37 protein-coding genes and 3 pseudogenes are annotated in these 49,971 nt (G+C 45.4%); 16 read left to right on the top strand and 24 right to left on the bottom strand.

The annotated features are described in order from the left end of the window. From RIM23_RS14975 to RIM23_RS14945, 7 genes and pseudogenes are all read left to right on the top strand, one after another. Positions 1-754, top strand: a pseudogene (locus RIM23_RS14975) (RNA-guided endonuclease InsQ/TnpB family protein); the annotation flags it as partial. A gap of 37 nt (positions 755-791) precedes the next feature. Continuing rightward, positions 792-1,256, top strand: a pseudogene (locus RIM23_RS14970) (alpha/beta hydrolase); the annotation flags it as partial. 74 nt (positions 1,257-1,330) lie between these two features. Further along, entirely contained in the window at positions 1,331-2,314 is a 984-nt protein-coding gene (gene nadA, locus RIM23_RS14965) for a quinolinate synthase NadA (protein ID WP_446368021.1), read from the top strand. Between the two features lie 223 nt (positions 2,315-2,537). Beyond that, positions 2,538-3,149 carry a cation diffusion facilitator family transporter gene (locus tag RIM23_RS14960; RefSeq protein ID WP_446368020.1) on the top strand — a complete coding sequence of 204 codons (612 nt, stop codon included), beginning with the start codon at positions 2,538-2,540 and terminating at the stop codon, positions 3,147-3,149. Between the two features lie 14 nt (positions 3,150-3,163). Further along, positions 3,164-3,772 carry a TIGR04282 family arsenosugar biosynthesis glycosyltransferase gene (locus RIM23_RS14955; protein WP_446368019.1) on the top strand — a complete coding sequence of 203 codons (609 nt, stop codon included), beginning with the start codon at positions 3,164-3,166 and terminating at the stop codon, positions 3,770-3,772. A gap of 269 nt (positions 3,773-4,041) precedes the next feature. After that, entirely contained in the window at positions 4,042-7,245 is a 3,204-nt protein-coding gene (locus RIM23_RS14950; RefSeq protein ID WP_446368018.1) for a hypothetical protein, read from the top strand. 156 nt (positions 7,246-7,401) lie between these two features. Then, positions 7,402-8,088 carry a TIGR04283 family arsenosugar biosynthesis glycosyltransferase gene (locus RIM23_RS14945; protein WP_446368017.1) on the top strand — a complete coding sequence of 229 codons (687 nt, stop codon included), beginning with the start codon at positions 7,402-7,404 and terminating at the stop codon, positions 8,086-8,088. Positions 8,089-8,172: 84 nt separating this feature from the next. Here the strand turns inward: RIM23_RS14945 and RIM23_RS14940 are convergent, their stop codons facing one another. The 12 genes from RIM23_RS14940 to RIM23_RS14885 form a co-directional block, all read right to left on the bottom strand. Then, positions 8,173-8,472, bottom strand: a complete 300-nt coding sequence (locus tag RIM23_RS14940; protein ID WP_446368016.1) for a hypothetical protein — start codon at positions 8,470-8,472, stop codon at positions 8,173-8,175. Between the two features lie 271 nt (positions 8,473-8,743). Next, positions 8,744-8,872, bottom strand: a complete 129-nt coding sequence (locus RIM23_RS14935; RefSeq protein WP_446368015.1) for a hypothetical protein — start codon at positions 8,870-8,872, stop codon at positions 8,744-8,746. Continuing rightward, entirely contained in the window at positions 8,869-10,206 is a 1,338-nt protein-coding gene (locus tag RIM23_RS14930) for a DNA methylase (RefSeq protein ID WP_446368014.1), read from the bottom strand. Before RIM23_RS14930 ends, RIM23_RS14935 begins: the two co-directional genes overlap by 4 nt. 259 nt (positions 10,207-10,465) lie before the next feature. After that, the gene (locus tag RIM23_RS14925; RefSeq protein ID WP_446368013.1) at positions 10,466-11,380 is read right to left on the bottom strand and encodes a branched-chain amino acid transaminase; all 915 of its coding nucleotides are present in this window, start codon (positions 11,378-11,380) and stop codon (positions 10,466-10,468) included. Positions 11,381-11,535: 155 nt separating this feature from the next. Continuing rightward, positions 11,536-13,302 carry a M61 family metallopeptidase gene (locus RIM23_RS14920; protein ID WP_446368012.1) on the bottom strand — a complete coding sequence of 589 codons (1,767 nt, stop codon included), beginning with the start codon at positions 13,300-13,302 and terminating at the stop codon, positions 11,536-11,538. A gap of 183 nt (positions 13,303-13,485) precedes the next feature. After that, positions 13,486-14,169, bottom strand: coding sequence for a Crp/Fnr family transcriptional regulator (locus RIM23_RS14915; RefSeq protein ID WP_446368011.1), 684 nt, complete (start codon positions 14,167-14,169; stop codon positions 13,486-13,488). A gap of 176 nt (positions 14,170-14,345) precedes the next feature. Continuing rightward, a complete protein-coding gene (gene iscB, locus RIM23_RS14910) occupies positions 14,346-15,620 on the bottom strand; it encodes an RNA-guided endonuclease IscB (RefSeq protein ID WP_446368010.1) in 1,275 nt (424 codons plus the stop codon). A 285-nt stretch (positions 15,621-15,905) separates the two neighbouring features. After that, positions 15,906-17,102, bottom strand: a complete 1,197-nt coding sequence (gene dxr, locus RIM23_RS14905) for a 1-deoxy-D-xylulose-5-phosphate reductoisomerase (protein WP_446368009.1) — start codon at positions 17,100-17,102, stop codon at positions 15,906-15,908. Positions 17,103-17,400: 298 nt separating this feature from the next. Further along, positions 17,401-19,740 (bottom strand): AAA family ATPase, encoded by a 2,340-nt coding sequence (locus RIM23_RS14900; RefSeq protein WP_446368008.1) that lies wholly within the window; start codon positions 19,738-19,740, stop codon positions 17,401-17,403. Between the two features lie 339 nt (positions 19,741-20,079). Next, a complete protein-coding gene (locus tag RIM23_RS14895; RefSeq protein ID WP_446368007.1) occupies positions 20,080-20,469 on the bottom strand; it encodes a type II toxin-antitoxin system VapC family toxin in 390 nt (129 codons plus the stop codon). Further along, entirely contained in the window at positions 20,466-20,684 is a 219-nt protein-coding gene (locus RIM23_RS14890) for a hypothetical protein (protein WP_446368006.1), read from the bottom strand. The genes RIM23_RS14895 and RIM23_RS14890 overlap by 4 nt, the downstream gene beginning before the upstream one ends. A gap of 577 nt (positions 20,685-21,261) precedes the next feature. Continuing rightward, positions 21,262-22,353, bottom strand: coding sequence for an ATP-binding protein (locus RIM23_RS14885; RefSeq protein ID WP_446368005.1), 1,092 nt, complete (start codon positions 22,351-22,353; stop codon positions 21,262-21,264). A gap of 472 nt (positions 22,354-22,825) precedes the next feature. On the opposite strand from RIM23_RS14885, the gene ndk reads away from it, so the two are divergent. Further along, positions 22,826-23,275 carry a nucleoside-diphosphate kinase gene (gene ndk / locus RIM23_RS14880; protein ID WP_446334250.1) on the top strand — a complete coding sequence of 150 codons (450 nt, stop codon included), beginning with the start codon at positions 22,826-22,828 and terminating at the stop codon, positions 23,273-23,275. A gap of 138 nt (positions 23,276-23,413) precedes the next feature. On the opposite strand, the gene RIM23_RS14875 is transcribed toward ndk, so the two are convergent. Then, the gene (locus tag RIM23_RS14875; protein ID WP_446368004.1) at positions 23,414-24,820 is read right to left on the bottom strand and encodes an amidase; all 1,407 of its coding nucleotides are present in this window, start codon (positions 24,818-24,820) and stop codon (positions 23,414-23,416) included. Positions 24,821-25,124: 304 nt separating this feature from the next. Beyond that, positions 25,125-26,066 (bottom strand): lysophospholipid acyltransferase family protein, encoded by a 942-nt coding sequence (locus RIM23_RS14870; protein WP_446368003.1) that lies wholly within the window; start codon positions 26,064-26,066, stop codon positions 25,125-25,127. 593 nt (positions 26,067-26,659) lie between these two features. On the opposite strand from RIM23_RS14870, the gene RIM23_RS14865 reads away from it, so the two are divergent. After that, positions 26,660-27,460: a hypothetical protein gene (locus tag RIM23_RS14865; RefSeq protein ID WP_446368002.1), complete on the top strand. Its 801-nt coding sequence runs from the start codon at positions 26,660-26,662 to the stop codon at positions 27,458-27,460. Positions 27,461-27,536: 76 nt separating this feature from the next. Here the strand turns inward: RIM23_RS14865 and RIM23_RS14860 are convergent, their stop codons facing one another. Then, positions 27,537-27,827, bottom strand: a complete 291-nt coding sequence (locus tag RIM23_RS14860; RefSeq protein ID WP_446368001.1) for a hypothetical protein — start codon at positions 27,825-27,827, stop codon at positions 27,537-27,539. A gap of 414 nt (positions 27,828-28,241) precedes the next feature. Between RIM23_RS14860 and RIM23_RS14855 the strand changes: the two genes are divergently transcribed. Further along, a complete protein-coding gene (locus RIM23_RS14855) occupies positions 28,242-28,436 on the top strand; it encodes a hypothetical protein (RefSeq protein ID WP_446368000.1) in 195 nt (64 codons plus the stop codon). 173 nt (positions 28,437-28,609) lie between these two features. Here RIM23_RS14855 and RIM23_RS14850 read toward each other — a convergent pair whose 3' ends face one another. From RIM23_RS14850 to RIM23_RS14840, 3 genes are all read right to left on the bottom strand, one after another. Next, entirely contained in the window at positions 28,610-29,815 is a 1,206-nt protein-coding gene (locus RIM23_RS14850) for an AAA family ATPase (protein WP_446367999.1), read from the bottom strand. A 38-nt stretch (positions 29,816-29,853) separates the two neighbouring features. Continuing rightward, the gene (locus tag RIM23_RS14845) at positions 29,854-30,399 is read right to left on the bottom strand and encodes an RNA 2'-phosphotransferase (protein WP_446367998.1); all 546 of its coding nucleotides are present in this window, start codon (positions 30,397-30,399) and stop codon (positions 29,854-29,856) included. A gap of 260 nt (positions 30,400-30,659) precedes the next feature. Next, complete coding sequence (locus tag RIM23_RS14840; RefSeq protein WP_446367997.1) at positions 30,660-30,782, bottom strand: hypothetical protein; 123 nt, start codon at positions 30,780-30,782, stop codon at positions 30,660-30,662. Positions 30,783-31,157: 375 nt separating this feature from the next. On the opposite strand from RIM23_RS14840, the gene RIM23_RS14835 reads away from it, so the two are divergent. The 5 genes from RIM23_RS14835 to RIM23_RS14815 all read left to right on the top strand — a co-directional run bounded on the left by RIM23_RS14835 (position 31,158) and on the right by RIM23_RS14815 (position 38,337). Then, the gene (locus tag RIM23_RS14835) at positions 31,158-31,880 is read left to right on the top strand and encodes a phosphatase PAP2 family protein (RefSeq protein WP_446367996.1); all 723 of its coding nucleotides are present in this window, start codon (positions 31,158-31,160) and stop codon (positions 31,878-31,880) included. A 997-nt stretch (positions 31,881-32,877) separates the two neighbouring features. Beyond that, positions 32,878-34,245 carry a guanitoxin biosynthesis MATE family efflux transporter GntT gene (gene gntT / locus RIM23_RS14830; RefSeq protein WP_446367995.1) on the top strand — a complete coding sequence of 456 codons (1,368 nt, stop codon included), beginning with the start codon at positions 32,878-32,880 and terminating at the stop codon, positions 34,243-34,245. Positions 34,246-34,259: 14 nt separating this feature from the next. Beyond that, positions 34,260-35,291: a methyltransferase gene (locus RIM23_RS14825; protein ID WP_446367994.1), complete on the top strand. Its 1,032-nt coding sequence runs from the start codon at positions 34,260-34,262 to the stop codon at positions 35,289-35,291. Positions 35,292-35,338: 47 nt separating this feature from the next. Beyond that, entirely contained in the window at positions 35,339-36,805 is a 1,467-nt protein-coding gene (locus tag RIM23_RS14820) for a pyridoxal-dependent decarboxylase (RefSeq protein WP_446367993.1), read from the top strand. Between the two features lie 62 nt (positions 36,806-36,867). Continuing rightward, positions 36,868-38,337 (top strand): alkaline phosphatase D family protein, encoded by a 1,470-nt coding sequence (locus RIM23_RS14815; protein WP_446367992.1) that lies wholly within the window; start codon positions 36,868-36,870, stop codon positions 38,335-38,337. A gap of 119 nt (positions 38,338-38,456) precedes the next feature. Here RIM23_RS14815 and RIM23_RS14810 read toward each other — a convergent pair whose 3' ends face one another. The 4 genes from RIM23_RS14810 to RIM23_RS14795 all read right to left on the bottom strand — a co-directional run bounded on the left by RIM23_RS14810 (position 38,457) and on the right by RIM23_RS14795 (position 44,338). Further along, positions 38,457-39,407: a carbohydrate kinase family protein gene (locus tag RIM23_RS14810; RefSeq protein WP_446367991.1), complete on the bottom strand. Its 951-nt coding sequence runs from the start codon at positions 39,405-39,407 to the stop codon at positions 38,457-38,459. Positions 39,408-40,395: 988 nt separating this feature from the next. Then, positions 40,396-43,494 carry a phosphoenolpyruvate carboxylase gene (ppc, locus tag RIM23_RS14805; RefSeq protein WP_446367990.1) on the bottom strand — a complete coding sequence of 1,033 codons (3,099 nt, stop codon included), beginning with the start codon at positions 43,492-43,494 and terminating at the stop codon, positions 40,396-40,398. 151 nt (positions 43,495-43,645) lie between these two features. Beyond that, positions 43,646-43,921 (bottom strand): hypothetical protein, encoded by a 276-nt coding sequence (locus RIM23_RS14800; RefSeq protein WP_446367989.1) that lies wholly within the window; start codon positions 43,919-43,921, stop codon positions 43,646-43,648. Between the two features lie 177 nt (positions 43,922-44,098). Then, on the bottom strand, positions 44,099-44,338 hold the full coding sequence (locus RIM23_RS14795; RefSeq protein ID WP_446367988.1) for a hypothetical protein: 240 nt from the start codon (positions 44,336-44,338) through the stop codon (positions 44,099-44,101). 366 nt (positions 44,339-44,704) lie between these two features. On the opposite strand from RIM23_RS14795, the gene RIM23_RS14790 reads away from it, so the two are divergent. Beyond that, positions 44,705-47,734, top strand: coding sequence for a DUF1574 domain-containing protein (locus RIM23_RS14790; RefSeq protein ID WP_446367987.1), 3,030 nt, complete (start codon positions 44,705-44,707; stop codon positions 47,732-47,734). A gap of 93 nt (positions 47,735-47,827) precedes the next feature. Here RIM23_RS14790 and RIM23_RS14785 read toward each other — a convergent pair whose 3' ends face one another. Then, positions 47,828-48,622, bottom strand: a complete 795-nt coding sequence (locus tag RIM23_RS14785; RefSeq protein ID WP_446367986.1) for an iron uptake porin — start codon at positions 48,620-48,622, stop codon at positions 47,828-47,830. 14 nt (positions 48,623-48,636) lie between these two features. Continuing rightward, positions 48,637-49,029 (bottom strand): annotated as a pseudogene (locus RIM23_RS14780) (iron uptake porin); the annotation flags it as partial. Between the last annotated feature and the right edge of the window lie 942 nt (positions 49,030-49,971).

The raw sequence follows: 49,971 nt of genomic DNA, 5'->3' as shown, positions 1-49,971 counted from the left end.
GATGGATACTATGCCCAATTCTGTATTGACCATGACAGGACTGAAGATAGGACTCCGACAGGTCACAACGTAGGGTTAGATGTTGGTTTAAACCATTTTTATACCGACTCAGATGGTCAGACAGTTGACAATCCGAGATTCTTGAGAAAGTCAGACCAAGCACTGAAACGACTTCAAAAACGAGTATCCAAGAAGTTTAAGAAAGGTCAACCACAATCTAACAACTACAAAAAGGCTAAGCAAAAGTTAGCCAAAAAGCATTTGAAAGTCAGTAGGCAGCGTAAAGACTTTGCGGTAAAGACTGCATTGTGCGTAGTCCGGTCTAACGACTTGGTAGCTTATGTAGACGCGCCAGCGGCTTGCCGAAGGCTAGACTTGCAAGTGCGGAATATGGTCAAGAATCATCACCTAGCTAAATCAATTAGTGATGCAGCTTGGTCTGAATTTAGGCGCACTCTTGAGTATTTTGGCAAAGTATTTGGTGTAGCAACGGTTGCCGTTAAGCCTCACTACACCTCTCAAAACTGTTCCAACTGCGGCTGTGTTGTAAAGAAAACGCTTTCAACACGAACCCACAAATGTAAATGCGGGTTTATTTTAGACCGTGATTGGAATGCCGCGATAAACATACTCAAGGAAGCACTTCGTACGCTCCGGGCATACAGGAACATTCCAGGAATACTGGATAAACGCTTCGGGACAACTCGCCCTCTTTTGTATTGATGAGAATCAATACTCTAAGGTGGTTGGATGAGCGAAGAATCCCCCGCGTTTTTAACCGGGGGAGTGTCAACTATTTAAAAGAGCAACTGGGAGTACCCCCGGAACAAATTATCGCCTATGGACGTTCTGTTGGTGGCGGTTCAGCCGTAGATTTAGCCGCCCGTCACCCCTTGGCAGGTTTAATCCTCGAAAGCTCATTTACCTCCGCCTTTCGCGTCGTACTCCCCATCCCGATTTTACCCTTTGATAAATTCCCCAACCTGGACAAGATCACCCAGGTGAACTGTCCCGTCTTAGTCATCCATGGCACCGCCGATGGAACGATCCCCCTCTCCCACGGAAAACGCCTATTTGCCGCCGCCCCTGAACCCAAACGCTCCTTCTGGGTAGAGGGTGCTAGTCATAATGATTTGTTCTGGGTGGCTGGGGAGCAATATGGGAAAACGTTACAGGAATTTGCCCAGTTAATTGCCAAAACTCAATCCCCCGACAAAGGACAAATGACGAATGACCAATTCGTCAAGAAAGAATGACATCACCCCTGCTATTTTTGGTAAAATTTACTATAATTACTTTGGAAGGTTTATATTCCGGGTAATTTACAACATTGTTTACAACCGTACTGCCTCAAACGACCCAACCCTTTGGGTCAATTCCCGATGACCTATTTAACGCCATTGACATCCTCAAGCAGGAACTCAACGCCGTTATCCTTGCCCACTACTACCAAGACCCCGATATTCAGGATATTGCCGATTATATTGGCGATTCTTTAGGACTTTCCCGCCAAGCAGCTAATACAGATGCAGATGTCATCGTCTTTGCGGGTGTTCATTTCATGGCAGAAACTGCCAAAATCCTCAATCCCGACAAACTCGTTCTCCTACCCGACTTAAACGCCGGTTGCTCTCTCGCTGATAGTTGTCCCCCGGATGCGTTTGCCCAATTTAAGGCAGAACACCCTGACCATTTAGTCATATCTTATATCAATTGCTCCGCCGAAATTAAGGCGATGAGTGATATTATTTGCACCAGTTCCAACGCCGTCGAAATTGTCCAGCAAATTCCCCCAGATCAACCGATTATTTTTGCCCCAGACCGGAATTTAGGGCGTTATGTGATGCAGCAGACGGGTCGTGATTTGCTCCTGTGGCAAGGGAGTTGTATTGTTCACGAAACCTTCTCGGAAAAGAGAATTGTGCAGCTACAGATTGAACACCCCGACGCCGAGGTTATTGCTCATCCCGAATGTGAACCTCCAGTATTACGTCACGCGAGCTACATTGGCTCAACAACAGCGCTGTTGAAGTATTCCCAAACCAGTCCCCGTTCAAAATTTATTGTGGCGACAGAACCGGGAATTATTCACCAAATGCAAAAAGAAATGCCCCATAAGCGTTTCATTCCAGCACCTTCAACTAATAATTGTAACTGTAATGAATGTCCGTTCATGCGGTTGAATACGCTGGAAAAACTCTATCTAGCCATGAAGCAGCGTCAGCCAGAAATTACGTTACCCGAACACATTCGGATTGCGGCTTTACAACCGATTCAGCGCATGTTAGACATGAGTGCTAAGGTTAAGGTTTAAGTTCAGCAAAAATTAGGAGAAAAGTCCCATTAACCCGCCCGATGAGACTGTTTCACCCTCACTCCCGACTCCCCTCTTGCTCCTCTATCCCACCCCCCTTTCAAAGGGGGGCTAGGGGGGATGAGGGCTAGGGGGTGAGGGTAGGTTTTGTCGGAATGTTATTAGTGATATCCTGTATTGAACGGATCTACTAACCCCATCAATCCGACTGAGGTATTTATTAATGAGCAAGCTTTATCAAAAAGGACTATATTTAGAATATTTTACCGTTGGCTATAACATCCTTGAAGCCGTTGCTTCTATTCTTTTAGGTGCGCTCAACAATAGTATTGCATTAATTGGCTTTGGACTGGATAGTATTGTTGAATCCTTATCGGGATGCATTTTAATTTGGCGTCTCAGCCAGCATCAAAGCCTAACACCAGAAGCTGAAGAGAAAATTGAGCAACGAGCTACCCAGTTTGTGGCAATTACATTTTTCTTGATGGCTGGGTATATTGGATTTGAATCGCTGAGAAAGTTAATTACACAAGACGCTCCAGATCCCTCATTGCTGGGTATTATTCTCGCTATACTATCGTTGATTATTATGCCCCTATTGGCATGGCAAAAAAATAAAGTTGGGAAACAACTTAATAGTAGGGCGCTGATTGCCGATTCTAAAGAAACCTTGGTCTGTTCCTTTCTCTCTGTGGCATTACTTTTAGGGTTAGCGGGGAATTACTGGTTTGGCTTTTGGCAAGCTGATCCGTTTGCCGGATTTATCATCGTTTTTTATTTAATTAAAGAAGGCTGGGAGGTTTGGGAAGAGGCTCATGAATCTGATGTTGACTGAATCACTTTAATCGAATGACTCCAGCTACTGTAAAAGAATCTCTAATTATTTTCACCCGCTATCCAGAACCGGGAAAAACCAAAACCCGCATGATTCCCGCTCTAGGTGAGGAAGGTGCGGCAAACCTGCAACGCCAGATGACAGAAAATACCCTGGCTAAAGCAAAAAAACTGCAAGAGTTTCATCCTGTATCTGTAGAAATTCATTTTGCTGGAGGGAATCAACAGCTAATGGAATTGTGGTTAGGTGCTGATGTGATTTACCATCAACAAAGTGAGGGAGATTTAGGCGAGCGAATGGCATCGGCATTTGAGAGATCATTTGCAGCGGGAATGACTGGAGTGGTGATTATTGGTACAGATTGCCCCGATTTAGACACTCAAATAATGTCTGAAGCATTTAAATGGCTTGAAGCGCACGATTTAGTATTAGGACCTGCCCAAGATGGGGGATATTATCTGATTGGTTTGCGGCGGTTAATTCCTGAACTCTTTGTGAGAATTAATTGGGGAACCTCACAAGTCAGACAACAAACCGTAGAGATTGCCGATAACTTGGGATTAGCCATTGCATTTGAGCCAATGCTCCATGATATTGACCGTCCAGAAGATTTGATCAGGTGAGGACAGAATAGTTGTCCTCTATCGAGAGACTGATTTTTTTACTTAAAAAGTGTGATTAGATTAGCCCCTATCGCGTTATTCTTAGCGCGAATTTAGCGAAATCATAGGACTATGAGGAGTTTATCGGGCTTTTGCCCGGTGTAAGTCTGCCCAGTTCGGCTAACTTTCCCCTACCCCTGGAAATCTATCCTAGGGGTAGATTTGCCGTTCCTCGCCGACGCTGTCTTAACCACCTCCAACCTATGACTGTTGAACGTAAATGGTAGATAGTGAACAACCTCAAAACTCACTCCCTTAGTGGGGTAATCAGTAGCCTTGCCCTTTCCTTGTGCATCTGTAGTCTTTGGACTCCTCCAGTTCAGGCTGAAGGAAGCCGCGAATTAACCTCAAGTGGCGGATTTCGCCCTTTTTTGGACTATCGCCAAGACTCCTTGGAGACAGGACCAATACTGCGCCAAACGGTGATTCAGGTTTATGCTGAGGCAGGTGAAACGCTCTATTTAGGTTCAAGTGCTGTGGGCATCGGTCAGGGTACGATTAATTACACAAAACCCAGTGGTGCATCTGGTAGTTGCGACGACACGGGTAAGATTGAAAATCGTGCAGAAGAAAGAATCGGTCCGAATACTCTTTTTTCCGGTGGTTACAGCCCTTGTATCGTGGACGTTGATCAAACTGGGGTTTGGCAAATTAACGTTGTTAGTCCTAATCCTTCAAGTACAGTCAACCCAAACCCTATTCCCGCTGACGAGGATTGGTCTGAACAAGGTAACAATGATAACTTTGTAACCGCTTGGGATGTCACCGTAGCCGATGAGGGTAGAGAAATTCCGGGTCGCGCCTTTGCCAATTATCTGGCGCTGAATATGGGAGGTAGAGAGGCTCCCCTGAGTTCCGAAGCCTACGTCCTGACCGAAGAAGGTTATGTTTACCGCATTGATTTGAACGGTATCGAACCCTTCGGATTCATCTTTTTCTCAAACAATAAAGGATTTAGACGACCAAGCGGAGAGCCATTTTTCTCCTCTGTTTCCCTAACTCCACCCCCGGACTTCCAAAATCCGTTCACTAATCCCAATACTGGCGATGACCGAACCCACAAAATTTTCTTTAACCGACCTGAACCCGGAATTCTAAATACGCCCCTAGAACCCATAGCTCCTGGGGAGGTGAGGAATTTTCGATTTATCGGTAATGATGGTACGCCCGGTCAAGCCGCATCGCCAGGTGGTGGTACATTTAGGTTCACCACGACAAGGGCGGGTAGTTACAGAATTGTCATTGACTTGAATGGCGATGGCATATTCGGAAATGATGACGGCTCAATCCGAGACAGAATTATCACAGGTCGAGTGAGCCAAGGGGAAAATGAAGTGGTTTGGGATGGGCTAGATGGAGATGGAAACCCCCTACAAGGCGGTCGCCAAGGATTCGAGGTTCGCATTAATCTATTTGCGGCTCAAGTCCATTTTCCGTTTATAGATGTGGAAGCGAATCCCAATGGGATTATCCTGGAACGGCTGAATGGTCAAAACAGTCCAAATTTTACAGTTTACTATGACGATAGTCGTTTTAGTGGACCTGGCATCCCTCCTGATCCCCTAGATGCCTCAATCAACGGAGTTGGTCTAGCAGGAGTCAGCAGCCGTAATGGCGCTCATAGCTATGGTTGTATTAATTCTAGTGAGGAAACAACCTGCTTTGGCGATCGCAGGGGTATTGACACTTGGACTTTTTTACCGTCTCAGGATTTTACGTTTACGGATGCTATAGTCATCGCCAAAGCAGACTTGGCAATTGAAAAACGTATTCGTTCAGACCGAATCGTTGCCAATGGTAGGATTGTCTTTGAAATCGCAGTGACCAATAATGGTCCCAATGATGTCATGGGGGCAACGGTAACAGATACGATTCCTGATACGATTACTAATGTCCGGTGGACTTGTGCGATTACTAACGGTACTGGGAGTTGCGGTGCGGCAAATGGTACAGGCAATGCTATCGATACAACCGTCACTCTCAATCCGGAGGCTACCGCTACTTATACGGTAATCGGCACTCTCGCCAGAAATGCTTCGGGGACATTAACCAATACCGCCACAGTTCCCCTCGGACCGAATAACTCCGTAGGAGATGACATAACAGACCCCAATCCTGATAATAATACCAGTACCGTTCAAGCCCCGATCGAACGAACCGCCGACTTGAGCCTAACTAAGACTGCAGCCCCTGCTAGTGCTGCACCGGGGGAAAATGTAACCATCTCCATCACCGTCACCAATGATGGACCTCTAGCCACGACTGATGTGCGAGTGAGGGACTCATTACCCGCCGGATTGAACTTTGTTTCAGCAACACCCAGCCAGGGAAGCTATGATAACCAAACTGGCGTCTGGACAGTGGGCAATCTTGATAACGATAGTAGCGCCACGTTGCAAATTGAGGCAACCTTAACCACAAGTGAAACCGTAGTTAATCGAGCGCAAGTCATAGCCTCAGATCGACCTGACCCAGATTCTACACCAGGAAATAACATTGCTGGTGAGGATGACCAAGATAGTGCGGCGATTCCCTTGCAATCGGTTGACCTCGGCTTGAGCAAAACAGCACGCCCAAATCAGGCAAATGTGGGAGACGATATAACGTATATTATTACTCTGACCAATAACGATACTAATGATGCTACCGATGTGGCGGTGACGGAACTCTTGCCAACTGAGGTAACATTCAGATCGGCAACCGCGTCTCAAGGTTCATACAATAGCAGAACCGGAATTTGGTCAGTGGGGAATCTAGCCAATGGTAACGAGGCTACGTTAGAGATTATCGCCACCGGGGATATTCCCGGTTCAGTTATTAACACGGCGGTGATTAGTGCTTTAGATCAAGATGATCCGAATCCTGGAAATGATCGAGCTAGTGCAGAAGTGTTTTTTGCCGGAGAACCGCGCCTGCTTCTGGTGAAGCGCATTACTCAGGTGAACAGAGATGGACAAGTGCTAGAAGGAATTAACTTTAATACTGTTGTAGACGATCCCAATGATCCTGATGATAATGCTAGTGGGTGGTCTCAGCTACCTGGGGGAGGGCTTTTAGGTGTTCCCAGAATTAGTCCCGATAGAGTTTTGCAAAGTGGTGATATTGTTGAATACACGATCTATTTCTTGTCAAATGGTGGCACAGGGGTTAATGGGGTGAATATCTGTGATCTCATTCCAGAAGGGACAACGTTTATCTCTGATAGTTTTAGGCAAGGTAGCGGAATTTTGTTAAATCAAGACGGGACACCAATACCCCAAAGTAATGCAGCGGATCAAGATTCGGGGATATTTTTTCCTCCTCTAAATCCTGTCTCAACGCCCTGTGCTGAAGCCAACAATCCCAATGGAGCCGTGGTTTTGGAGTTAGGCGATATTTCTAATACACCTCCAACTAATGTGGGATTAATGCGCTTTCAGGTCAAAATTAATTGAAAATGGGGAACCAATGTAACCTCAAAGGTGTAACAGTTAACTCAGTGGGCATAAAGCAAGAGGAGGCGATTGAAATCGCTGCTACACAAACTTTCGTCCGCCTGCGCGGACTATACATCGTATGGACGAGGTATCCCGCCGCGAAAAATGGATGAAATGCAAACCGAAACGATTTCAGTTATTATTCCTGTTTTAAATGAAGCGAGTACGATTGGTTCGGTTTTAGAGAGGCTTATGGGTACTAATAATGTGGACGTTATTGTGGTAGATGGGGGGAGTCGCGATGAAACAGTCACCGTGGCGCGATCGCGAAATGTCCAGGTTATTTCTACCCCACCCGGTCGCGCCTGTCAAATGAATGCCGGTGCAGCGAGGGCGACGGGTGATATTCTCCTATTTCTCCACGCGGATACCCGTTTACCTGCCAATTTTGACTGTTTAGTCCGCCAAGGGCTACAAGAACCCCAAACTATTGCGGGGGCGTTTGAATTACGCATTGATTCTCAACAGTTTGGTTTGCGCCTTATTGAACGACTGGTGAATTGGCGATCGCGTTTTTTTTCGATGCCTTATGGCGACCAAGCTATATTTTTAAAAGCGACCAGCTTTCATCGTATAGGAGGTTTCCCTAATTTGCCAATTATGGAAGATTTTGAATTTATCCGCCGCTTGAAACATCAGGGACAAATTGCCATTGTTCCAGCATCTATTTTGACATCAGGACGACGGTGGGAACGGTTAGGAATCATCAAAACCACTTTCATTAACCAGCTTATTATTCTAGGGTATTTTTTGGGAGTTTCTCCTGACAAACTGGCGCGATGGTATAGGGGAAAAGGGTAAGGTCTTTGTGCCAATAAGTACCTGGACATAAATTCTGTCCGCTGTAGTCAGAAATGATAACAAGCGTCAAATGTTTACTGCTCCCTAAGCTACACCCTGACCGACCATTGTCAAAGGTTCAGGAACAGCCTGTTTCTCGATTTCTATTGCTATTTTATAATGAGTAAATATAGGAATTACAATTCCAGGATCTTGCCAACCTGTCAAAGTTCCTGTATATACCTCTCCCTCTGGTGATAACAGCACTTCTCCGGCACTATTCAGTGGATTAAGACCATCACTGATCCCTAAATAGAATGTCTCGTTTTCAGCAAAATTGAATCCAACTTCTCCGATTCCTGCTGCTAGTCCTTTGCCCATTGCATCAAACAAAAATAAGGACAAAGATGATACAGATGATACAGATCAAATTAACTCAATTCGTCTGTTTGCCTAACCTTAAAATTATTTTCTTATCCTTTCAATTGATTTTATTGATTCTTAATTAAATTTAATTTAACTTGGTATTTGATTCAATAATGTTTACATTCGGAGAAGTCTGAGCATCTATAATCTTACATTCTGCCCTGGAGCCCTGGAGCCTTGTCTCCACCGATAGTGTAAGTATTCCACCGGACATGATATGACGATTAAATCGGGCGCACGCCGTGCGCCCCTACAATTCTAATGCGAACATTAAATCATCTTGCTCTGTTGATTCTTCGGGATAAATTTTTTCAGCAAAAGCTTGTTGATATTGATTTAAAATCTGCTCTAGCAAACTATCTAGATCTTCTTGATTCATATTTTGCTTTTTTGCAATACAACAACGGTATCATGCTTAATTGTTCCCGCCCAATTCACATTTCTGGGTAAGTTTAACCGACGATTTTTTAGCAATAAATTAAATTTAAATAGTTTAACAAACCCAATTTCTTTAGCTATTTCTGTTAAAAGTTTAGCCACTGGAATCTCAACGCCACAAATTTTACTAATATCGCCAATGGCAAAGCAATAATAGCCACCTAAATTAAGATGATTGAAGCAGCTTAAAAAATGCGACTTCATGTCCATAAAGTATTTATAAACAACTCTTGATCGAAGCTTATTTTGTCCTTTACTCGCTTGATATTTCGTACCGTAGTAAATATCAGCAATCAAATCATCTAGATAGTAATTTCCGGTTTTCCCCAATTGGCAATGCTCTTTTCTGGGAATTCTTTCAGTTCCAATTTCTTGAGTATATAAATCAAGTCTTTCGCGATCGTTATTCACTAAACCCAACCAATGTAACTCAAACTTAGACGCCCAAACGTAATCAATTGCATTAATATAAGGCGGCGAAGTAATAACCGCATCACAACGCCAATCACCTGTAATATTAATAGCTGTTTTTGAATTCAATTCAATGGCATTTTTAAACGAGTTATTCAAGACAAACTGCCATTCCCCAATTGCCTCTAACGCTTTATCAAGATAGTCTTTAAAATACCGATAAACATCTTCGCGAGAACGCTGGGGAATTTCTTTAACATTTGCTCGTTTTGCGGCGAGAATCATGCCATCATTCATATCGGATGTTTTGCGGACTGTTGAAGCAAAAATCAGCCAAAATAAAGGTCGTATCGCTTCCGGAACTTGAAAAATTTGCGCTCGGAGACTTTCTAATCCAGCTTGGACAGGTTTTTGAAACCAAAAATCTTTATTGGCAAAATTAACAGTTTCTAATGGATATTTTATCCCATAAGCATTTTGCATGATTTGCTCGGCATAGTCTAGAATTTCTGCTATATCATAGATATGGGTTTTAACGCGACAGATTAGGCGACTTAGAGGATGATAATCAAGCCAATAAACTGATGCACCTTGTAATAAAGTTTCAATAATTGTTGTTCCTGAACCCGCAAAAGGTTCTAAAATTTTACATTGTTCTGTACCATACTTGCTGAAAAACCAATGCGGGATTTCCGGAATTGATTTGGCAGGCTGAAAACCAACAGAATGGATTTTGAGAGGTTGTTTTCGTTGTAGCGAAATCAGGGCATCTTGAGGTATATCGATAGGAATTTCGCCTTCAAGATGTAAGTAGGGGGGTTGGGGTATAGTATTGTCGGTTTCAAACAGTGAAAGTTGTTTCATACTAAATCCAGGTTAACTACCCTTATTTTGATAAGCTGTTCGTCATTTAAACCTTATTGTTAATAATTACGAAATCTTTGTAGTGCGACCAACCTTCTCGCTACCCATACTTTAAATGCGTGACAGCTTATCACTTTTGTAGGTCGGGTTTCCGAACTTAAGCGGGATTTTCTCAAAGAGTAATCCAACGCAGGCGGGTTAACCTGTTGGGTTTCGCTTACGCTCTACCCAACCTACTGGAAATACTGGAACTTTTACTTTATCCTAGAGGAACGACATACACCCAATCTTGATAATTTGAATCGCGGTTTTCCGTAATTGCTGTAATTTTATCTCTCAGTTTCTCTGTGATGGGTCTGGTTTTAGGCAACTCATAATTCTCAATCCGTTTAATTGGAGTAATTTTAGCCGCCGTACCACTTAAAAATGCTTCATCGGCAATAAATAACTCCGATTTATCCACAGGGCGTTCGATTGTGGGGATACCTAAATCCTTTGCCAGCGTCAGGATACTATCTCTGGTAATTCCTTCTAAAATATCTTGGTCATATCCGGGCGTAATCAGTTGTCCATTTCGCACCATAAAGATATTCATTCCGGAGGCTTCACAAATTTTTCCCTGAGCATTCATTAATAAGGCTTCATCAAACCCGGATTCTACCGCTTCTGTTTTTGCCAGAGATGATGTGATGTATGCGCCGCTAATTTTACCTCTCAGGGGTAAACTGTGATCTGCTTGACGATACCAGGAACTAATCCGACAGCTTACCCCTTCTGGGGATAAATAATCACCCAGTTCTAATCCATAGACGAAAAAGTCTTTTTCAATTTTATGCAGTCTGGGGGCAATTCCCAAATCGGACGTATAAATAAAAGGTCGGATATAAAACGAGGTTTTAACTTTATTTTTCTTGACAAATTCTACAATTATAGTTTTGATTTTATCAGCGGGTAAGTCGTAATGTAAATATTTTGCACTGTCACTTAATCGTTTACAATGGCGGTCTAAGCGAAACAGGAGAATTTGTTCGGGGTTTTGCGGATCAGGAATCCCGCGCAATCCGCCAAACGCGCCTGTGCCATAATGCAGCGCATGGGTAGCAATGGAAATCTTGGCATCATCGAAGGGAAGAAATTGATTCTTAAAGTAAGCGATTGGCAGAAATTTATGCATTTTTAAACTAGACAGTCAGGGCTATTGGAAGGTGTGATTATCGATTGTACTACAGCTCAGTGATTTTGCCAGGGATTAGAACATCGATTTAGGCACCCCGGTAGAGACGTAGCAGGCTACGTCTCTACACCCCTTCCCTGTCTCCCCATACCTAATCAATCCCCCTTGGTGTTCAACCACCCCGCTAAATTCTGTTTTTGAGTCGCTGAGGGATTTTCAATCTGTACAACCTGGTAACGGGTGGGTTGGGATTTGCCTAAGGTAACGGGTAAGGTACAAAGTTCGTCTTGGTGGAACAGGGTTAACTGAATCGTGTCACCGGGATGATAATCTTTTAGGCGATCGCATAATTGATCTGCACTGACTCGCCAACCGTCTATTGCTAGTAACTGATCCCCAGCATCTACCCCAGCTATTCCCGCAGGAGAGGTGGCGTTGACAAATTTGACCACCTCTTGCCCATTTTCTGTCTTGACAATTAACCCCAAATAGGGTAATAAGTCCTCGTCTTCCACCACCGTGATTTTTAAGCCAAAGGGTTCGAGATATTCATCAAAGGGCAATTCTTCTGTCCCCTCAATGTAGCGATGGAAGAAATCACTCAAATCGGTATCAGCGACAGACTCCAATACCTCTCGCAGTTGTTGGGGAGTAAAGCCAACCTCCTTGACGCCAAACTCTTGCCACATCCGCCGCATCACATCATCAAGGGAGCGCTGATTGCCATGACGCGATCGCACCAGCAAATCCAGTAAGAAGGATACCATTTCTCCTTTGAGATAATAGGAAATCTGACTATTATCACTATTGGCATCCCGGCGATATAACTTAATCCAAGCATCAAAACTGGACTCACTCAGGGGTTGCACCAAACGCCCTGGGATCAGTTGCATCCGGGTAATTTCTTTACTCAACCCCTCTAAAAAAGTCTTGCTATCGTAAATCTTTGCCCGTAAGGGGAGAACTAAATCATAATAACTGGTTGTCCCTTCACAAAACCACAGGGATGTGGTATAGCTTTCTTGTTCATAGTTAAACCGTTCCAAGACTTTGGGTCGAATCCGCTTAACATTCCACAGGTGAAAGAACTCATGGGCGACTAATTGCATAAAACGATTGTATTTATCTTTCGCCCGGAAACTGAAACGGGGGTAATTTAAGGAACAAGAGGTTTTATGTTCTAAACCACCAAAGCCTGTGGACGATAAATGCAGTAAAAACAAATATCGTTCGTAGGGTAATCCCCCATATAACTCGGCTTCTGTCTCGATAATTTTTGTCGTATCCGCAATAATCCGTTGGGGATCAGCATTTCCCTGTCCCCAAATTGCCAGTTGATGGGGTTTACCTAGAACCTCAAAGTCGTAAACCTGCTGTGTGCCTATTTCAAAGGGACTATCGACTAAGGTGTCAAAATCACTTGCTTCAAAGGTATTCTCAGCACCATCGACGGCGGGTAAGGGTGTTGTCGTCTGCCAATCCGATTTAGGGGGTACAATGGTCACCTGAATCGGCTGTTGCTCAAAACCAGGGACAAACAGGAATAATGCCGCCCCATTAAAATAGCCGTGGGTTGCATCTAGGTGATTGGTGCGTACTGATAATTCATTGGCAAAGACGCGGTAGCGGACAACGATGTTTGAAGCGTCTGTAGTGTGAACCTGCCAGTGATTTTTACTCTGTTTATCCCAGGGTAAGGGTTGGTTCTCTTGGACAGATTCAACCTTGAAATCCTGTAGGTGTTTGGCATATTCCCGCACTAGATAAGACCCTGGAGTCCAAACGGGCATTTTTAAATTTAGCACTGATTCAGACCAACCGTTCACCTGTAGTGTCACCTCAAACAGATGAGATTGAGGTTGAGGCATCGCGACGTGATAATGAAAGGTGGGTTTAGTCATTGATCCTTTGTCATTCGTCATTTGTCATTCGTCATTCGTCAGGGAATGGGGAACCGGGAATGGGGAAAAAGTTTTGACCCTTCACTTGGGAAAGAGGGAACCTGGCGGTAGAGGTGTGTAGGGGTTCTTTTCACTTATCCTTTTTTACCTCATCCAGAGGTGGCTAAACCCGCCCCCATCTTCCCCATCTCCCCTATAGTTATCCTAAAGCCGTCCAGCTAGATGGGTTAGTTGTTTGAGATTAATCAGACAAAGTTTTTGGTCTTGGGGTTCAACGTTAATCCAGCCTTTACTGTCTAGCTTTTTCATGATTTTGGCTGTATCTTCAACACTGATATCTGTAACATCAGCCAAGTCTTTATAGGGAATGTTATAGATTTCGGTTCCCTTTTCCCCCACTTGACCATAATTCTCTGCTAAGTTGACTAAAGTATTGGCTAACTTAATCGCCGGCGGTTGATGGCGTCGTTGAAAGCGGACATTAGTCTGACGTAGCCGTCTGACCATCAGTTGTAGCATCCTGTGGTGTAACTGGGGATCTTTGAACAGAGTTTGAATGAAGCGCTGGGCAGAGACGCTGAGTAATTTGACCGATGAAAGGGCGACAACATCTGTAGAACGGGGAGATTCATCCAAGATTGCCATCTCGCCAAAAAAATCTCCCCGACCTAAAATGGCTAAAGTAACGGCGTTGTCCCCATATAGGCGTCGAACTTTGACCCAACCGGACATGATAAAGTAAACAGCATTACCCCAGGCATCTTCCATTAAGACGGCTCGCCCTGTGGGATACTCATGTTCGACTCCAACTGACAAAAGCCATTCTAATGTCTCAGGGTTTGCCGTATTAAATAGGGGGAAAAGCTCACTAAAAGCTTTGGTGTGCATGAAAGGTTTATTAAAGTTGGATCATCTAAGATTCCATTACACCACACCAGAACAACAGTCCCCAACTTCCTTGAGTTAGTGGTCTGTGAGCAGGGGTGTAGGAGTGCAAAGGGGCAGAGGGTGCCGGGGGGTCTGAAACTGTAATCTGATTTCTCCTCATATCTCCTCAAATATGGTCAAAATGCATAGCTATAGCCATCCTTACGGTGAATTGGTGTGCAGTAATCTAATCGGACTGATCTCCTTTTGTTGTCAATAACGAATTCGCCACGACCATCTGACATTGGGCAAACCCTGGCAGTGAAAGTCCCTTTGTACTTACCTTTTGGCACCACGGCACGTACAATGTCACCTGTACAGAATCCCCAAATGGGACGCAAAGGACGATGTTTAACTGGATAGCCAAATTTATCGGTTTGACAGCGTTGTCGCCCACCCGTCCCAGTTGCTTTGACTGTCAGGATCTGATGGGTCAGCACATTAAGTGCTTCTGTAATACCCACACAGGCAGCGTCTAGCCAGTGGCTCTTCGGTAATCCTAATCGAACTCGGTTGTATTTAGTTTGTCCACCTGTACCAATACTGATGGGTAAACCCATTTTTTTGAGGCGATCAAACAGCGTCCATCGGGTAGAATTAACGGCGGCTGCGTCCCTTAGAGGTCGTTGAGATTGAGTCAATATCGCTTTTAATAAGTCTGGCTTTTTTGCCAAAAATTGTGCAATGGGCTTTGTCCCTTTTTTCGTATTGCATTTCTCACAAGCCAGACACAGATTAGAAATTCGGTTGCTACCTCCCTTGGATTTAGGGTGAATATGTTCAATCTGCAAGGGCAGGTTCTCTTTCTCACAATAAGCACATTTTCTGTCCCATTTTTCCAGGAGATACTCCCGAACTTCATAGCCGAAAAGAGTTCCCTGTTGGTATTCAACTCCTGAAATTTCGGGATTGTCCATTTTCTGAGTGTCAAACCGGACTAGCTCCTGTCTGATTTCACCAATCCGTGCAAATTTACACAAGCGTTTTACCCAAGTTTCGGTAGTTAAGACTCGATGCATCAAGCTTGGCGCTAACCATCCTTGGGGACGTTTTCGGTTAAGGAATCGTGGCTTGCGGTAACGAGTATTTCGGTGGCGGCGTCCCTTCCTGACGCGGAGGCGAGAGTCAAGAGCTAGCTTAATTTGAAGCGAACGATGCTCTAATTCCATTCCCCAAATGACCTCATCCCGGTCAGTTACAAGGGAAATGCCTGTAATTTTTGAACCGGGAGCAATCTTGAGAGTAAGCGGATGAACCACCGGATTTTCAACAACTCGTTTAAGAATCAATGTAAACGGATAACGCCGAAATACTGCCGCTTTACCAACATCTAATAACTTCCTAGCTTGTGCCGGATGAATTGGATGCATCGGTGTTTTTTTTTCATCAATGATAAAAACGTAATTTGACATCTTCTGTCAACCTTATTACTAAGTCAAGTTTGCCTCGACAATGTTAAACGGGCTTTTTCCTCTCTTCAGCACTACAGCTATAAACCTGTTCACTGATTGCTTAACTGAACTCGACAGAGCATGATACTGGCGTTCATATCAAGGTGTCGTGACCCGTCTAACGTAGACTACGGTGAGTCTCAGTCTGCACGTTCCGACTATGTACAGATATGCTTAGGTGTGCATAGTTCTGTATCGGTTTTTCGGAACGGTTAACCGTAAGTTAATTGACCAACAGTGTTTTTATTATCGCAGAGAAACGACGCGATCGCCCTTTTCTAAGTTCTCATAAATCCGCAATACTTCCTGTCTTGCCCAGCGATCGGCGGCTAGAATATCTTCTAGTCCAGGATCAGGGCAGTTATCACGGCTGTAGCGATCGCAGGTTTGCTCAATACACCGGGCAATGTCTAAATATTGGATTTTCTCGTCTAAAAACAGTGCTACGGCTTGCTCATTGGCGGCGTTTAATACAGCTGGCATTGAACCCCCAGCCCGCCCTGCGGCGTAGGCTAATTGCATACAGGGATATTTATCATGGTCGGGTTCTTTAAATGTCAATGTCCCCGCCTTGACTAAATCCAAGGGTTCCCAGTCTGTATAGATGCGATGGGGCCAGGATAAGGCATAGAGTAGGGGTAAGCGCATATCGGGCCAGCCTAACTGGGCTAAGACGGAGGTATCTTGTAATTCGATTAAGGAGTGAATAATGCTCTGGGGATGGATGACAATATCGATATCGTCATAATCCATACCGAAGAGGAAGTGCGCTTCAATTACCTCTAGCCCCTTATTCATCAAGGTAGCGGAATCGACAGTAATTTTGCGCCCCATCGACCAGTTGGGATGCTTAATCGCATCGGCGACGGTTACCTCCCCTAACCTGTCCACCGACCAATCCCGGAAAGCGCCCCCAGATGCGGTGAGGATAATTCGCCGTAATCCGCCCTCTGGGACTCCCTGAAGGCATTGGAAGATGGCAGAATGTTCCGAGTCAGCCGGAAGCAGTTTAACGCCATGTTTTTCAATCAGGGGATTGACAACCGGTCCCCCTGCGATTAGGGTTTCCTTGTTGGCTAAGGCAATATCTTTTCCCGCTTCAATGGCGGCAATGGTGGGTAGCAATCCCGCACAACCGACAATCCCAGTTACTACCGCTTCCGCATCACCATAACGGGCAACCTCCACCACACCCGCTTCTCCCGCGACTATAATCGGTTGGGGATCAAGGTCTGCGATCGCGGCTTTCAGGTCAGGTAATTTTTCAGCATCACAAATTGCTACGATTTCCGGTCGAAACTGCCGAATCTGGGCAGCTAATAGTTCCACATTGCGCCGGGAAGCCAATCCCACCAACCGAAATTGGTCTGGATGGTGAGTCAGAATCTCTAGGGTTTGGGTGCCAATCGATCCAGTGGAGCCGAGGAGAGTAATTGATTTCACAACAGTTTCTTAAAAATTCGCCGATCTTTATTACTATAGGATTATTTTGCACATCGTTCATCAGCCTGGAACTCAAGTTCCGGCTCAAAGCTTAAACCCGTTAAAACGGGTTCGCAAGAAACCGTAGGGGCGCATGGCGTGCGCCCGATTCAATGGTAAAATCTATTTCACAATTTTAGGTCAGTCCAGTAGATTGGGTTGACGCGAGGAAACCCAACACCATTCTTGATTGGCTGGTTACGGTTTTTAGTAGTGCGATCGCGTATGGCGAAGACAGCGCAACAAAAAGCTCAAGATATTACTCCCCTGTCTCTCTAGCAAACCAGCGCCGGATTAACTCCACTTGGAAGCAGTAGCCGCAACCACTGTCTTCAATTAACTCCCGTTGCAATAGTAAATTAAGGGTAGGATTCAAGCGATCGGGAAACTCGCGGGATAAAGCCGCCTTACCAATACTCGCCCCTTCCCCTTGTGCTGCCAAAAAGCGCAGTATCGCCAATCCCAACTCATCCACCTGATTGCGTTCGATGTCCGCAAAGAAAAAACTACCACTGCTTAAGGCTTCGGGTACGGCGGCTTCCACATCAACTACAGTTGCTAATCGGCGAATCGATACCTCTTGCTCATTTTTCAGGGCGACAATCTCAGAGCAAAGTAATTGTACCAAGCAAGGATGACATCGGGTTAGGGAGAGGACTCGCTCAACTGCATCTGGTTCATAGCGTAGGGTAAACTCTGGGATGGGGCGTTCAATCAGTTGGCGGGCTTCGGGTTCGTTCAGGTAACTGATATGTACAACCTGGACGTTAATCAGGTAACTCGCCCAGCGCTGAAATTCTTCGATAGTATGAGAACCAGCGAGTAAGACTTTGAACCGGGGGCGGTGTTGGATCAGGTGGCGTAGCATACCCAGGACATCGGTTTCGCTGAAACGTCCTTCGGTTAAGGCTTTATCCAGTACCTCGAATTCGTCTAATGCTAGGAGTGCGGTGTTGTTTTCTAAGGTTTTTTCAACATCATCCAGCCATTCGTCAAAGGTGGTAAAGGGGTCAGAGGTTAAGGCTTCACGAGTGAGGGGAGGTAAAGTTAAATCGGCTTGCCGTTTAGCAGAATAGGTCATCCCTTTGGCAAGATTATAGAGAAAACCTGCATGGTCACTCGCTGATGTGGGTGCGCCTTGCAAATCCACAAACATGGGGATGATGGAATGGGGGAGGAGGCGTCCCAGGTTATTTAACAGAGAGGTTTTGCCCATACGTCGCTGACCATATAGGAGTAAGGGAGGGCGGCGACGGTCTAAGATTAATTTCTCGATGCGAAGCCCAATGCTAGTGCGTCCGGTGAAGACTTCTTGCTGTTCAGTGAGGGGAATGCCGATGATGTAAGGAGAGTCAATTTCTTGATTAAGTTCGACTGTTTGCGCCAATTCAGTAATATGGTTTGTAACAATCTTGCACCAATTGCTGGCAATCGGGCGGAAGCGTAAGGTATATTTTTCACTGCTGCGGGTTAATTCGCGTAACAAACTGTCCAAACGATCTGCAACAGCAGTGATTGCTAAACGCTGGTTGTAAGCACTTCTTTGATTAAGGGCAGCATTTACGTCTTTACTAATCCGGTCAAAGCTACGGAGAAGGGAGCTGACAGGACTTTCGATTTCGCCTATCGTAAATTGGCGGTGTGCTTTACCAATTTCTTCTACGCTAATACAGTGTTCTAGATTCCTTGCGTCTAATTCAATCTGTGTTTTCTGAGCCGCCCAGCCTTGGTGAGTGTTACTTAAATAGTTAAGTGCAGCTTGCCCTTCTGCTGGGTTGCGTTCCAAGACTAAAATAAGGTATTTGTCTAGTTCGGGGAGACGTAAACGTTGCCACTCATCCCAAAAGGCTGAATGCAAACGCAGAAAGCAACATTTTCTATCTGGGTGTTTTAGGTCAAGACGGTAAAGTAGTGCATTCCAGAGGATGACAAAGGGATAGGTTACGATAGATCGCCACAAGCTTATAGTGACTCCCACACCCCCCGCCACACCTCTAGCCACGCCAAATGCTACACCTCTAGCCACGCTAAATCCCACGCCTAACACTACGCCAAACGCCATGCTCCCCGCCACGCTCCCCGCCACGCCAAACGCTACACCTCTAGCCACGCCAAACGCTGTGCCTACCGCTATGCCAAACGCCACACCTTCCACGACGCCTACCGCCACGCCCTCCACGACGCCTACCGCTATACCTACTGCCACACCAAACAGCACGTCTACCACCACGCTCCCCGCTACGCCAAACGCCATGCCTTCCGCCATGCCTTCTGCCACGCCAAACGCCACGCGAGGGACAACTTCATTCAATGACTCCCCCAAAGCTAACAACACTAAACCCAGAATTAAATTGGCAAGTATCGGTAGAATGATGTAGCCCTGAAACAGAAGCTTCCCCAATTTTTTATTTCCCCACCGTAACGAATTTATTCGGTTATTGTGGAAGTCAAAGGCAGGGTCAATTCGTTTTAGATGATTCCGAAACGCTGAGGGATGAAAGAACAGCCAAAACAGCAGTTGCAAACTCCCCAGAATCAAGTTCGGGTGCTGCTCAGGTGCATCAGTATAGGCGTTGCGTGGAACCGAGGGTGAAGACATCTCAATTTAAGCTTAAAACGTGACTCTGTGAACCCTAATATAAATTTGCGATAACGAGTTACAATTGCTGCTCCAACTGTAACTCACACTGTTGAAAAACATAATTAACCGCTGCAAATAACCGCTCCAAGTCCTGAATTGTATAAAACCTCTTATTTTGGGTAAAATTATCCGATATCAGTTGACCAAACTGCCAGATTGCCCCATTGGAAACAACACCAAATATCCTTTACAATGTTCTTGTAGTTCTAGGTTGGGTAAAGCGCTCGCTCTACCCAACTATTTATCCGATCGCGTTGGGTTTCTTTGGGTTTTCACAACCTACTCCTGAGAATTTGTTTAGTTGAGAGTTTGTACATCAGGATAATTCAGAATTTTGGTGTCAGCCGTTAGTAACGGGCATCCATAGATTCTTGCCGTAGCAACAATTATCTGGTCAGATGGATCGCGGTGAAACCCTATCAGTTTAGTTGACTCAACTACTATGGGAATTGTCAGATCGAGTAGTTGCACTCCTGGATAAGTTAAAGCGCCTGCTAACCACTCCTCAACTGAAATTGACAGAGTAAGTTTGCCAACCTCAACCAATTTAGCAACTTCCCAACAAGAAATTATGCTAATTCCTAAGCCTTGTTCCTGGTAGTTTTTTATCCACTTTCGATGTTGCTGAGTTAATCGCTGATTGTCGTCAACCCACCAAATCCAGATATGGGTATCCAGTATTATCATTGCAGAACTTCCCAATCTTCAACAGGTATAGCTGAATCAAATGGATCATCATAGCGAATAACTTTACCGCGTAGAGAAGCCGGATTTGAATTTAGAGATGTAAGATGACGTTCTAGAATAATGATTTCAACGGCTTCTCCAGCTTTAAAGGGTAAATTATTGAGCGTCAATGTTCCAGTTTCAGTTAATTTGGCTTCTATCCGATGTACTTTCATGTTTGTTTGTCTCTTCCTGAATGTTGCTTATCTTGATTTGTGGAAAACGTAGCTTATCCGCTAGAGTCGTTGGGTTTACTGACGTTTTCCCAACCTATTTTAATAGTAGTGTAAGTATCTGGCTCACTGGTAGAAAAATCTTGCTGATTAGTATAAACATTAACTAGCCTTGATATCGTGGTTCCCAAGTAGATGGGGTAAACCCGACTGTAGGGGCACCATCCTTGCGCCCTGGCAACTTAAGCTCAACCCCTCACCCCCAGCCCCTCTCCATCCCCCCTAGCCCCCATCCCCCCTAGCCCCCCTTTGAAAGGGGGGAAAAAAGGGGGGAATGAGGGGAGAGGGGAGCAAGAGAATCCGGTTCCCCTTCTCCCCAGGGTCCGGAGTTGGGGTTAGGGGATGAGGGGGAAAATGTCGAGGAGTAGATAGACACAGCTTTAAATCTTGCCAGCATTAGTTTTCCACCTTAAGTTGACACCAATGAAGGCTTGCGCCCTCTGCGGCAACAGCCACACCATATACATTGGTTAAGGTGCGTTACGCTACGCTAACGCACCCTACACAGGCGCTGGGTTCTCTAAGAATTCGTGAAGGGTTCTATCTGTTTTAACCCCTCCTCTCGCCAATCATCCCCCGTTTCCCCCTCTTCCAAACTAAACAAACGTTCGCGACAAAGAATTTGCAGCAGCAGGGGTAAACATTGACTTTTCTCCAAAATCCACGCCACATCCTCAACCGGAAACGGAATCGGTGAACTGTCAATCAATTCCCGCGCCTCCACCTCCGTTAATGCGCCCAGATAGGCGGTATAACCAAAGATATTGAAAAAGGGAGAACTATGTCCGGTATGAGACGCCAAATCTAGGGGAGATTCCGGTGTGGCTAAAATAAAAGCCAGATTTCCCCCCGTCTGATTTGTGGCTAAAGAACGTAAACTTTCCCAAAACCCATCATCTAACTCTGGACAACGCTGCAATCCCACGCCAATTTCATCCAATAAAATAACGGTGGGTGAATGCAAATGACTACTCACCACATCCATAAAATAATCCAGGTGACAAGGATTCGGCACTTTCATATTCATGCCTTCTAGAATATAACCCAGCAACTTCTCTTGGCTTGCCATCCGGGTATCCTGAAAATCCACGAATATCCAGCAGTAGCGTTCGGGATGGGGTAACCAGTCCGATTTTTGACCGGGACGTAATTCCTCTGGTGGCGTCGTGGTAATGGTTTTCAAGTATTGCAACAGAGAGGTTTTGCCGATGCGCCGCTTCCCGATAATCGCTGCATTTTGCAGGGGATGGCGTTTGAGTAAATTGAACAGGCGCTTGAGTTCCCGCTTGCGCCCAAAAAAATAGCGGGGATGGGTGATGGGTGTCCCCGTGATGAAGGGTGAAGACTCCTCCAGGGTTGGGTTTGAGTCATTGGGAGATGGTGGATTGTCTGACTCATCTGAACAAATATCTCGCCACTCTAACCCCAATGCTTCGCACAGTTCGACAAAATACTCAAAATCAACGGGTTCGCCATTGAGGAATTTTTTCACCGTGGATAACGATGGGATAACGTGTTCAGCAAACTTCTTTTGGCTGGGGTAGTCACTGCGCCGAAGTGCTGATTTGACGTTGTTTATGTACTCTGGGGCAACTTTAAGCGATCGCGCCATTATTCATGATTGGGGAACAGTGGATTCAGGTCAACTCAAAGTTAGCCATAAGTCAGCCAGGACTTAGGCTTTCTTGGTGTCTACATCACTATCCATCCGTGTCAATTGAAGCCACAACCCTTACCCATCCTCGTTCAGCGGCTGGAGCTGCTTGTTAAGGGAGGCAGAGCCTGCCTGGGGGCATTCCCCTGAAGGGGCGGGTAAGGGACGTAAAGGATAAGCAGGGTGTGGGGATAAGGGGTTAGGGTGTCGGGAAGATAAACGATTAGATGGGATGTTTTCTGGGTCGGTTCTGGCGGTTCGGTATCAAAAATAAATGTAGGACTTAAGCACACACGCCATTTAGGGTAGGGGCACGATAATATCGTGCCCCTACAGGTAGCTCCCTCGGAACCCGACGCTATTGGGCGATGGACAAGAATATGGTCTAATCTGGGTTTGGTAATTTGTGAAATATGTTGAGGAGAGAAACTTGGAGCGGACATTTCTAATGATTAAGCCAGATGGCGTCCAGCGTAATCTGGTGGGTGAAATTATCCAACGGTTTGAGACTAAAGGCTTTACCCTGGTGGGACTTAAGCTGATGAGTGTTAGCCGCGAATTGGCAGAACAACATTATGCGGTTCACAAAGACAAGGGGTTTTTTGCTGGACTGATTGAATTCATTACCTCTGGTCCTGTTGTGGCAATGGTTTGGGAAGGCAATGGTATTATTGCCTCTGCCCGGAAAATCATTGGTGCAACCAATCCCCTCAACGCTGAACCCGGAACGATTCGGGGTGATTTTGGCGTCACCGTTGGTCGCAACCTGATCCACGGTTCGGATGCGTTAGAAACCGCCCAACAGGAAATTAAGCTCTGGTTTAAGGATGAGGAACTGGTAAGCTGGCAACCAACCATCAACCCTTGGATCTACGAATAAGGATACTAGACGACTTTAGGGGTTTGGTAACCTTTCCCCCTACGGCGTGGTGAGGATGTCAAACACGAATACCCAAAGCGTTAATAGAACAAACACCCCAGACGCGGCTGATAGTCTGGGGATTTTCATAATTGAATTTCAAGCAACTAAAGTTGGACGTTGATGAATCCCAGGATTTGCCGCTTCTAACCGGGTAGCCAACGCAATCAGCGTGGCTTCGGCTGCGGGGCGTCCCACAAGCTGAACCCCCACAGGTAAACCCTTTGAGTCAAATCCGGTGGGAATTGCGATCGCGGGCAGTCCACTTGCATTAAACGGAGGACAGGGGGCAATCCAACGAATAATATTTTGCAACGTTTCCTCTGGACTTAAATCCGCCCACTCACCCACACGAATCGTTGGCTGCATATAAACCGGAAGCACTAGCACCTGAAACTTCTCAAAAAAACCGACAATCTGTCGCGATATAATCTGCATTTGGGCAACGGCTTGCAAATACTCCCCAGCCGAACCCGATTGGGCGGCAATCCACTGGTTCATCGGACTCAACGCCGCCACGGGAATCCCTGTAGCCGTTACCCCCGCTTGCCACACCTTTTGAAAAGGTTCCACTAAACCACTAAAATCTGGACAACCCGGTTCTACCTGATGTCCCATATCTTCCAATCGCCGCACCGTTTCATGCACCGCCTGCTGACAAACCTCTGCGGCATCCCCTAGAGGGGGTATCACTGTAGAAAAGGCAATTCGCAACTGACCTAGGGGTTGACGAGTGGCTTCTAGAAACGATACCTCCGGATCAGGTAACCAATAGGGATCACCCGGAATATAGCCCGACATCACATCCAGCAACGCCGCCGCATCTGCAACCGTGCGGGCTAAAGGACCATTAGTGGCAATTCCATTTTGGCGATCGCCTACAGGGGCAAAGGATACTCGACCCCGTGAGGGTTTAATCCCCACCACGCCGCAGCAGGAGGCAGGTCCGCGAACAGAACCGCCCCCATCAGAACCCTGAGCGATCGCGCATAATCCGGCGGCTACAGCAGCGGCTGCACCCCCACTTGATCCCCCTGGAGTGTACTCTAAATTCCAGGGATTACGGGCTGGGGGAAATCCTGGGGGTTCGGTATAGGGAAGAGAACCGACTTCTGATGTGGCGGTTTTGCCTAAAATAATGAATCCGGCTTGTTTAATCCGGGTAACGACTCCATCATCATAAGGTGCTATTTTATCTTTGAGAATTGGTGTGCCGTAGCTACAGGGCAACCCCTGCACAGCGGTGAGATCTTTGATAGAAATGGGTACGCCAAAAAAGGGGGGTAGTTCAGCACTATCTCTTATCTGTGTCAACTGTTCAGTTTTGGCTTTGGCATCTGCTAGCGCCATCTCAGTGGCGACACTAAAATAACTGCCCAGTTGAGGATTAAACTGTTGAATGCGTGCTAAATAAACTTCGACTAATTCTAAGGGGGATAGTTGACCTTGGCGAATTAATTGCGCTTGTTCTAAGGCAGATGTGAATGCTAAATCTTTGTTTGTCATTTTTCAGGGAACTCTTAACAGGGAACAGAGAACAGGGAACTCTTAACAGGGAATAGAGAATTCCCATTCTTAATTGATAATTCATACGTCCTTTGTCATTCGTCATTTGTCGGGGCGGGTGTAGTAGCGTGGCACACCTAAAATGGTGGATTAGTATTGTAGGGGCGCAGGGTGTGCGCCCAATTTCACCGTCAAATCTATTCCACAATTTTAGCTGTGTCAGTCCGCCATCGTGAGGAGAGCAAAGCGTAACGCACCATTTCAAACGATAATAGTGAAAAGAGCCCCGACACAACATTCACAATTACAATAATAGGCAATTGAGCCAATGACGCAGGGGTTTGGGTTGGTTGGGTTCTTGATAGTTATTGGGTAATAGTTTGATCAGCGCCTCTTGTAAAGTCTCCATCGCCTTCTGGACTTCTCCAGGTTTTGGTCGCTGGGATTGGGGAAAGTGCAAGGGTTCGCCAAATCGAAGAGTTAATGGCTTGCGAAAATAAAGGTCATGGGTGCCAATCAACGCGACGGGTACAATGGGTACGCCAGCCCGCAAAGCGTACATCATACCGCCTCGCGCTAAGGGTAATTGCAATTCACCTTCAACCTCACCCAGTCTCCCCTCTGGAAAGATTAAAATGCCATCCCCACGGGCAAAAATTGCCTGAATCACCCGTTCCATCTGTCGCATGTTACCCAATCCAGCGTTGCTGGGTACATCCTCTTCAATCGCGGTGGCTAAGTCGGCTAAATCTTCACGCCCTGATTGGGCGGCTTCGATGACTGCTTTTTCTTCTTTCCAGCGCCGTTCTAGGGGAATTACACCCCCAGCCCAACCCAAAATCCGGCGTTTCCACCAATTGTTATAGAGAGTACGAGCATCAGCCGGAGTATAGTAGTAGGGACGTCCTGGAACTTCGGCGAGAATCAGTAATGGATCAATATGATTGAGATGGTTCGCGGCGAGTAGTGCGGGTTGAGTGGGTATATGTTCCGGATTTTCTATTCCCACGGGGAACAGAAGATGAATGAACGATCGCAGGATGAAACGCCTTACCCTTGGGCTGACTCGCTGATCACAATCCCCTTTTGCGATCGCCTCAAGATTATTTCTAGCATTTTCGACAGCATAACGCACTCTGCGATCGCGGGCAGCACTCAATCCTTCCTTCACCCGTTGAATCATTGCAGGTGTCAGGGGTGGCGGTTGGGTTTGTTGTGTTTGCTGATTCTCTACAGGGGGACTCATAAGTAATTCGGAAAACAGGGGAAACTGAGGTAGCCAACAGAGACTTCATCACTCATCTTTGATAACGTCTTTCCAAATAGGAGATGCAATAGCCCAGTTTTTCCTTTGTCACTATCTCTACGCCGTTGCTTCAGTTACAAAATCCTGAACGACTTGGATTCGCAACGGTTCAAGTCACAACAGTAGCATAGACAGTTGAAAAACTGGCATACTATTACATACCCGTTTTCTAGGTCATTATAGGAGGTTCAGCTCCTACACCATCCTCAGTCAGCCCATCTAATGTAGTAGCGTGGCACACCTAAAATGGTGGATTAGTATTGTAGGGGCGCACGGTGTGCGCCCAATTTCACCGTCAAATCTATTCCACAATTTTAGCTGTGTCAGTCCAGTAGTGGCGTGACACATCTAATTGGATGGATTAGAACTGTAGAGTAGCACGCCCCGTGCGCCCGATGTAACCGTAAAATCGATTCCACCATTTTAGCTGTGTCCATCCAGTCGGATGGGTTAGACAACAGCTACAACAGAAGCAAAACATTGAGCAACGGTACATTAGACCAAAAAAATTAACGTTTTTTCCCATGAAATCTATGAGCAAATACAGTCGATTTCTTGTTTCTCTTTTCGCCTTAATCGTCGGGTTTTGGTGTCTTAACCTTCCCAACTCTTCCAGCCTAGCTACGGCTGCGCCCCTACCCCAATTCCTTCCCACTACTCAAGTAAGCCTAGCATCAATCGATTCATCCCTGTTGGAAACATTACTCAAACGCTCTTATGTGAGAGCCATTGAAGATGCGAAAGTCGCGGATGAGTCAGAAATATACACAACTCTCCAAGCTATTTCCGCCAACAATCCCAATTTAAAATGGAGAGATTACCAGGGGCAAAAACAAGTATTAATGGTTACCTGGACATCCTGGAATGGCTATGATACTCAAATTGGCTTACCGATGGAATTAAGCCGAGAAATTTGGGTAACATCGGTTCCTGAACTGCAAACCTTTGCCCGAACCTTAAACCTTGACTCAGAAAGCCTCGCCTTACGCCTAGAACAATACCTCGGTTTACCACCTCACAATGGCAAAACTAAATTTGTGGAAATGTGGGTGAATGTGTCTGATCTATTTCGTCCTTGTCCCGATGCAGAAATCAACGATACTCGCTGTGAGGTGAAATTCCCTGAGACTGTTGATCTGCAACATCAGGATTGGATCAATAATTTACAGTTAGCCTCTTATGAGACTAATGGTTATCCTTGGACACGATTAGGTTATAGCTATGATTGGGGAAGTCTTGAGGGTGAAATTGGTGCCAGTGAATTTGTCGTCAGAAAAGGCGCAAACGTTACGATTGAATCTGTGAAAAACACTGTAGACTACTGCAAAGCTTAGGGATACCTGGAAGTAACCTAAATTACCAGGGGAGCTTTTCAGTTGTCAAAAGAAGCTCCCCAAGCTTTTACTTCCATTAATTCTCTGGAGAATTATCGTCTGTAGGAGGTTTAATGTCAACATCAGGCGCTGTAATCGTCTTTTCTTCTTGGGTAACTTCGACTTCAGGAACAGTAATGGTTTTTTCCTGAGTGCCTACATCAACTTCTGGTCCTTCAACTTCATATTCGGGCATCTTCCCCGGATCTACGTTAACATCAACCTCCGGGGCTTCCCCTGCTTGCTCTTTTTCCACGCGACACCCTGTTGAAACAACAAGCAGTAAAGCCAGAGGAAGTAATAGAAGGGGTCGTTTTAGAAAAGACATAACTTTTTTATAGAATACATTATCCCGTTGCTAGGGTATTTACATGAGGTAATAACTCTTAGAACCGAGATGTCCTAATTATATGTAATATAGTCAAATTAAGCTTATATCTTTAGGATGAAATTATTTGGAGTAGCTTAGTACGTATAACTTGTTACATCAGCCTCGTAGGGGCACCATCCTTGCGCCCAACGCCAGGTTTGCGCGTTTTAGCCATAAAGGTTTCGTCTTGGAATAAGGGTACGGCAATGCCGTACCCCTACGGGATTCATAGGCATAGTTTAACTCGTCTTACCCCTTCCCTTATCTGGGAGGACAGAAAAGGGAACTTATTATCTGTCCTGAATTGGTCTGGAAGTTAACCTGACAACAACATTAGTCTGGTTTCATCATCAAAGTAATCAGGATAAAAGGATGGATAACCGACATACATCCCCTGTACAATCTGAACAAACTATTCAACCCGTTGAGCTTGTCACTCCCTCTCAGACTCCAATGGAAAACCCTTCTAACTGGATGCGAGACGGAGACAGCCCCGCCGAAATTATTCTGGCAATCGCCGTATTGATTGGTGCGATCGCGGGATTGTTAAAAGTTGTAGTTCCCTAAAATACAGGATGTGGGCAATTCATGAATTGCCCCTACTGGCGTAGCACACCTACTTGGGTGAATTAAAATTGTAGGGGCGCACCGACGTGCGCCCTTTTACCGCACCGACGTGCGCCCGATTTAATCGTCAAATCTATCCCACAATTTTAGCTGTGCCACGCCCCTACTGAACCTTACACAAATCGATGCATAAACTCATAAGTCAAATCGACTCGTCCTTTACGTAACATCGCCGGGTCGAATCGTTCTGTGGTATTACAAGTCATTAATACCACTAATTTTTGCTGCGCTTTAATCCCGGTGTCATCAATCACGCTTTGATATAACGTTCCATCCAACAAACTGAGAATATGCTCCGTTTTATTATTCCATTGCGCCACTTCACTGGCTCTATTTTTGGCTAAGTTATCCGCTTCGTTAATAATTAGGGCAACTCGTTCTAAATAACTCGGCGGCACAAAATTTTCTACCGCATCATGATCCAGAATGAAAATAGTATACCCCAACGGCACCAGAATTTCCTTTGCCACTGCTTGTGTCCATACCGTTTTCCCGGTTCCCGGTTCACCATGCACCACAATCGCTAATTGATTTTGATCCAGAATTGCCTGCTGAACTGTATCTGTAAAGCGTTGAATATCACTGGGAAAATCTCTAATCTGAAACTGACTTTGAACCTGTCCCACTCGACTCTGATAGCCACTCAACATCACAGCTACATTATACGTAGCTTTATTTACCAAAGGTCGAATATCATCAGCCATTAAACAGTAGCAGCGCCGTCCTTGACCCTGGTTATTAATTTGTAACCAAATTTCTGGATTAGACCAGTAGCCATAGACTGTGCCAAAAACCTCTAAACGTTCCCAGTTGACAAACTTTTCTATGGGATAATAAAAGCGGCGATCCATGTAATCTTGAGTAATTAAATCGGGATTGCCCAGAATATTCAAAACTTTAAATAAGGTGACTTCTTGCAGTCGATTCAGGACATACTCAATGGGAATACTCTCGCGGGTGACTGTTTGGGTAACGGGCGTATTGACGAATATCGCTTCTCTCTGAGAATGATTGGGGGCTGGCGGGTCAGGGGTAATGTACTCCCAAAACTCATCCCACTCATAACGCATATTTTCGGAAAATAAGCTCAAAACATTGGCAAAAATATTATAGTGATTTCGCCCTAATGTATCAGCAATATCACTGGTAAAATCCAGGGTTTTTTGCAATAACTCCGAGGTATCATTTTGAAGTAAATGTAAAATGAAATCCAAATCAAATTGCCGAGATAAAGGACGCCAACCCACTCCCAATAAACCCTTAGCTTGCCGATCATTCTGATGAGAATTTTCTTTAGACCAAACCTTTTCTGAATTCATAACTATTTTTTCCTGCTGAGTTTGAGACTCCTGGCGGATTAGAGTTGCTGTAGATATTCAGGGGGAACAAAATCTACCAACCACACCCCATTGTCGGAACAGTAGAATGTATGACCCTTCTCGGACATCGCTTTAGCATCGATAGCCAAAACCACCGGACGACCATGACGCTGTCCTACTTTTTTAGCCGTTGCGATATCCTGGGATAAGTGGACGTGATGCCGGGACATTTTACATAAGCCTTGACGCTGAATCGATTCAACAGTTTGGTGACCTGTTCCGTGGTAAAGTACTTCTGGTGGAATGGTTGGTTCTAACTGTAAATCCACTGAGATACTATGCCCTTGATTGGCGCGAATCCGTGTTTGTGTCCCATCAAAGGAAAAGCGTTGTTTATCATTTTGGGCGACGACTTCTTTAAGTTCATTGAGAGTAAGAGGAAAGGAATAATGTTTACAGGCGGATAGCAGTTGATCAACTTTGACCCAACCCCCGGGTTCTAAGGTTAACCCAATCCGTTCGGGTTGATGCCGCAGATGTTTGCTGAGATATTTGCTAATTTTAACCAGGCGGGTAGAGTTCATGGTTGATTGATTCAATAGCTTTTAATTATGGTTTAGCTAACCATAATTAATGGTTGGGTAACTTTGCCTTAAGTCTGAGTCGGATCAATGGGTTTATACTCAGGGTGAGGATTATGTGGAATTGTATTATATAATACTACAATTACTAAAAATTGTCTACCTGTAAACTATTCTGTCGCGATTGAATCAGTTCTCGCGCCGCGAACCCTACTGGTAACTCGTTGGGCATTGTCTGGGGTTGCATGGCTTTGCCAACAGGATCATACTTTTGAGGATTCCTTGGTGAGAGAGAATTGGGGACGAGAGATGCCTGTTTCTATAGCTGAGGGAGTGTAATTAACGCCACCTGCTAAGGGATGAGTTGCTAGGGAGGTAAGATTCATACTTTGGATATATATACTCCGCGATCGCACTGGATCTGAGGCTTATTTACAGTGGATTTCGGAAAATGTATCTGTTCGATGAGAGATACAAGCCTTTTGATTGTTGAAGGTTGTAGGGGCGGGTTTTACAACTATCGTTTCTTTTCGACCCAGATTTGACTAAACCCGCCCCTACCACTGGGCTAGTTTAGGGACTTTCGTTTTGCCCTTGATGATAAGGTTGAATCAAAACCCGCCCTGACTTTTAAATGTATGTATAGGAATGAGGGATGAATAATTTATTTATGTCCTTTGTCCTCACATCTGGGACAATGATAATTTTGAAAAAGTCGCCAATTTTTTCAACTTGTACACCGTCACATTTCGCTCTGTTTAATGTTTACTGATGACCTCTCACAGCGTATCCAATCCTTCTGGAAATTTCTGGTCAAATTATTAACCAGCCATTGGCGTTCTCTGGTTCTATTATTTCTGGGTATCTATGTCCCCGTGCAAATCTTCGGAGAATTAGCCGAAGAAATTTGGGAAAAGGAAGGGGGTTTTCCCTGGGATGTGCCAATTTTATTAGCGATTCATAGTACAACCTCACCCCAACTCGATGGGTTTGTGATAACCCTGACGAACTTGGGTGCATATTGGGGGGTGTTTCCCTTCTCTGTGGCGATAGTACTGCTCTTGGCATTCCGACGCCAGTGGCGATTCCTCACCTATGCGCTGATAACCTTTTTAGGCAGTCTTATTATTAATCGTGCTGCTAAGTTAACTTTCCAGCGAGTACGTCCGAGTTTGTGGGAATCCCCTGCGCCAGAGCCTGATTATGGATTTCCCAGTGGACATGCGATGGGAAGCATGACATTTGCGATTGTATTAATTATTTTGACCTGGAATACCCGTTGGCGCTGGGTGACGGTGATTGGAGGTATCGTGTTTGCGATCGCGATCGGTTGGACTCGGATGTATTTAGGGGTTCACTACCCCAGTGATATTATTGCAGGTTGGATGGCATCCATTGCTTGGGCGGTTGGCGTCTGTTTGGTGATTAGACCCCACAGGAGTCAGCGACGACTGGAGAAAGAGGAGACAATACCACTTGATTAGTGGATTTACCGGCAATTTCGGTCTAAAGCCTCCCCCTTGGAAGCGGGACTTTTTCTCCAGATAAAGTTATCCCACACCGCACTAGGGCGTCGGTCAAAAAACGGGGAAATGCTGACATGAGAGTTGTCTTCCTCATGAAAAACCCGGTTTGGAGAAAATACGTGATCGGCTCTCTAGAACCCACATTCCGCACTTCATAATGTAATACGTGATGATTACGCACTTGTTCGTACTACTTGGCATAGTACAAGTTGACGTGCGGAAGGTGGGCTAGAAAACGTCTAAATGAGTTGTACAATAGCAATCTTTGCTCCTACTTTTCTTCCTTGAGATCATACCCTGACGATTGCCCATAATTGCAATGCTGTAAAAACAAAGGCTTCAGGCGTTTCTGTTCAGGGCGTTGAACTGGACAAAATATGACGATTTTTAACTATGTCTAAATGAGTTGTACAATAGCAATCTGGGTTTTTAGTGTTATTCCTTGACATTGTAAATTTTTTAGGTTAAGTTTAATTGAAAGTTAAGGTTTAGTAAAAAATAAAGAAAATGCTATAGTTCTGAGAAACATCATTGATGAAATGTGCAATATCCTTAATGAGTGCTTGAGTCAGCGCTCATATAGTTTCTAAAGATGAAATATCAGAGTCTTTAGATTTCTGTTACGAGTGCCTGACTGTAAAATATGCTGATCACCTTTGTGCTAGCAAAAAAGCGAAGGTGCAGAATAGATTTTTGCAGTTTTTTTTCGGTCATGCTGCACTATAAAATTAATTGTATTTAAGCAGCGGTCAAACTACAGTATAGTCCCTTCAGACTATCCCATGCCTAAAACAGATTTTGACCATAGCTCTCCGTTTGACGAGACTTACAGTTGTTAAGATTGTCTCCACTAGAATGATCAGATTTTTTCTGACAACATATAGTTTCTAAAAATAAAAGTGTCATTCTATTTACTTAGCTATTAAATAAATAAAAATTTATTTGAATTTGTCTTATGAATGAAACAAATTTAAATTTTAAATATCAATTTACAAAACTTACAATCATTAACATTATTTCTAATATTATTGTTCCGTTAGTCGGGTTAGTTGATTTAGCATTCTTAGGACATTTAACCGATATTCGCTATCTAGCGGGAGTCGCTATTGCGGTCATTCTCTTCGATTACCTTTACCGCACTTGTAAGTTTTTACGTATGGCAACGACTGGTTCAACGGCTCAGGCTGTGGGACGTTCAGACCACGATGCTGTGTTATTGATCTTGTTGCGAAACGGTTTAGTCGCACTCGTGGTTGCGGCAATTATTCTACTCTTACAGTACCCCATTAGAGAACTCGGTTTTACCCTACTCAGTGCGGCACCAGAAGTAAAAGCCGCCGCGAGAGACTACTACAATACCCGGATTTGGGCAGCACCCGCCGCGTTATCTAATCTCGTGCTAATAGGTTGGTTTTTAGGGCAATCTCAGAGTAAGAAAGTGCTAGCTCTATCCATCATTAGCAATGGCACCAATATTGTTTTAGATTACTTATTTATTGTCCAGTGGGGATGGAATAGTGCGGGAGCGGGTGCAGCAACGGCAATTAGTCAGTATGTGATGTTCGTTTTAGCGCTAATACTGATAGCTGGAGATGGTTATTTGCAGAAATTACCAGCCGTAGCCAGACAAATTATTGACCCTGTGGCGCTAAAAGCCACATTTCAGATGAATTTCGATGTATTGATCCGCTCGCTGGGAACAATTACAACGTTTGCAATCTTTGCAAGCTTGAGTGGTTTTCTGGGAACCGTCGTTTTAGCGGGCAACAGTTTAATGGTGGAAGTGGTCAATCTCGCCGTATTTTTGATTGAGGGTTCAGCATTTGCTACGGAAACCCTAGCCGGAAATTTTCACGGTGAGGGGTGTCACGAGAAGTTGCTTCCCCTACTGCGCTTATCTGGGGGAACAAGCTTGAGTTTAGGACTAGCTCTGGCATTGGTTTTTATTTCGTTTCCAGAAAAAATGTTTGGCTTATTAACCGATCATTTAGAGGTAATTGACCAAATTAATGACTATGTTTTATGGCTATTTCCTGTGTTAGTTATGGTAGGATTTGTGTATATGTTAGAGGGATATTTTTTGGGGTTAACTCAAATGTTTGTCCTCCGAAATGGTATCCTAGCCGCGTTTTTTATCGGATTTGTTCCTTTAGTGATTGCGGCATGGCAGTTCCAGAATGTTCATCTATTGTGGTTGGGGTTATTAGTGTTTATGCTGATCCGAGCGATTACATTGGCTCTCTACGTACCGTCAACTCTAAAACCGGATGATGGTTTGGAGTTCAATCTAGGTACAAGAGTAGGCTCACTGAAAAATAATTAAGGGAATAAAACAAGATGAATCAAACTCAAACCGCCGCCCAAAAATCACCGATGATGGCTTTTGTTGAACTGGTGAGTGGATTTTGGATTTCCCAGGCGATGAATGTAGCTGCTAAATTAGGTATCGCTGATTTATTGACAGAAGAAGCGAAGAGTGTTGACGAGCTGGCACAAGCTACCAACACTCATGCGCCATCGCTTTATCGGCTGCTGCGTACTTTAGCAAGTGTAGGCGTTTTTACTGAAGTAGAGCCACATTGCTTTGCCTTAACTGAGATTGGTGAATATCTACGCAGCGATAATCCTGACTCATTGCGCTACCAAGCTATCATGCACGGCGATGAATGGCACTGGCGGAGTATTGGGGAAATGTCTCGCACGATTAAAGACGGTAAACCCGGAATACAGCACCTTTATCACGTCGATAGCTACTGGGAATATTTAGCCCAAAATCCGGAGTTTCAATCCAGTTTTAATCAAGCCATGCTTGGTGTATCAAAAAACTATCATGCGCCATTAATTGAATCCTATGACTTCTCTAAATTCAATAAAGTTGTAGATGTCGCGGGTGGTGAAGGGATTTTTCTCTCATCCATTTTGAAAGCTAATCCTCACCTGTATGGAATCTTATTTGATATGCCTTCAACGATTACAAAAGCGGCAGATTTTCTAGAAAAAGAGGGATTAGTGGAGCGCTGTAAAACAGTGGGAGGTGACCTATTTAAGTGTGTGCCTGTCGGTGGTGATGTCTATACTATGTCATATATTATGCTCGACTGGGATGATGACAGTTGTCTCAAAATCCTCAAGAGTATTCGTCGGGCAATCACTGACAAAGGAAAACTGCTGATTATTGATTCTATTATTCCTGCAGGTGATCAATACAGTTGGATCAAATGGGTTGATTTATTTGAGCTATGCATGGGTTTTGGAAAAGCACGGACTGAAGCCGAATTCAAAGAAATTTTTCAGCAAGCGGGTTTTCAATGGTTGGAAACTTTTTCTGTGGGGACTCCCAGCAGCCTCATGGAATTAGCACCTGTGTAATTGTCATCTAAAAAATTTACCACTATTCACGTTTAGAAGAGATTTAAATGACGAAAGAAATCAACTATCACATGTCCCCCGAAGAATTTCGTCGTCGGGGATATCAAACAATTGATTGGATCGCCAACTACATGCAGAATGTAGAGGATTTACCCGTTCTCTCTCAAGTTAAACCCGGAGAGATTAGAGCCAATTTGCCCGATGCTGCCCCCCAAACAGGTGAATCCTATGATGCGATTTTAAAAGATATTAATCGGATCATTGTGCCGGGATTAACCCACTGGCAATCGCCTAACTTTTTTGCCTTCTTTCCAGCGGGTGCGTCTGCTCCCTCAATATTAGGAGAATTAATGAGTGCGGGTATGGGGGTGTTAGGATTTTTGTGGGCAACCTCTCCCGCTTGTACAGAGCTAGAAACCCATGTACTCGACTGGCTGGTTGATATGTTGGGATTACCCTCCCACTTTAAATCCTCAGAAACTGGGGGAGGAGTATTACAAGATTCAGCCTGTAGCGCGGCTGTGGTTTCTCTGATCGCCGCCAGAGAACAAGCTCAAGCTGATATTAATCGGTTGGTGGCGTACACGTCAAAAGAGGCGCACTGTTCCATTGAAAGAGCCGCAAAAATTGTTGGGTTGCGTCCGGAAAACGTGCGTTTAATTGAGGTGGATGAGCATTATGCGATGTGTCCAGAAGAACTCCAACAGCGTATTGAAGCAGATATCCAAGCTGGTTTGATTCCCTGTTACTTAGCCGCAACCGTGGGAACCACCTCCTCCAACGGAATTGACCCGATCGCCAAGTTGGGAGCGATCGCGCAAGAATATCACCTCTGGTTCCATGTAGATGCAGCCATGAGTGGTACCGCCGCTTTATGTCCAGAGTTTCGCTGGATTCACAAGGGATTAGAACAAGCTGATAGCTATGGCTTCAATCCCCATAAATGGATGATGACAAACTTTGACTGTAATTGCTTCTATGTAAAACATCGCGTAAAACTGGTTCAAGCCCTCTCGATCATGCCAGACTACCTGAAAAATGAAGCCACAGAATCTGGACAGGTTATTGACTATCGAGACTGGCAGATTCCCCTCGCTCGCCGCTTCAAAAGCCTGAAGCTGTGGTTTGTGATTCGCCATTATGGGATTGAAGGCTTACAACATTATATTCGCAAACATGTTGCCTTAGCCCAAGAGTTTGCCCAATGGGTCAACTCTGATCCACGCTTTGAGTTAGTTGTCGAACCTCCCCTGAATTTAGTTTGCTTTCGACTCAAGGGTGGCGACTCCGTGAATCAGGCACTGATCCAACATCTGAATGCGTCTGGAAAACTCTACTTAAGCCCAACCCGACTCAATCATAAATTAACCTTACGTTTGTCAATTGGGCAAGCCCAAACCGATCGAAATCATGTTAAGCAGGCTTGGCAATTAATCTGCCATTATGCTGATGTATTAATCCCACAACCTAGCACAAAGTTTGTCGAAGTCAAACTCGCTACTCATTTCCGCTAAAACCATAAACTGTAGCTGCCATCTGAAAACAAAATCAACAACCATCATTACAAATACACACCATGATTCAAGTAAAACCACTAACCGTTGGACCCATTCTCGGACATGTGACTGACCAAAGCGCCCGTATATTTGGACGGGCTGAATATCTGCCATCAACTGATGCGTTACCCCCAGGGTGGGGTGTGCAAACCCATCAACTGTTTCAACCCTGTTTTGGTGTAGCTCGTATCCGTGCCGTGGGAGAGTCGGAGTTTCAACCTCCCCAATTCTTTAAAATGAATCCAAATTTTGATATGTCTGGGGTCATCACGTTTACCGGACTCAAACCAGAAACCGACTATGAGTATCAAATGGGTTGGTTTGTCTGTGAAGATGAACCAGATTCCAAACTAAAAATAGACTGGTCAAAAGCTAATCAACAACGTTTTAAATCCGGCAGTAATGATTCCCAGCGTCCTCGTTCTTTTGTCTATGGAGCCTGCCGTTATATGCAGCGACTAGCGCCCGGAGTGTGGCGATATGTCGAGGATGGAGAGCAAACCTTCGCGGCAATTAATCAACAAATTGAGCAAGGGATTGCCACGGATGGGTTTCTTTTAGTGGGTGACCAAATTTATGCTGACGATAACTTCGACGAAGTCGCTGACACTGACTTAACCGTTGAGCGATATTTTGATCGCTACCGAACCACCTTTTCTCAACCCAACGTCCGGCAATTGATGGCACAAGTCCCCACCTACATGACCTTGGATGACCATGATATCCTGGACAATTGGCCCGGTAAAGCTGGAGGCAAGGAATGGCAACTGGTTTATCCTGCCGCGCTTCAAGCCTATGAAACCTACCAAATGAGCCATGGTCCCTTATTCCCTGCACTCGAGGAGGATGAACGAGAACGCTATAGTGGCGACTGGGGGAATTGCCGCCTGTGGTACACCTTTGAAGATGGCTGCTGTGACTTTTTCGCCCTAGACTGTCGCACAGAACGGCAGTTAGGTGATACGACAGAAACCCGTGCCATGCTAGGCGAGACACAAATGGAGGCTTTAAAAGCCTGGTTATGTGATGGTTCGAGTCGGGTTAAATGTGTGATGACGTCCGTTCCCTTTTTTCCGGATAAGTTGTCTGGAGAGGGACTCGATTCAGACAAATGGGGCGGGTTTCTAAAGCAACGTACAGAACTGCTCGATTTAATTTTCGACCATGATATCAAACGGGTCGTCTTTTTAACGGGAGATGTTGCCTGTGGCATGAGTGCTGAATTACGGTGTCAGGAGAAGCCTGATTTTAAAATAATTTCGGTTATCTCTTCAGGTCTGGCTTGGCCCTTTAATCACAGGAAAGCGAAACACTTCCAGATGGAGGGTAAATTGGTCACGCTTTCAACTCACCGTTACGAGTTAGCTGAAGCCGGTCGAGTGGTTTCCGTTGATCTGTTCACACGAGTCACCATTGATTTAGATGGATTGACGGTGGAGATATTTTCCAGCCAAGGAAAATTGATGAATAAAAAAGTACATAAGTTTTAAGGAGAATATCACTGATTTAATCTAGGTTTGTAGTTGCGATTGAGCGCCTTAACGCCCAATCGTTGACTACAAAAATTTAGGTCAGTGATAGTTTTGGCAAGTGGAATGTCGCTAATTTTCTAAAGATATTCCACTTGAAGTTGTTCAGCTAATGTTTGGCTTTCGATCAAATCAGGCGGTTCAAGTCCTACACGACTACATTTGATCGAAGCTGTAGCGGTAGCAAACCGTGCCATTTTCTCCAAACTCCACCCCTTAAGATAGCCATAGATAAAACCGGCTGAGAACGTAGCACCTGCACCAAATGAATCAATTGCCTGAATTGAGGGAGCATGAACCCGAATCGCCTTCTGCTCCTGTACAACCAGGCATCCTTCTCCGGCTAGAGTGATCAGCGCTGTTTTTACGCCCGCATCCAACAATGTTTGGGCTACCGCTAAAGGCGATTGATCACCCCGTTGGGCAGAATCTGTAATGGCTTGACAAATCGTCGCCCGTCCCGCATATCGGGCTAAAATATCGGGATCTTCGTGCAAATGTTCCAGGTTTAAAAAGACAGGAATATTGAGTTTAATCGCTTCATCCATAGGACGGAGAATGTGATCTTCGTCATACCAATCGACATACAGGAGACGGCTTCCATTTAACACAGACAGATCAGCCGTATCTAATGTCGCCATTAATTTTTTATCCGGTTGCCAAAAGTAAGTGCGACCCCCCATGGCATCTGAAATCAACACCACGGGTATGGTTGAAAGTTGCGAATCTAGGCGCACTTCACCTAAGACATCTGCCAATTTAAGTTGTTCAGCTAACCATCGTCCTCGATAGTCTTCCGCCAAGGCTGAACCAATCAAACCACTATGAATATCCCACCCGCGCAACATTATGGCAATCATGGCGGCATCTAGTCCTAGACTCTCTCGTTGTTCTTGGTATATGCAGCCAAAATTCCGTTGGGGCCATTCATCGATTACGAATAACTCCATCGCCATGAGCGAACCAAAACAAACAACTTTTGCTGTGGTTGGACGTTTGACATCACGTTGGGGATATTTTTCTGTCGTCACTTTTGTATTTTCCAATTTAACTCGATACGATTAGATAGTAGGGGGGCGCTAATAGCTCAGGGATAATTAATTCGTTAGGACTATAATATCATTTATCCCCACCTACTTCAGATATGCGCCCGGTGATGAAACTTAAGTCTCAGGGATTGAGGGGGCAAAATAGTCGCTTATGGCACTAAATTGCCGACTACGCACCTAGCTTAAGTCCGGGAAATTTTATTAAAATAGGTCATCGTCTATAACAATATTTTTCGCCTGACTGAATTCCTTCGTCAAAGGGTCAATTGTAGGGGCGGGTTTAGCCATTAATGTCAATTATTTCCCAATAAATGAACAACAAAACCCGCCCTTTACCAACGGCAAATACTAAAAAAATAGCCTTTTTAAATCATTCATGATCTGGATTTTTTAGGTATAAATATTACCATTGAATTTGTTTTTTTGAATTGAATTTAAACGCCAGTCGTAAGGAATGCGATTCTTCAATTTTGTTGGGTTTCCTATCGTCAACCCAACCTACAACCTGTTCCACGTAGGGGTACACGCCCCGTGCGCCCGATTTAACCGTCAAATCTATTCCACCGTAGTGGCGTGGCACACCTAATTGGGTGGATTAGTATTGTAGGGGCGCACGGTGTGCGCCCAATTTCACCGTCAAATCTATGCCACAATTTTAGCTGTGTCAGTCCAGTAGTGGCGTGACCCAGCTAAAATGGTGGTATAGATTGTAGGTTGGGTTGAGTAACGAAACCAAACAAAAGATAGGGCTCGCATCCCTTACTACGAACCCAAGCTAATCTATCAAATTAGGTGTGCCACGCCAGTAGGGGCGCACGGTGTGCGCCCAATTTCACCGTCAAATCTATGCCACAATTTTAGCTGTGTCAGTCCAGTAGAGGGCGACCCGAGTTTATTGAGTACATTGGTGTTGTTCATTAGTGCAAGGGGGTCGCCCCGACAATGACAAATAACCAATGACCAATGACAATCAACCTGTATTCCGCATACCCGCAGCAATCCCGTTAATTGTCAACAACGCGCCCCGCAGTAACTCACCTTTACTATACCGAGATTGAACAAACCCCGATGCCATCTGACTGCTATGCTGGCGCAACCGTTTCAGCAAAGAGACTTGCAAGAAACCCAGAGGAACAATCGTACCATTCCGCAATTGTACCGATCGCTGTAACTCTGGATCACCATCCAGTAACTGCTTGTGTCCGGTAATTAACGAGATTAACTCACGAGTCAGGTTAAATTCATCGGTAATTTGCTGGAATAACCGATCAAACCGTTCATGATCATCGGGATGGGACAATTTCTCCACATAATGACCCGCAATTTGCAGATCCACTTTTGCCAACGTCATCTCTACCTTAGAAATAACCATCTTAAAAAAGGGCCACTTGAAGTAAAAATAACGCAACAGCTTCAAATTTTCTTCGGGTTCCTCATCCAAAAACCCTTTCAACGCCGCACCCACACCATACCAACTCGGTAATAAGAAACGACTTTGCGTCCAACTAAACACCCAAGGAATTGCCCGCAGACTGGTAAAATCTTTCTTACCACCGCGACGGGTGGGACGGGAACTGATTTGCAACTGGCTAATTTCCTGAATTGGCGTCACTTCATTAAAGAAATCCAAGAAATCCGGCTGCTCATAGACAAACCCCCGATAATGTTGGCGCGATCGCACCGCCAATTCTTCCATGATTTCGTTCCACGGTTCCAGGTTGTCAAAGCCGCTTCCCAGCAAACTCGCTTGAATCACCGCCGTGGTTACGGTTTCTAGGTGATAAAGTGCCAACTCCGGCAAAGAATACTTAGACGCGAGCACCTCACCCTGTTCCGTAATCTTAATCCGTCCCTGGATACTCCGCCCCGGCTGCGCCAGAATCGCCTCATAGGTCGGTCCACCGCCACGCCCCACGGAACCGCCGCGTCCGTGGAAAATACGTACAGCAATCCCATAGTCTTCGGCAATTTGCTGTAGGGCTTTTTGGGCTTTGTGAATTTCCCAATTACTGCTTAAGAACCCAGAATCCTTGTTACTGTCTGAGTAGCCCAGCATTATCTCCTGCAACGGTTGAGGATAAGAGGGGAAAGTCGGGGAACCCTTGTCAGCCATCGTCTTTTCGTAATCCTTGAGCGCCTCATAACCACCTGCTAAACAGGCTCGATACAGGGGTAACTCAAACAAGGATTTCATCACCTTTGGCGCCCGTTGCAAGTCGTCTACCGTTTCAAATAAGGGGACAACCTGAATAGTACTCTTCCCAGTTGCTGGATCATAGAGTCCAGCTTCTTGAGCCAAAAGCAACACTTCCAACAAGTCACTGGCTTCGTGGCTCATACTAATAATGTATGTTTGGCAAATTTGTTCACCAAACTCTTGTTGCAGCCGTCGCAACATGCGGAAGGTTTCAATAATCTCGCAGGCTTCGGCAGAAAAGGGGAGTTCACCAGGAATTAAGGGGCGTCGTGTGGGTAACTCGTTAGTTAACCATTCGGTGCGTTCGGCTTCAGATAATTCGTTATAGGGCTTGGGTAGAATTTGCAGATACTCAGTAATCTCGTTGAACGTATCACTATGGCGAGAACTTTCCTGACGAATATCTAGGTGTGCCAGATTAAACCCATAAATTTCCACCTGACAGATCAGCGTATCGAGTTCCTGACAACTTAATCCCGTCTCCGCTAAGTTACGTTGAATTAATTGCAACTCTGCCAAAAATTCCTGGTCTGATTGGTAAATGCAGGGGTTAGTCGTTTCCAGAGCCATTGGCTGTAGCGGTTGGCTCTGAGAAAGGTGGAGATTACGCGCCAGGGTATTTTCCAGTCGTTGCTGAATATAGGAGAGTTTGAGACGATAGGGTTCTTGGCGGTAGCGAATTGCCAGTTGCTCATAAACCTCCGGTATTTGGGAGCGATCTTGCTCCAGAGAGTCCAATAATTCGGGTAGGACATCACTCCAGTGCAATGACAAGCTCAACAAATTGGTCAGATGTTTAACGGAGTGGATATATTTTTCCAGAACCAGATTTCTCTGATAGCAAGCCGTTTGCCAGGTCACTTCCGGTTTAACGGAGGGGTTCCCATCTCGGTCAGATCCCACCCAAGAGCCAAACTTACAGAAGTTTTTCCGGGGTGGATTCAGCCAAGGAAAGGACGATTGTAGACTCTGTTTTAAGCGGTGATAGAGTTGGGGAATGGCATCAAACAGGACTTCTTGAAAATAGTGGAGGGTGTAATCCACCTCATCCAAAACCGTGGGCTTAAATTGATGCAGTTCATCGGTACGCCACCACAGCCGAATCTCTTCTCTGAGTTGTTCGGTGTAGTCTTCTACTTCCCAGGATGAGTTCAACCCTAAAGCGCGGGATGCTTCCTCCGCTTGGTCAAGCTGTTGCAGGATTGTCGAAATACGCCGCTGTTTTTGCCGAATCGTGTGTCGGACAATTTCTGTCGGGTGCGCGGTAAAGACTAGGCGAATATCCAGATTGTCAATGAGCCGCTGAATATGTTGGGGGGGTACGTTGAGATCGCGCAGATAGGGAAATAGCCAATGGAAGGTACTGTTGGTATTTGCGGATTTTCTATCGTCCTGCCAACGTTTTTCTAATAAATCCGCCATCGGTTCACTCCCGGATGGTTTGGCATCGTCACTGTTGTTGGATGCTTCGAGTGAACTGCCATTAGCTTTCATCGAGGTGCGATTGCTCCCCGCTAATGTATTGTAGGTAGCCCGCCGTAAAAGTTGTTGATCGCGTTGTTCGTAGTGTTGTTCGACACCGTTAATCAGTTGGAAATAAAGCGCAAAAGCACGAGATGCCCGAATCGCGGCGTTGAGGTCAAGCCGTTCGATCACTTCCGGAATCGATGAAAGCGAAAACCCTGTGGCTTGTCCTTCTGGCGAACTTAATTGGCGCAAAGACGCCAGCAAATCGACCAGTTCCTGACCGCATTCAGAAAGGAGAACCGACTCCCACAACTGCTCCACAACTTTGATGCGATGACGCAACAGCAGCTTGGATGTAGATGGGATGGCAAATTCCTGATCGGATGAGTGGAGGAGGGAACTCATAGGGTCTGTTTGCAGTAAGACAAGGATAATCCATTTTAGGGGGTAAATAACTGTAAGTAAATCTTTGGACAGAATTTGACATTGTTGGATACCTTGTCTAAGCGTTGTTCTGTTATAATGACCGCAGGAGCGAAAACCAAGCTAAAAAAAATTAGGGATTGAGTAGAGACGCGCCATGGCGCGTCTCTACAAGAGTAGGGCGAGTTTCGTCCGATTTTAAGCCTGTGGACTGGTTGAGTTCCGAGACCGCCAGGGTGAAGCAGGAAGCAACCCGGATGATGTCTAACAATATCCAATGTTGTCTAGCTTTGTCCAAGTGTTGTAGAACGGTTAATGCTAACCTGTATAGTTTTATTCTTGACAAATTTCTGGGAAGGGAATCTCGAAGGGAAAAGGGAGCAGGGGGAGCAATGTAGAGACGCTTCAAAAGCGCGTCTCTACCATAAGATGCGTCCTAACCGCTATGGCGATTGCTATACATTTTCCCTGATAGCGGTGCAAGGGTATAAAATGGTTTAACCCGGATTTCTTGAACAAAAGCAAATATCAATGCCACTCAAAGCCTTGATAGCTAAGGGTTTGGGAGTTGTGCAGCCCGCCCTATTTAGTCGTTAGAGGATGAGGGAGGCGTATCCGGGAAGGGAAGAATCGGTAAGCGTGCGCCACGAAAAACTTCTTCGCTGGCTTCTCCTACTTGTTGCAGCCATGAACCAATCCTGTTTAGGGAAATCACCCCCACAAGCATCGGACCTGTGGCTAAACTTAAGAAGAGTTCTGCTGAATGTTTAGCGGACTCCGGTAATGGGTTAACTTTTACCTGTGGATTTTGGTTCACCGATGCCATATATAAAATTCAACCTCCCACGAACAAGGGTTAATCGTTGACAAAAGACCTATCCCAACTTGATCATAGAGTGAAATTGCTTCAGGTGCATCTCAATGCCAGCAAAATTAGGGGAAAGAAAAGCTACAGTGCCAGCGTAAACATCTTAAGCGCTGACTTGGTTTGGCTCCCCTGGCTAACTCAAAACTTGGTTGGGGCGGGCGCGAGTCACATCTGAGTGAAAAGGAAACGATAGATAGTAGTAAAACCTGTCCCTACACAGTCAAAACTCAAAACTCCCCCCCCAACTCCCCCGTTTTTCACTCTCATGTGCAATCATGAGAGGAAAAATCAGCCGCCGTTATCAGTCCAGGTAACAAATTTGTAATGTTGGATGTCGAAGAGCGCAACTACAACAATCGTCCGTCCTCTTTGGCTCAATGGGTATACGATGCCATCGGTCAACCGGGGGTGTGCCTGAGAGTCCGGTTACGAGGGAATAATTTGCATATTCTCTGTGAAAGCCGTGAAAGTATTCCGGCTCAAAGGGTAGTCAATCAATTGCTCCAAGCTCTCAAACCGGAAACCGCGACTTTTCCTGTCGATCTGGAAAGCCCTATCTACCAAATTATTATCTACGGGCGTAAAGTTTCCCAGGCACATCCAGAATGGGTCAAGGAAATTCGCCTAAACACAGATACGAATAATACAGAATCTGTCCCTGAACCATCCTGGGAAACGACACCCGCTCAATCGGCGTTTATCATCTCCCATGAAAGTCTCGCCCGTTCCGGTTCCCCAGACGCGATCGCACGGTATCTGAGTGCTAATCTGAGTCATTTGGGTGTGAGTGTCAATATCCAGATTCAGGACTTGCCAATTAAGGACAATCGAGAACAGTCTCTGGTCAAACAAAAACCCAAAATCCCCTCCCAGTCCTCACCACCTTACCATCGGCGGCTGTGGGTTATCTGTACGTCGAACTATAGTCCCGATTCAGCGTTACTGTCTGAGCCAATTGTTAAGCTTTTACGCTCTCTAGAACTGACTGAGTTTAGAGACGCCGCCATAAGCGCTCAAGTGAGGGGAGAAGCCACTCCAGAATGGATGGTGCGGGTGGATTTGACGCCCACTGACGTAATGCTCAAGGATTGGGCGCGTTGGGGAGATGTGCAAGCGATCGCGACGCTATCGAATCAGATGCTAGCGCAAGTCGGGATGACGGTGCGGGCTGTATTGAAAGAGACGACTCTGCATCTGTTTTGCTCTGCCTTGGATCTGGGCAAAACCCCCGTTCCGGATCAAGCCACTGCCATGAATGCGATCGCGCCTCTACTCAAATCATTAAAGCCCCAAGGGATTAAAGCGGCAACTATTTATGGCGTTGAATCCGATTACTTTTCTCTCGAACCTGAACTGGAAAAACCTGTCTGGGTGGATTGGGTAACTTTACCCGCGAGTGAACAACCCCAACTCGCCTCATCCAGCTATTCCTTAGGGCAACAAGGCAATCTTAATGCCCTGACCTTTTTGCTACAACGGTTGCTCAATCCCGATTTGGATGAGCGACTAGCAACGGGTGGGATTCAGATCAAAGTGCGCCGTCAGCAAGACTTACTGCACATTATGAGCGAAGCACCCTTATGTCCCTCTAAAGCCCAAGTGAGTCTACCCATCGTTCGGTTTGTGCGTCAGCTTGCCATCTCCACTATCGCTGGAGTACGGATTTACGGACGCTCTGCTGGCGCAACATCTCCCGCCTGGAATTATGGTGTAGACTTTGCGGAACGCCGACGGTTGGCATTAGAAACTACCCCAGAATTTGTTACATCGGATACAGACATTAGCGAGCTAGTGGTTCCCACCGAGGAATCGGTGTCACGTCCGCATAGAACAGACACAACGCTCAAAGAGGGTTTACCACGTCAGTCAAATACCGCCGTTGGCACAATTGGACGCTGGTTGTGTTCGAGCCAACTTTTTGTTCCCACCCCAGACAATCAACGTGTAGCAGTTGATACTCAACGCACGAGTTCTGAATCGTCACAAGCGGTTAAAGTGGCATTGGTGTGGGGGATTATGGGATTATTGCTGATGTTTCTGTTTGATCGACCCGTTGGTCGCATCCTGCAACCCCAAGGCAACTTTTCCCAGCGAGATGCTGTATCGGCAGCACAGGAGTCACCGATTCCTGTAGACTTGTCCCAACTTTCGTTACAACAGGATAACAATCAGAATAGCCAAGACTTCAACGCCTCTGGGTTTACCCGCGCAGGAGACAAAAGTATCATCATTGATGATTCCTTGCCCTCCCAGCGAAAAGATGCGACTCAAGCTGCCATGTTAGCCCTCGCCCGTTCCTCTAATCCCCCGTTTAATAACCAACTGCTTGATCAAAAGTTAGCCCTTTACCAAGAGCGCCTGCAACAAGGAAATCGCCCCGATGTGCTAATTATGGGCAGTTCTCGAGCCATGCGCGGCATTGATCCGGTGGCATTAGAAGAGGCATTAGCGGTTGAGGGGTATTCAGACATTGATGTCTTTAATTTTGGCATTAATGGTGCCACGGCTCAAATTGTGGACTTAATGACGCGCCGGATTCTCACCCCGGATCAATTACCGAAATTAATTATCGTGGCAGATGGCGCTCGCGCCTTTAACAGTGGTCGAGTTGATGCTACCTTTGAGGCGATCGCGGATTCAGAAGGCTACCGTCAGCTTAATGCTGGCACATTTCCCGGTACCTCCACTCAGACGTCCGCCCAAGCCAACCAAACCTCCCAACCGTTGGCAGCGTTGAAAAGAAGTTATCAATCCATTGACGATGGGATGAATCAACTTCTGGCAGGATTATCCTCAACTTACCCCCAACGTGACCAACTCAAATCCCTGTTGAGAGATCAGTTTGTCTCCGTGGTTAAAACATTGCCCAATACCTCCAATTCAACTGAAGCCGAGCAAGGCTTAGACAAGGATATGTCCATTGATATGGATGGCTTCCTGCCCTTATCCATTCGCTTTGACCCAGAAACGTACTACCAGAACCATCCCAGAGTGACGGGGGCGTATGATGGCGATTATCAATCCTTCCAACTTCGGGGTAAGCAAGATCAGGCATTTGACGCCCTATTAACATTTGCTCAGGAACATGACATTACTGTGGTTTTTGTGAATCTACCCTTGACCAACGATTACTTAGATCCAGTCCGCCTTAAGTCCGAACAGCAATTTAAGCAATACATGCACGCAAATGCTGTTGAACGGGAACTCATTTTTCGGGATTTAAGTGGATTGTTATCCGATAAACCCGATCATTTTTCTGACCCCAGTCATCTCAATCGCTTCGGAGGGTATGAAGTTTCTAATCAGTTGGCTAAAGACCCGATGATTCCCTGGGCATTATTCGCTGGGGATTAGTACTCTGTAGATTTTGGTAAAACTAAAACTGTAGGTGGGCAATGCCCACCCTACATTTAGCTCCTGTCTTCTTTAAGAAGTCGGCACTCTTTTTTAAAACGTGAATGTGGTTCTTACCGTGCCAATTACAGCATCGCTGTTGTCTGAATTTTGGTTGGGAGCGGTTAACCAAATGATAGCCGGTGTAATTGAGATATTATCGCTCACTTGATATTTGTAGAAGCCTTCGATGTGATACGCAAAATCTCGATTAAAGTCCTTGGTTCCACCGGGAACATCTAATCCTCTCAGTGTCGGTTCTGCACCCGCAACAATAGCGCCTAAGTTTCCTTCTTTTCCTAAGTCAGGAAATACTAAACCTAAGGCAAAATTCCAAATATCTGCATCACCTAATCCAATTAAACGGGCGTCGGTTTTACCAACCCAACCATTCACCAAAAAGTTAGGACTAAATCTGAGCGAGGCTTCTAGTCCATAGGAGTTGCTGACAACGGGAGTGCTGAGAGTATCGGCTGACAAATTGGTTACATTTGCCAATTGTCCCGGATTGAGATTAGCAAAGGCTGTACCTGTTCCACCTAATAGAAAGCGTCTAGCGTCATCTCCACCATCATCATAAGCGTGGACGTAGGTTAATCCAATTTTAAACCGACTGCCATAAACAATTTGGGCAATTCCGGAATAATTCCCGTTGAACAACCCATTATCCTCTCCAGGATTACTGGCGGTATTGGAAATGTAGCCCAAATCTACTCTGAGATTATCACTCGGTTTTAGCGCGATCGCAGCCCCTGCACCAAACGGACCAATCCGATAAATGGGGTTCCGTTCAGCGAAGCGGGAAATGGCATTAGACCCCCCAGCCAATCCTTCTAAGTAGGGGTTCACAGTATCTGAGTAATAGCTTCAAATTCTTCAATTAAACGCCGTAGCGTGGGCAAATCATCCCCATTATCGGGAACGTTGCCAATTAAACGTTCAATTTGCTGTAAACAAGCATTTAATCCAGCCGCAAATTCATAGCGTGTCATCGCCCGATTACCGCGAAACGTGCCATCTGGATATCCGGCAATACAGCCATACCGTTCAACTAGCGATCGCAAGGCTTCATACGCCCAGTCTCCGGGAGAGACATCTCGCAGTTGGGATACGTTGGTTAATTGCCCCATCCCCTGATTTTCCATAGCGTCCAATCCTAGGGAAGGTATAGGGGGGTCCGGTGTTGCGGATGGGTTTAATGTCTCCTCTGTCTCCAGCGCCGCATCGGGAACCGAAATCTCCAGATTCAGGGGCATTTGGGCAATTGGACTCGGCTGTTGGGTATTCTGATCCGTGATACTTTGGACTGATTTTGTTGGTTCACCTGCGATCGCGGCGGTAGATAGCCCAATTGTTATCCCTAAAATTGTCGGCACATTAAGTAAGGCAATCCTAGCAACTTTAGCTTGATTCACGTTCGTCTCTCACACCAGATAGAGTTTTTGGTGAGATTAGTCAACAGGAAAACTGTCCCTGGAATTGTTTCTTCCAGAGGTTTTATCCTTTCTTGGTTAATCTCAGGTTAACCTTATCGGCGCTATCAGCTTTTTTTGTATTAATTGATGCAAAGTATCTTTTTTGATGCTGAAAATGAATCCTTACCATCCGGTTATTGCAAATAAAGCTCCATAAGCGCAGGTTGAGAGGTTTTATGACTGGAGGAGTCCATTGGTGACAAGTTAAACTTGTACGCAATTTGTCATAGCTAATGGTCTAAAAAAACTGTAAAACTATTTAACGATAGAATCTTGCTCTTGATAGTGGTACAATGTAAACCCCTATTTTCATCCTCTACCCCGATCGCCAGCTTTCTTATACTTGTACTCTTGACTTTTAATTTGTCATTTGTCATACTCGCTCCCGAAAAGAAGCAAGCTACGTCATTCGTCCTTTGTCAGGGAACCGATAAGGTAGAACTTTGAGTTAACTCCCCCTGCTGCCTCTGCTTCTAGACGTGCCATGGCACGTCTCTACATTGCTCCCCCTGCTTCTAGACGTGCCATGGCACGTCTCTACTCCCATGTTCTCTGTTCCCTATTTTATAAAATGGCATTTATTTCCATCAGTTAAGGATTCTTTCTGGTGTGTGTACTGCTGATTTACTGTACTCTGCATTCTTAATCAGGGCGATTATGGGTACTCCTAATTGCCAGTTTACTCTTTTACAGCAGCTTACAAATTCAATACATTCCGCTGCT

The organism is Coleofasciculus sp. G3-WIS-01, from assembly GCF_040223135.1.
Classification (GTDB): domain Bacteria; phylum Cyanobacteriota; class Cyanobacteriia; order Cyanobacteriales; family Coleofasciculaceae; genus Coleofasciculus.
Note: the sequence above shows the minus strand (reverse complement) of the source record. Positions and strands in the feature narration are given on the sequence as shown.

Bases quoted from the DNA above. Each gene is read 5' to 3' on its own strand.
- iscB (WP_446368010.1), bottom strand. From the start codon at position 15,620: ATGTCAAATTACGTTTTTATCATTGATGAAAAAAAAACACCGATGCAT.
- RIM23_RS14855 (WP_446368000.1), top strand. From the start codon at position 28,242: ATGGATAACCGACATACATCCCCTGTACAATCTGAACAAACTATTCAA.
- gntT (WP_446367995.1), top strand. From the start codon at position 32,878: ATGAATGAAACAAATTTAAATTTTAAATATCAATTTACAAAACTTACA.
- RIM23_RS14920 (WP_446368012.1), bottom strand. From the start codon at position 13,302: ATGACGAATGACAAAGGATCAATGACTAAACCCACCTTTCATTATCAC.
- RIM23_RS14790 (WP_446367987.1), top strand. From the start codon at position 44,705: ATGTTGGATGTCGAAGAGCGCAACTACAACAATCGTCCGTCCTCTTTG.
- RIM23_RS14960 (WP_446368020.1), top strand. From the start codon at position 2,538: ATGAGCAAGCTTTATCAAAAAGGACTATATTTAGAATATTTTACCGTT.
- RIM23_RS14900 (WP_446368008.1), bottom strand. From the start codon at position 19,740: ATGTCTTCACCCTCGGTTCCACGCAACGCCTATACTGATGCACCTGAG.
- RIM23_RS14825 (WP_446367994.1), top strand. From the start codon at position 34,260: ATGAATCAAACTCAAACCGCCGCCCAAAAATCACCGATGATGGCTTTT.
- RIM23_RS14815 (WP_446367992.1), top strand. From the start codon at position 36,868: ATGATTCAAGTAAAACCACTAACCGTTGGACCCATTCTCGGACATGTG.
- RIM23_RS14840 (WP_446367997.1), bottom strand. From the start codon at position 30,782: ATGAATCTTACCTCCCTAGCAACTCATCCCTTAGCAGGTGGCGTTAAT.
- RIM23_RS14885 (WP_446368005.1), bottom strand. From the start codon at position 22,353: ATGGCGCGATCGCTTAAAGTTGCCCCAGAGTACATAAACAACGTCAAA.
- RIM23_RS14835 (WP_446367996.1), top strand. From the start codon at position 31,158: ATGTTTACTGATGACCTCTCACAGCGTATCCAATCCTTCTGGAAATTT.
- RIM23_RS14875 (WP_446368004.1), bottom strand. From the start codon at position 24,820: ATGACAAACAAAGATTTAGCATTCACATCTGCCTTAGAACAAGCGCAA.
- RIM23_RS14865 (WP_446368002.1), top strand. From the start codon at position 26,660: ATGAGCAAATACAGTCGATTTCTTGTTTCTCTTTTCGCCTTAATCGTC.
- RIM23_RS14955 (WP_446368019.1), top strand. From the start codon at position 3,164: ATGACTCCAGCTACTGTAAAAGAATCTCTAATTATTTTCACCCGCTAT.
- RIM23_RS14915 (WP_446368011.1), bottom strand. From the start codon at position 14,169: ATGCACACCAAAGCTTTTAGTGAGCTTTTCCCCCTATTTAATACGGCA.
- ppc (WP_446367990.1), bottom strand. From the start codon at position 43,494: ATGAGTTCCCTCCTCCACTCATCCGATCAGGAATTTGCCATCCCATCT.
- RIM23_RS14845 (WP_446367998.1), bottom strand. From the start codon at position 30,399: ATGAACTCTACCCGCCTGGTTAAAATTAGCAAATATCTCAGCAAACAT.
- RIM23_RS14925 (WP_446368013.1), bottom strand. From the start codon at position 11,380: ATGCATAAATTTCTGCCAATCGCTTACTTTAAGAATCAATTTCTTCCC.
- RIM23_RS14870 (WP_446368003.1), bottom strand. From the start codon at position 26,066: ATGAGTCCCCCTGTAGAGAATCAGCAAACACAACAAACCCAACCGCCA.
- RIM23_RS14860 (WP_446368001.1), bottom strand. From the start codon at position 27,827: ATGTCTTTTCTAAAACGACCCCTTCTATTACTTCCTCTGGCTTTACTG.
- RIM23_RS14795 (WP_446367988.1), bottom strand. From the start codon at position 44,338: ATGGCATCGGTGAACCAAAATCCACAGGTAAAAGTTAACCCATTACCG.
- RIM23_RS14945 (WP_446368017.1), top strand. From the start codon at position 7,402: ATGCAAACCGAAACGATTTCAGTTATTATTCCTGTTTTAAATGAAGCG.
- RIM23_RS14820 (WP_446367993.1), top strand. From the start codon at position 35,339: ATGACGAAAGAAATCAACTATCACATGTCCCCCGAAGAATTTCGTCGT.
- RIM23_RS14850 (WP_446367999.1), bottom strand. From the start codon at position 29,815: ATGAATTCAGAAAAGGTTTGGTCTAAAGAAAATTCTCATCAGAATGAT.
- RIM23_RS14930 (WP_446368014.1), bottom strand. From the start codon at position 10,206: ATGAAACAACTTTCACTGTTTGAAACCGACAATACTATACCCCAACCC.
- RIM23_RS14935 (WP_446368015.1), bottom strand. From the start codon at position 8,872: ATGAATCAAGAAGATCTAGATAGTTTGCTAGAGCAGATTTTAAATCAA.
- RIM23_RS14895 (WP_446368007.1), bottom strand. From the start codon at position 20,469: ATGATAATACTGGATACCCATATCTGGATTTGGTGGGTTGACGACAAT.
- RIM23_RS14890 (WP_446368006.1), bottom strand. From the start codon at position 20,684: ATGAAAGTACATCGGATAGAAGCCAAATTAACTGAAACTGGAACATTG.